42 protein-coding genes and 2 tRNA genes (1 of these 44 running past the window's edge) are annotated in these 57,671 nt (G+C 28.0%); 14 read left to right on the top strand and 30 right to left on the bottom strand.

Features of this window, described 5'->3' with window-relative positions; all coding sequences use genetic code 4:
* The 4 genes from T395_RS0100240 to T395_RS0100220 form a co-directional block, all read right to left on the bottom strand.
* Positions 1–4,074: the start of a GA module-containing protein gene (locus T395_RS0100240; RefSeq protein ID WP_029512511.1), read on the bottom strand. The gene continues 5,211 nt to the left of window position 1, outside the view; the window shows 4,074 of its 9,285 coding nt (coding positions 1–4,074); its start codon is at positions 4,072–4,074; its stop codon lies beyond the left edge, outside the window.
* A gap of 359 nt (positions 4,075–4,433) precedes the next feature.
* Positions 4,434–4,835, bottom strand: a complete 402-nt coding sequence (locus T395_RS0100230; protein ID WP_245599317.1) for a hypothetical protein — start codon at positions 4,833–4,835, stop codon at positions 4,434–4,436.
* Entirely contained in the window at positions 4,810–5,280 is a 471-nt protein-coding gene (locus tag T395_RS0100225; protein ID WP_029512509.1) for a DUF4231 domain-containing protein, read from the bottom strand. The genes T395_RS0100230 and T395_RS0100225 overlap by 26 nt, the downstream gene beginning before the upstream one ends.
* 61 nt (positions 5,281–5,341) lie before the next feature.
* A complete protein-coding gene (locus T395_RS0100220; protein WP_029512508.1) occupies positions 5,342–5,797 on the bottom strand; it encodes a hypothetical protein in 456 nt (151 codons plus the stop codon).
* 20 nt (positions 5,798–5,817) lie between these two features.
* Between T395_RS0100220 and T395_RS0100215 the strand changes: the two genes are divergently transcribed.
* Complete coding sequence (locus T395_RS0100215) at positions 5,818–6,624, top strand: HAD hydrolase family protein (RefSeq protein WP_029512507.1); 807 nt, start codon at positions 5,818–5,820, stop codon at positions 6,622–6,624.
* A 20-nt stretch (positions 6,625–6,644) separates the two neighbouring features.
* Here T395_RS0100215 and T395_RS0100210 read toward each other — a convergent pair whose 3' ends face one another.
* On the bottom strand, positions 6,645–7,742 hold the full coding sequence (locus T395_RS0100210; RefSeq protein ID WP_029512506.1) for an MAG5150 family histidine triad lipoprotein: 1,098 nt from the start codon (positions 7,740–7,742) through the stop codon (positions 6,645–6,647).
* Positions 7,743–8,286: 544 nt separating this feature from the next.
* Here T395_RS0100210 and ligA point away from each other — a divergent pair.
* The 3 genes from ligA (at position 8,287) to T395_RS0100195 (ending at position 12,319) form a co-directional block, all read left to right on the top strand.
* The gene (ligA, locus tag T395_RS0100205; protein ID WP_029512505.1) at positions 8,287–10,278 is read left to right on the top strand and encodes an NAD-dependent DNA ligase LigA; all 1,992 of its coding nucleotides are present in this window, start codon (positions 8,287–8,289) and stop codon (positions 10,276–10,278) included.
* Between the two features lie 2 nt (positions 10,279–10,280).
* Complete coding sequence (tpiA, locus tag T395_RS0100200; RefSeq protein WP_029512504.1) at positions 10,281–11,006, top strand: triose-phosphate isomerase; 726 nt, start codon at positions 10,281–10,283, stop codon at positions 11,004–11,006.
* Positions 11,007–11,131: 125 nt separating this feature from the next.
* Positions 11,132–12,319 carry a phosphoglycerate kinase gene (locus T395_RS0100195; RefSeq protein WP_029512503.1) on the top strand — a complete coding sequence of 396 codons (1,188 nt, stop codon included), beginning with the start codon at positions 11,132–11,134 and terminating at the stop codon, positions 12,317–12,319.
* A 22-nt stretch (positions 12,320–12,341) separates the two neighbouring features.
* On the opposite strand, the gene T395_RS0100190 is transcribed toward T395_RS0100195, so the two are convergent.
* From T395_RS0100190 to rplM, 8 genes are all read right to left on the bottom strand, one after another.
* Positions 12,342–12,716, bottom strand: coding sequence for a Smr/MutS family protein (locus tag T395_RS0100190; RefSeq protein ID WP_029512502.1), 375 nt, complete (start codon positions 12,714–12,716; stop codon positions 12,342–12,344).
* Positions 12,692–13,513 carry a bifunctional DNA-formamidopyrimidine glycosylase/DNA-(apurinic or apyrimidinic site) lyase gene (mutM, locus tag T395_RS0100185; RefSeq protein WP_029512501.1) on the bottom strand — a complete coding sequence of 274 codons (822 nt, stop codon included), beginning with the start codon at positions 13,511–13,513 and terminating at the stop codon, positions 12,692–12,694. The genes T395_RS0100190 and mutM overlap by 25 nt, the downstream gene beginning before the upstream one ends.
* 131 nt (positions 13,514–13,644) lie before the next feature.
* Entirely contained in the window at positions 13,645–14,613 is a 969-nt protein-coding gene (locus T395_RS0100175; RefSeq protein WP_029512500.1) for a lactate/malate family dehydrogenase, read from the bottom strand.
* 262 nt (positions 14,614–14,875) lie between these two features.
* A complete protein-coding gene (locus tag T395_RS0100170; RefSeq protein WP_051617739.1) occupies positions 14,876–18,163 on the bottom strand; it encodes a DEAD/DEAH box helicase in 3,288 nt (1,095 codons plus the stop codon).
* Complete coding sequence (locus T395_RS0100165; protein WP_029512498.1) at positions 18,156–18,701, bottom strand: DUF4256 domain-containing protein; 546 nt, start codon at positions 18,699–18,701, stop codon at positions 18,156–18,158. The genes T395_RS0100170 and T395_RS0100165 overlap by 8 nt, the downstream gene beginning before the upstream one ends.
* A gap of 159 nt (positions 18,702–18,860) precedes the next feature.
* A tRNA-Ile gene (locus T395_RS0100160) sits at positions 18,861–18,937 on the bottom strand.
* A gap of 57 nt (positions 18,938–18,994) precedes the next feature.
* Positions 18,995–19,390, bottom strand: coding sequence for a 30S ribosomal protein S9 (gene rpsI, locus T395_RS0100155; protein WP_029512497.1), 396 nt, complete (start codon positions 19,388–19,390; stop codon positions 18,995–18,997).
* A gap of 1 nt (position 19,391) precedes the next feature.
* Positions 19,392–19,826 (bottom strand): 50S ribosomal protein L13, encoded by a 435-nt coding sequence (gene rplM / locus T395_RS0100150; RefSeq protein WP_029512496.1) that lies wholly within the window; start codon positions 19,824–19,826, stop codon positions 19,392–19,394.
* A 272-nt stretch (positions 19,827–20,098) separates the two neighbouring features.
* On the opposite strand from rplM, the gene T395_RS0100145 reads away from it, so the two are divergent.
* Genes T395_RS0100145 through T395_RS0100110 form a run of 8 tightly spaced genes read left to right on the top strand, consistent with a single transcriptional unit; the run spans position 20,099 to position 26,562 of the window.
* Positions 20,099–21,250: an aminotransferase class V-fold PLP-dependent enzyme gene (locus T395_RS0100145; protein ID WP_029512495.1), complete on the top strand. Its 1,152-nt coding sequence runs from the start codon at positions 20,099–20,101 to the stop codon at positions 21,248–21,250.
* Complete coding sequence (locus T395_RS0100140; RefSeq protein WP_245599316.1) at positions 21,231–21,674, top strand: iron-sulfur cluster assembly scaffold protein; 444 nt, start codon at positions 21,231–21,233, stop codon at positions 21,672–21,674. Before T395_RS0100145 ends, T395_RS0100140 begins: the two co-directional genes overlap by 20 nt.
* On the top strand, positions 21,664–22,086 hold the full coding sequence (locus T395_RS0100135) for a hypothetical protein (RefSeq protein ID WP_029512493.1): 423 nt from the start codon (positions 21,664–21,666) through the stop codon (positions 22,084–22,086). Before T395_RS0100140 ends, T395_RS0100135 begins: the two co-directional genes overlap by 11 nt.
* Positions 22,077–22,280 carry a nucleotidyl transferase AbiEii/AbiGii toxin family protein gene (locus T395_RS0100130; protein ID WP_029512492.1) on the top strand — a complete coding sequence of 68 codons (204 nt, stop codon included), beginning with the start codon at positions 22,077–22,079 and terminating at the stop codon, positions 22,278–22,280. Before T395_RS0100135 ends, T395_RS0100130 begins: the two co-directional genes overlap by 10 nt.
* Positions 22,273–23,529 (top strand): Y-family DNA polymerase, encoded by a 1,257-nt coding sequence (locus T395_RS0100125; RefSeq protein WP_029512491.1) that lies wholly within the window; start codon positions 22,273–22,275, stop codon positions 23,527–23,529. Before T395_RS0100130 ends, T395_RS0100125 begins: the two co-directional genes overlap by 8 nt.
* A gap of 8 nt (positions 23,530–23,537) precedes the next feature.
* Positions 23,538–24,632 carry a nicotinate-nucleotide adenylyltransferase gene (locus T395_RS0100120; RefSeq protein ID WP_029512490.1) on the top strand — a complete coding sequence of 365 codons (1,095 nt, stop codon included), beginning with the start codon at positions 23,538–23,540 and terminating at the stop codon, positions 24,630–24,632.
* 1 nt (position 24,633) lies between these two features.
* Entirely contained in the window at positions 24,634–25,401 is a 768-nt protein-coding gene (locus T395_RS0100115) for a pseudouridine synthase (protein WP_029512489.1), read from the top strand.
* Between the two features lie 45 nt (positions 25,402–25,446).
* The gene (locus tag T395_RS0100110; protein ID WP_029512488.1) at positions 25,447–26,562 is read left to right on the top strand and encodes an MAG0770 family lipoprotein; all 1,116 of its coding nucleotides are present in this window, start codon (positions 25,447–25,449) and stop codon (positions 26,560–26,562) included.
* A 75-nt stretch (positions 26,563–26,637) separates the two neighbouring features.
* Here the strand turns inward: T395_RS0100110 and T395_RS0100105 are convergent, their stop codons facing one another.
* The 4 genes from T395_RS0100105 to deoD form a co-directional block, all read right to left on the bottom strand.
* Positions 26,638–29,022 (bottom strand): phosphoketolase family protein, encoded by a 2,385-nt coding sequence (locus tag T395_RS0100105; RefSeq protein ID WP_029512487.1) that lies wholly within the window; start codon positions 29,020–29,022, stop codon positions 26,638–26,640.
* Positions 29,023–29,333: 311 nt separating this feature from the next.
* Positions 29,334–30,005 (bottom strand): deoxyribose-phosphate aldolase, encoded by a 672-nt coding sequence (gene deoC, locus T395_RS0100100; protein WP_029512486.1) that lies wholly within the window; start codon positions 30,003–30,005, stop codon positions 29,334–29,336.
* Positions 30,006–30,019: 14 nt separating this feature from the next.
* Positions 30,020–31,315, bottom strand: a complete 1,296-nt coding sequence (locus T395_RS0100095; RefSeq protein WP_029512485.1) for a pyrimidine-nucleoside phosphorylase — start codon at positions 31,313–31,315, stop codon at positions 30,020–30,022.
* Between the two features lie 2 nt (positions 31,316–31,317).
* Positions 31,318–32,022: a purine-nucleoside phosphorylase gene (deoD, locus tag T395_RS0100090; protein ID WP_029512484.1), complete on the bottom strand. Its 705-nt coding sequence runs from the start codon at positions 32,020–32,022 to the stop codon at positions 31,318–31,320.
* Positions 32,023–32,171: 149 nt separating this feature from the next.
* Between deoD and T395_RS0100085 the strand changes: the two genes are divergently transcribed.
* Complete coding sequence (locus T395_RS0100085; protein ID WP_029512483.1) at positions 32,172–32,762, top strand: hypothetical protein; 591 nt, start codon at positions 32,172–32,174, stop codon at positions 32,760–32,762.
* Here the strand turns inward: T395_RS0100085 and T395_RS0100080 are convergent.
* From T395_RS0100080 to ileS, 3 genes are read right to left on the bottom strand one after another with little or no spacing between them, the layout of a single operon-like run.
* The gene (locus T395_RS0100080; protein ID WP_029512482.1) at positions 32,751–34,094 is read right to left on the bottom strand and encodes an aldehyde dehydrogenase family protein; all 1,344 of its coding nucleotides are present in this window, start codon (positions 34,092–34,094) and stop codon (positions 32,751–32,753) included. The two genes, T395_RS0100085 and T395_RS0100080, sit on opposite strands and share 12 nt — an antisense overlap.
* A gap of 54 nt (positions 34,095–34,148) precedes the next feature.
* Entirely contained in the window at positions 34,149–34,868 is a 720-nt protein-coding gene (locus tag T395_RS0100075; protein WP_051617735.1) for a signal peptidase II, read from the bottom strand.
* The gene (gene ileS, locus T395_RS0100070) at positions 34,868–37,537 is read right to left on the bottom strand and encodes an isoleucine--tRNA ligase (protein ID WP_029512480.1); all 2,670 of its coding nucleotides are present in this window, start codon (positions 37,535–37,537) and stop codon (positions 34,868–34,870) included. The genes T395_RS0100075 and ileS overlap by 1 nt, the downstream gene beginning before the upstream one ends.
* A gap of 152 nt (positions 37,538–37,689) precedes the next feature.
* Between ileS and T395_RS0100065 the strand changes: the two genes are divergently transcribed.
* On the top strand, positions 37,690–44,487 hold the full coding sequence (locus tag T395_RS0100065) for a hypothetical protein (RefSeq protein ID WP_029512479.1): 6,798 nt from the start codon (positions 37,690–37,692) through the stop codon (positions 44,485–44,487).
* A gap of 158 nt (positions 44,488–44,645) precedes the next feature.
* Here the strand turns inward: T395_RS0100065 and T395_RS0100060 are convergent.
* The 10 genes from T395_RS0100060 to T395_RS03325 all read right to left on the bottom strand — a co-directional run.
* A tRNA-Gly gene (locus T395_RS0100060) sits at positions 44,646–44,719 on the bottom strand.
* A gap of 126 nt (positions 44,720–44,845) precedes the next feature.
* Positions 44,846–46,666 (bottom strand): ABC transporter ATP-binding protein, encoded by a 1,821-nt coding sequence (locus tag T395_RS0100055; RefSeq protein ID WP_029512478.1) that lies wholly within the window; start codon positions 46,664–46,666, stop codon positions 44,846–44,848.
* Positions 46,667–46,675: 9 nt separating this feature from the next.
* Positions 46,676–48,463, bottom strand: a complete 1,788-nt coding sequence (locus T395_RS0100050) for an ABC transporter ATP-binding protein (RefSeq protein WP_029512477.1) — start codon at positions 48,461–48,463, stop codon at positions 46,676–46,678.
* Positions 48,464–48,512: 49 nt separating this feature from the next.
* The gene (pepF, locus tag T395_RS0100045; RefSeq protein WP_029512476.1) at positions 48,513–50,342 is read right to left on the bottom strand and encodes an oligoendopeptidase F; all 1,830 of its coding nucleotides are present in this window, start codon (positions 50,340–50,342) and stop codon (positions 48,513–48,515) included.
* A 609-nt stretch (positions 50,343–50,951) separates the two neighbouring features.
* The gene (locus tag T395_RS0100040) at positions 50,952–51,365 is read right to left on the bottom strand and encodes a hypothetical protein (protein ID WP_029512475.1); all 414 of its coding nucleotides are present in this window, start codon (positions 51,363–51,365) and stop codon (positions 50,952–50,954) included.
* A 432-nt stretch (positions 51,366–51,797) separates the two neighbouring features.
* Complete coding sequence (locus T395_RS0100030) at positions 51,798–52,697, bottom strand: energy-coupling factor transporter transmembrane component T family protein (protein WP_029512473.1); 900 nt, start codon at positions 52,695–52,697, stop codon at positions 51,798–51,800.
* On the bottom strand, positions 52,697–53,659 hold the full coding sequence (locus tag T395_RS0100025; protein ID WP_029512472.1) for an energy-coupling factor transporter ATPase: 963 nt from the start codon (positions 53,657–53,659) through the stop codon (positions 52,697–52,699). Before T395_RS0100025 ends, T395_RS0100030 begins: the two co-directional genes overlap by 1 nt.
* Positions 53,650–54,447, bottom strand: coding sequence for an energy-coupling factor transporter ATPase (locus T395_RS0100020; RefSeq protein ID WP_029512471.1), 798 nt, complete (start codon positions 54,445–54,447; stop codon positions 53,650–53,652). The genes T395_RS0100025 and T395_RS0100020 overlap by 10 nt, the downstream gene beginning before the upstream one ends.
* Before the next feature lie 197 nt (positions 54,448–54,644).
* Complete coding sequence (locus T395_RS0100015; protein ID WP_029512470.1) at positions 54,645–54,884, bottom strand: TM2 domain-containing protein; 240 nt, start codon at positions 54,882–54,884, stop codon at positions 54,645–54,647.
* A 630-nt stretch (positions 54,885–55,514) separates the two neighbouring features.
* Positions 55,515–57,671: GA module-containing protein (locus T395_RS03325; RefSeq protein WP_036458293.1), on the bottom strand; the 2,157-nt coding region annotated here is incomplete at its 5' end.

Raw genomic sequence — 57,671 nt, 5'->3', positions numbered from 1 at the left:
TGAATCAGCTAAAATAGCATCCACTCTTTCTTGTTCAGTTTTGAATGTATTTGCTGGCATTGCCGATTCGACTTGTTTAATGGCATCATCAACAAATGCCGAAGTTATTTTTCAGCTTAATGTTGCTGAACCGTCTCTTAAATCTCAAGTTGGAGCGTTTAAATAAGCAAAAGTTTCTTTTGTATTATCTAAACCACTAACAGTAAATGATGAAGCAAAATTAGTAGCATTTAATTCATTAACATAAGTTTTTGTACTTGTTGGAGTTAATGTTGGGTTAAGAGCATTAATTCTGTCATATTCGTTTTGGAAATTTGAGCCAGTAAAAGCCGAAGTTGGCAAGTTATTTGTGTTGTTGTCAGGATCAACTACTATTGAAACTTCTGGATAAGTTTTTGAAACTAAAGTGTATTTAATTCTTCTTGAACCATTTTTGTATTCAGCATTTGTGATTGCTAAAAGTGATAAATCAGTTACTTCAGCTTTATTTTCTTTTCCTGCTGCAAAATTGAAAGTGAAATCATCGCTTGCTGTAATTGAAGAGTCTCCAACTCATTTTGTGCTACTTTGAATTGTTAAAGTTTTAGCAATTTCTTTAAGAGCTTCAGCTTCTTGATTATAAGCGTTTGAGAAATTGGTTATTTTTGTTTGACCACTTACAGTTTGCAATACATAGCCAGCATATTGATTTAAAGTTGATGAAACATTAAAATCAACAGCAATAGACTTAGTAATGTTATTTGGTTTGGTTATGTTTTGGAAATTAACATCAGTGTTCTCTGGTTTATTAGCATAAGTAATGTTACCAACTACCGCTTCTGTTGCTAAAGTATTTTCTTTATCTGTATATCCAAATGAGTTTTCAGTAGCTAATGAACTAGCTAAATCATTTATTCTTTTAATTTCTTTTTCTAAATTATCTGCTTTAGTTTTAATAGCAGCTAAATCGCTGTCATTTTTGTAAATTTCACCTTTGTTTGCTTCAACTTTAGCATTAACTTCGGCAATTAATTTTTTCTTAAAGTCAGGGTAAATATAACTTAAGCCATTAATATATTTAACAAGTTTGTCAGCCGAATCTTTGTAAGCATGGTTAGAAATTTTAAGTAATTGAGCATCAATAGTTGAGCTTGCATCCTCTAAACCATTTGTTTCGTTAAAGGTTCAGTTAAGTAAATTATTAACTTTGGTATTATCAACACTAATTAAGTCTAATTTGGTAAAACTTCAACCTAAATTACTTTGATCAGTTACTGTGCTAAAGTCAAAGTATTTTTTCATTGTATCAGCATCTTGTAATTGATATTCTTTAAGTTTTTGTGCTAATTTTCCCCCATTACCAAAGATTAAGTTTAATGGGCCTGGTTGTGTTGATGTACCAACAATATCGCTAAAAGCAGAAACTAAATTAGTTCTATAAGCATTGTATTTGTTGTAATTAGTTCAATCTGTATCTTTAATGTTAATTGTTGTTTCATTGAAAACATTTGTCAATGCAGCAAGCACATTTTGGTTTTCGGTATTATTTGTGCCTTCTAAATTAGCTATTAAACCATTGTAAATGTTTTCCAATTTGGTAAATTTATCTCTTGATTTATTACCTTCTCATTCAGTTGCTAAAGTTTTACCAGCTGCGTAATTATCGGTTAATTTAGCATCATCAAGTTCAGATTTTCACTTTTTAGCTTTTAAATAAGTTTCATTATGGTAAGTTAAAGCAGCTTTTAATTGATTTAAATAGTTATCTTGTAAATAGGTTTTACCAACTACAAATTGATTAAATGTCGAATCACTATTCGCAGCTTCATTTAAACCTGAATTTGAATTTTGCACAGAAGCAAAATCATATTTATAAATGTTTTGATATTTATTAGATGTAAAACCTGCTAAAGCATTTTTATATAAAACAATTGCTCTATTAAAATTAGCACTATTTGTAACTGGGTCTGTTAAATCTAAAGTTTTTAATGATTCTAAGTAAGTTGTTTTAAAGTTATCTAAACCATTTAATTGACGGACTTTGGCTTTAGCGTTAGCTATTTTTTGGTTTTGAGCTTTAATAACGTTAATATCTGTTGAAACATAATTGCTTGCAGTATCTTTTGTTCTGTCCATTGCTTTGCCTGTAACAGTGTTTTTATCAGCATGGTCATAGAAAGCATAAGGGGCAATTTCTTTTAAAGTATCTAAAATGGCAGTTTTAGCTTCATTATCTGCTAAATAAAGATTTTGTTTTCAACTAAAATTATCCAAACCTGAAAAATCAGTTGGAGCTTCCAACGCGTTATCACTAACAACAACGTCTAATAATTCATAGTAATTATTTTCTAAAGTTTTTTGAGCTTCGTCTAAATCATCAATGGCTTTTAATTGTGCGTCTAAATCATTGTTAACTAAATTTCAATCTGTTCCAAATTTATTATTAGCTTCTAAATCAGCTAGATATTTTTCTTTTTGTGATTTAGTTAATCATTGCGCTTGATTTAATTTAGCCTCGATTAAACCATAATCGGTTAATGATCAAACCACGTTTGAATTTATGTTAGCATCGCTTGAAAAGTCATAACGGTCACTTAATGTAAATCTGCCATTCTTATTAGCAAATTTTCAATATTTTTTGCTTTGTTCATCTTGTTTAATAACTAATTCAATGTTTGACGCTTGTCAAGTAGAAGGTGTGGTCGGTGTAGAATCAACGCCAAGGGGTTCTTGAATAACCGTTTTGTTTGTAAATGGTTTACTAAAATCAGAATATTTGCTAATATTGCTTCTACTAATTTTTACAACTGAATCACTATCATTTAAATCTTTAGAACTATTTAGTTTTGTATTAACTAGATAAAATTCTGCTTGTGGGGCGTTTGGATTTAAAGTATTAAATAATTTTTTAACTCTTTCATCATATTCCTCTTTAATAATCAAATTATTGTTTCTTCAAAGACTAGGTTTTTGCATAGAGAATTTTTGCAATAACCTTTGATTATCATAATAATAAGCTTGAGTTGTTCCGAAAAATGATCTTGTGGTAGAGTCAAAATCGTTTGTAGTTGTGCCATCTGAATTTATATTAAATTTAACATCAAATTCTAACACCACTTCTTGTGGTCTTGCTACTGTACCGCGACCTGAAGCAAAGTAAAAATAACCACCAAGACTATCATAAATTGTCATTCAACCGTCTAATTTAGTAAAACTTTCAGCATCATTGTATAAACCATTGTCGGGTTTATATTGTGCGTATTTGTTTAAAAATGCCGCTCTATCAAATTTAAAAAGATCATGAATAATATTATTTGTTCCCATCTCACTATTCTTAGATCTACTTGTGTTTTTTGTTCCTGTTAAAGGATTTTCTGTGTAAAAAGCATTGTATCTACTTGAAAATTGCTTTGAAACGCTTTCTTCACTTGTGCCATCTGCAGTAACGGTGTTTGAAATAACTGTAGGAGAAACATCAGTTTGACTAGTATAACTAAATGAAAAGGGATCAATCGCTATGGTTTCGTGTCTTTCTAATTTAGGACTTGTTTTATATTCTGACTTTCTAGCATCGAAAACTTTTACATCAATGTTGCTTGCCAAAACAATATCTTTAGAAAATCAAAAACCACCAGAAAAATAATTCTGGTTAATACCCATTGAATCTTGGTTTTGATAAGCTTTCATCGACAAGTATCTAAGTCTAATTTTCTTAACGAAATTAGGATTTAGCGCATTGGTGGCATCATCGCTTGGATTTCAAATTGTTTTTCTTCCAGTGTTGTCTTGCAATTCGACTCATCGACCGTTTTCATAAACTTCCATAATTGTTTCAGGTTTTAATTGATCAGTTTTTGGTTGTCATGTTCGATCAACCTTGCCTCAAACTTCTTTGCTCCATGACCCTGATTGATATTTTTCTACTGCTGAGTTAGTGTTTCTTGGGCTTGTTGAAAAAATATTTGTCTGATCATAGTTTCCGGTTTCGGATGCCTCGTTATCAACTCTTGTCAAGGCTGATGGTAAAAATAGCAACAAAGGACTTGATATTGCTCCGATTGTTAACAATTTTTTTGTGAATTTTTTATTTGACATATTCTTCTCTCTTCTTATCAAATTAAGAATTTATAATTAAATTTATAAATCCAATTTAAATTTGATATTAATTAGTTTTTTGCCCTTATTTTAGCAATTTGCAAAACTCAGTTTGGTTTTTCAACAAAAAAAAAAAAAAAAAATGCTCAAAAAATGCGTAAAAATGGTGTTTTTTTCAAACGTGTCGTTTCAATGTGATGTTCGTAGCAATAGAAAAACACCATTCTCTAAATGTGATAATGGTGTTTTTTGTGATGTTTTTAAAGCTAAACTAGTACAAGAAAAGTAGACAGAAAAAAAACTGTCTACTTTTCTTGTTTAGTTTATTCTAGTTTGTTTCTAGTTGTTTTGTAAGTTTTTTATAAAGTTTGCATAATATTTTCGGCGTCTTCTTCACTTATTGTGTTTTTTGCTTGAATAAGTTGAAGTAATTCGCTATTTTTATCAACGTTTTGTTGTAATTTACCAGACTTATCTGAAAAGTTGATAAATGTTTTGATTGAAATAATAAATGTAATAAATGTTGATAAGAACGCGATAATTACAAAGAAAATCATTGTTTCCTTAGCATAAGTATTGAAACGAATTGAATAAAGGTTTAATACTATAATAGCTGCTGAAATAAAAATGTTAATTAAATTCAATGTGATAAAAAATGCTCTAGATATTTTGTATTTACGATTCATTTTTTCAGATAATGATTCAATTTTAAGCAAAATTTCATTCATTTCTTGTTTAGTTCTCTTTTTTCTTGTTGCCATTTTTCTTTCCTTTTTCGTTGATTAATTCGTCTTTCAACATTGAATAATTATCTCTACGATAACGGTCAAATTGCATAATAGCTAAAATTCTTTTGTAAAAAATATACATATGATTTTGCTCAACTTTATCAACACTATAATAAGCTTGCTTAGATTTATATAATATGTATTCAAATTTCAATTTATTCAATTGTTCTTTTCTTTGTTGAAATTTAATGTTTACTACAAAGAAAGATAAAACACCTGTTAAAAGTGTTACTATTGAGTTAACCATTGTCAAGGTAATAATGTAATTTGAATCAGCATTAATCCAAGTTTTATAAGGATTAGGATTTAAATAATTTGAATTACCAGCTAAGAATAATGTACCAATAATCCCTGTAAATAAGGCTGAAAATAAAATTAAGAAATTTAATGTGTAATACGCTATGCCATAATATCACATTTATTTTTTGACTTTATTTAAAGTATCTTTGTGATATTCCATAATGCTTTTTAATTTCATTTTAATGTCCTTTAGCTAAGTGATCTTTAATAATATCTTTGATTAAAATTTTCTTTTTGCTATTCGCTTTTTCTCAAAGAATATTCACAAAAAACTCTAAATCTTCAGCACTTATAATTTGATTTTTATATTTAACACTTAAATAATAAAGAGTGTTCTTAATTTTCTTATATTCATTTAGTCTAGTATTTTGCTTATAAATTTCTAAAAAAACGTTTAAGAAAAATGAGATTACCATGAAAAGCACCAAAGCAAAAATGATATAAAAAACACTGTCGCTTTGCCCTTCTTTTCTAAGGTTAAAAAGTAAAACTAATGTGTAAATTGCTATAGCAATTACACCAATGTTTAAAAGAGTAATTAAAATACTCAATAAGCGGTCAAAAACATTAAATGTTTTAAGTTTTTTCTTATCTTTTTCTATTTTATTTTTTAAATTTTCAATAATTAAACGCATACGCTTATTATAATAAAGAAATGAAAAAAAATTATAAAGCATATTTTGTAGATTTAGACGGTACATTTATTGACCAATTTGATAATCCGATTTATCCAGTTTCTCAAAAAAACATTGAAGAAGCTAAAAAAATTAACCAAACTAAATATTTAATTATTTCAACAGGGCGTTCTAATTCTGAATTCGTAATGGGCTTAGCAAATAAAATTAATTCTAAATACGTAATTTGCCAAAATGGAGCAGTTATTGTTGATAACAATAACAATGTTTTAAGAATGAATGTTATTGATTACGACACATCAAATAGATTAAAAAACTTTTTAGAAAATAGGAATTTAAGCTATACAATCAATGGCGATCCTTTGATTTACACTAATAATCCAGAATCGATTACTTTAGATCGCCCTTGAGTAAGAGAATTTAAAAAAGTGCCTTATTCACAGGCTAATTTGAACCAAACTATAAATCGTTTTTTAGCTTTTGGCTTGCCAAATGTTGAAACAACTAATAAATTGTCAGATGAAATTTTAAAAGAATTTCCTGAATTAAGAACTCACAAGGTTTCTAAAGGTTTATCTTTAGAAATAACAAATAAAAATTCAACCAAGGGAATTGGGAATTTATTTATCTGTGAAAAATTAGGCATTGATGTTAAAGATGCGGTTCATATCGGCGATTCAGGCAATGATATTGCCGTTAAAGAGCAAGGTTTTGACTTTATCGCAATGAACAATGCAATTGACAGTATTAAAGAATATGCTGACTTTATTACTGTTGATTATGAGAACGGTGGGGTTGCCAAAACAATTCAAGAATTAGAAAAATAGATGCGTAATGCATCTATTTTTTAGTTAGCTTCATGCCCGTTTGCTAAAGCCGGATTGGTTAAAATGCTTTCAACATTAACTAACGGGATTAAATTAGCAATATTAATCATTTTGGTTTTAATTTCATTAACACTATTTTTAATGTCTAAAGCAAATTTTTTTAATGAGGCTGCTGAAATTTGACTATCATCATTAAGCGATCTAACTTTATTAATTACTTTGTCTAAATTGCTTATAAATAAGCTTAATTGTGTATTTTCACTATCATTTGCTAAGTCGCTTGTTGCTAAATTTTTTACTGTTGTTAATTGATTTAAAGCTTCATTAAGATTTTCTTTTAATTTTGCAAAAACTTGAGCAAACATAAACATCATATTAGCGCTCGCGTGTGAATGATTATGTTCATGTTCTCCGTTGCCATTTTCATGTTCTTCGTGGTGATGTTCTGCTCATAATGATGGCGCTAAATTGGCTAATGAATTGGATATAAATTCAAAGTCGTGTTGAAATTTTTCCATTCATTTGCTCGATTCGAGCAAGTTGCCTTTTTCCACTGTTTCTTTAGCACTTAATAAGTAGCTAAAAGCTGAAGAATTAGGATTCAAGAATTTTTTAAGATTAACAGAATTAGTAAATAATTGAGCAATTAAATCTACGGCAACTACATTTAATTCATCCAAAACGCCTATAATTAAGCCATTTTTCTTAATTAAATTTTGATTGGCAAAATAATGTTTAAATTCGCCAGAATTAAATTCATTTAATTTTTCTAATAAATTAAAGTTAGTTTCTTGATTGCTACCTAAGATTCTTTCACCATAAACTTCTTCTTGTGTTAAAAACATACTTAGTTGTTGCGGAATACTTAATAACTTTTGTTTATTTTGTGAATTTGCATAAGGTGAATAAGTTTTGTTACCAAATTCACTTTCATTGTAAGTGAAATTATTTTTAATATTGGTTAAAAGCTGATTATATTGATCTATCCCTGCTATCAATTGTAAATTAACGATATTTTTTGCTTTTGTATCTGTGCTATTACATGAAGCCGCCATTACAGTTGATAATACTGGTATAAAAGCACCATTGATTAATACTAATTTGCCAAATTTCTTCATTTTTCTCCTTTTAAATGCTAAAAAAATGCTTTTTTATGCTTTTATTTAAAATTTTAAGATTTTAAATTATTAATTAAATAAAAAAGGCTTTTTCTCTTATAATTAATTTGGATTTGTTAGTCAAATCCTATGTAAATTTATTTTACATAATTTATATTATTTGAGTTTATAAAGTTATTATTTTGTTTATATTTTATTTTCGAATATGTTTTATTGATAAATTTAAACAAATTAAGGCAATAACGCAATTACTATTCAATCTTTCTCTCTTTTAAATTTTTTTTAAAAACCAATCTTATATTTATAGCATAAATACAAATTGGTTGCGTCATAGACGTTCGGGTTTGCCAATTTGTACTCATTTGAATAGCGAAAATAATAATTTAATAATAATTAAAAGCGGCTGGGGAGCCGCTTTTTTCTATAATTAAATATTAATTAATTGAACTTTTGGATTAATTTTTCATATTCTGTTCATAATTACTTAAACTATATAAAATATATTATTATTAATAATATAGACAACTTATGAAAGGAGTCGTTAATGAAGCAAAATTTATTAGAAATTAAAAAACAAATAAATGATTTAGTTAACAAAATAAACAAGTGAAACAAAGAATATTTTGTTGATAATGACCCTTCAGTAAGTGATGAAATTTATGATAAAGCATTACTAGAATTAGAAAAGTTGGAAGAAAAATATCCAGAATACATTTCGCCTAATAGCCCAACACAAGTTTTGGGTGCTTATGTTGATAATAAGTTTAAAAAAGTTGTTCATCAAAAACCAATGTTGTCTTTGAGCAAAGCATATAGTTATGATGAAATTGAAAAGTATATTGATAATTTAGAAAAATTCATTCCGATTGAAGAAATAAATTTTAGTATTGAACCAAAAATTGATGGTTTGTCAATTTCGCTTCATTATGAAAACGGTTATCTAAAACAAGCTGTTACTAGGGGAGATGGCTTAGAAGGAGAAGATGTAACTGATAACATTCGTGCTATTAAAAGCATACCTCAGGTTCTCGACTTTCAAGATAAAATCGAAGTTCGCGGTGAAGTTTTTATGCCAAAAGATAGATTTCAACAATTGAATGCCAAATTAGCAGCTAAAGGCGAAAAAACCTTCGCTAATCCGCGTAATGCAGCTAGTGGTACTTTAAGACAACTTGATAGTAATATTGTTGAAGCAAGAGGTTTAGAAGCTTATTTGTATGAAATTGTCGAACCTGAAAAATACCAAATCACCTATCAAAAAGACGCTTTGGAATTTTTAAAAAAATTAAATTTACCAACTAATCCATATTCCAAATTTGTTGAAATCGAAGAATTAGCCGAAGCAATTGAAAATTTTGCCGAATTAAAAAACACTTTTAATTATGATGCAGATGGTTTAGTCATTAAATTAAATAATTTAACTTACTGAGATAAATTAGGTAGAACAGCTAAGTTCCCTAAACATTCAATCGCTTTCAAATATGAAGTTGAAAAAGCTTCAAGCACAATTCTCGGTATTAAAGCAACTGTTGGTAGAACAGGCAAAATAACTTATGTGGCAAACCTAGCACCGGTTGAATTGAATCAAACTACTGTACAAAATGCAACTTTACATAATTATAATTTCATTGAAAATTTAAAAATAGACATTGGCGATAATGTTGTTATTGTTAAAGCTGGTGAAATAATTCCTAAAATTATTGATAACTTGGATCAAAAAGAAAACACAAATTACCAAAAAGTCTTAAATTGTCCTTCATGTGGAATGAAACTTGTTGAATTTGAAGGCAATATTGATCAATTCTGTATAAACAAAAAGTGTCCTGATATCATTATGAATTCAATAATTCACTTTGCTTCGCGTAAATCAATGAATATTGTGGGCTTAGGTGAAAGCACAGTTAAAGATCTTTATAAAATAGGTTTACTAACAAAAATTTCTGATATTTTTGAATTAAAAAACCATAAAGATAAAATTTTAGCATTGCCTAGATATGGTGAATTAAAAGTTAATAATTTATTAAATAATATTAAAAAAGCTAAAAACGCTAATTTTGCTAAGGTAATGTTTGCCATCGGAGTCAATCACTTAGGCGAAAGAGCAGCAAAAATTTTCTCAGAATACTATGCTAATTTTGCCGAATTAATAAACGATTCAAACTTAACTAAAGTTAGTGGCATTATGAATATTGGCCCAAAAATTATTGAATCTGTTTCTTCATACTTAAAAAATCCTGATAACTGAGAATTGTTACAACGACTTGATCAAGAAATGATTTACCAAAATACTAATAAAACAGCCGAATCTGACAAATTAAAAGATTTAATTTTTGTAATAACTGGTAAATTAAATAATCCACGCGATCATTATCAAGACTTAATTGAAAAAAATGGCGGTAAAGTAGCTTCTTCTATAAGTTCTAAAACTTCTTTCTTACTTTTAGGTGAAGACGCTGGTTCAAAATTGGAAAAAGCTAAAAAATTAAATGTAAAAATTATCAATGAGCAAGACTTTTTACAAATGATAGGTAGGTAAAAATGAAAAAATTATTTATTATGGCAAACTGAAAAACCAATAAAGATTTTCACCAGACATTAGAGTTTTTATATGACATAAGCAAATTGATTAAAAAGGGAACAAAAATCGAAAATGAAGTAGTTATCGCTCCTCCTTTAACATCAATTAGTGCCTTTAAAGCTTTTAAAATTCCAGAAATTGCAATTGGTGCACAAGATGTTTCTGAATTTAGTAATGGCGCTCATACAGGCGATGTTTCTGCTGAAATGTTAGCCAACTTAGACACAGAATATGTTATTGTTGGGCACTCTGAAAGAAGAAGATTCCACAATGAAACTTGCGAAATAGTCAATAAAAAAGCCCAAAATGTTTTAAATGCTAACATGATTCCAATAATTTGTGTCGGCGAAAACATAGATGAATATAACAACAAGCAAACAAAACAAGTAATCGAAAAACAAATAAATGAATCAGTTAAATACTTGGATTATTCACAAATTATGATTTCTTATGAACCGATTTGAGCAATCGGTAACAAAGCAGCTAAACCTGAAGAAGCTAATGAAATTTGTGAATTTATTAAGCAATTAACTAACAACAAATGTAAAGTGTTGTATGGTGGAAGTGTAAATAAAGACAACATTCATGAATTGGGTTCACAAAGTGCTATTGACGGTTTCTTAGTTGGCGGAGCAAGTTTGAAGCCTGAAAGCTTTTATGAGCTTATTAGTGCCAAAATAGATTAATTAAAAAGTCTATAAAATAGTCCTTCTAGGCTATTTTATTAAAGTTTATTTTCTTTAATTCCATTACAAGAAAAAATAATAAAAACTATATAATTATGATTATAAAAATTGAAAAGGAGTAAATTATGAAAAAAACTATCGATGACTTAGTTTTAAATGGTAAAAAAGTCATAATGAGAGTTGACTTGAATGTACCAATTGAAAATGGTGTAATTATGTCAAACAAAAGAATTCTTTCTTCATTGCCATCAATTAGAAAAGTGGTACACGAAGGTGGAAAATTAATTTTACTTTCACATTTGGGAAGAATTAAGAGCGAAGAAGATTTAAAAGCAAATTCACTTTTCCCTGTTGCTATTGAACTTTCAAGACTTTTAGGTAAAAACGTTGTTTTTGTTGATGAAACAAGGGGTTCTCATTTAGAAAGCGCAATTGCTGAAATGAAAAAAGGCGAAATCATTTTAGTTCAAAACACCCGTTATGAAGACTTAAATGATAAAGCTGAAAGCAAAAATAGTGATGAATTGGCACAATATTGAGCTTCATTAGCTGATGTGTTTATTAACGATGCATTTGGTACATCACACAGAAAACACGCATCAACTTATGGAATTGCTAAATATGCAAAAGAGACAGCAATTGGTTATTTAATTCAAAATGAATTAAATCAATTGTCAAAATTAATAAATAATCCAAAACGTCCATACATGGCTATTGTTGGTGGAAGCAAAGTTTCTGACAAAATTCAAGTTTTAAACAAACTTGTTGACCAAGTGGATCGTCTTTTCTTAGTTGGTGGGATGGCTTACACATTTGAAATTGCTAGAGGTAGAGAAGTTGGTAAGTCGCTTGTTGATGTTGAAAACCTTGAATTTGCTAAAGAATTCTTAGCAAAACACGGAGAAGAAAAAATCTTCTTACCAATGGACTTTAAAGTAGTTGATGAATTTGCTGATGTTGAACCAACAATTTACGAAGTTAATATACCAAAAGACAAAATGTCACTTGACATTGGTCCAAGTACTGTTGAAAAATTCAGAAAAGCTTTATCAAAAGCTAAAACAGTGGTTTGAAATGGTCCTGCTGGTGTTATTGAATTTGAAAACTTTAAACAAGGAACAATGGGCTTAGCAAAAGCTATTGGCGAAATCAAAGGCGCATTTACTGTTGTTGGTGGTGGCGATAGTGCTGCATTAGTTGAAAAAGAAAACTTAGAAAACTTATTTAGCCATGTTTCAACCGGTGGTGGTGCAACATTAGAATTTATTAAAGGCGAACCTTTACCAGCTATTGAAATAATTCAAGAAAAATAAAAAGAACTGAAAAGTTCTTTTTTTAATTGCTATTCTCAAATCATTCTTCAATTAATTCATCACCATTAGTTGAATTATTAAAGTTTTCATAAAATTCATAGAGCTCATTAATGTTGAAATCATCAATTTTATAGCCATTTTGGGAAAATTGAATTTCATACATTCCACCATTATTACTTGTTGAATATGTTAAATTATGTTGTTTAAGCGCCTCTTCTAAAACTGTTTTTAAAGCTCCAGTTCCTTTGCCAGTGATAATAGTCATTTTTAAGTTTTTTTGATTTTGAGCACTCAATAAAGCAGTTTCAATAGCCGCAACTGCTTGTTCTTGATTCATTCCATGTAAGTCAATTTCTTTTATATCTGAATAATCTATATTTTTTGGCAATTTGGGCATAAATAAGTTCCCCTTTGATTAACAAAAATTTTCACAATTCGGCTTTGGCATCTTGCACAAGGTTCATTTTCTCTCATGTGAACTTTGAGAAAATTTTGAAAATTACCCTTAACGCCATCCACAGATGTATATGATTGAATTGACGAACCGCCCTGTTTTATAGCCAAATCCATAATTTCACCGGCTTTTTTAACTAATTCATTTATTTTGCTTTTTGTTAAATTGCAAATTTTAGTTTCTGGATGGATTTTAGTATTTCATAAAGCTTCATTTGCATAAATGTTGCCAACACCTAATATTAATGTTTGATCCAATAAAAAGGCTTTGACTGTAATTCTTCTATTTTTAATTTGGTCATATAAGGCATCAATATCAATTTCGCTAGGAATTTTTGCCAACTTACTAAGTGGTAAAGTTGTCAATAATGTTTCTTTAGTTTTAATATCAAAAGTACCAAATTGACGAGCATCGTTATAGTATAAACAACTTTGATCTGTAAAACTAAATACCACATAATCATGTGGTTCTAAACTTCTTCTCTTTTTATATGTGTTGTATTTACCGGTCATTCTTAAATGGCTAACTAAAAATTTATCATTAGTTAAATTGAAAATAATATATTTACCTAAATTTGAAATACTTAAAATTGTTTCGCCTATTAAAAAATTCTTAAATTCTTCTGGCGAAGCATTTTTAAGCATCTTTTCATGAAAAAGTTCAATATTTTCAATTTGTTTACCGGCCACTTTATCGTTTAGACCTTTAACAACTGTAATAACTTCTGGCATTTCTGGCATATGGTAATTATATTTGAAAAGTTATTGCTTTTAATGATAATTCAACACTTTTGCAAAAAGATAATTTAATATTAAATACAAAAAATCAAAAAAAGCCATAAAAATTTTCCTTTTTATGGCTTTTTAGTTTATTAATCAAATTTAACATCAACACCTATGGTTGCTAAAGTTTCAGTGTGAACTTTTGCCATGTGTGAAGTTGATTGTTCAAACATTTCTTTTTCTTCTTTAGTAAATGATGGTTTGAATGGTAGATATTCATAACCATTTTCACCTAAAATTACAGGTATTGAGGTATAAATTCCTGCATTTTTATAGCCTTTAGGTAATTTAACACCTAGGTTCATAACTAATCTTTTGTTATTTAAAATTGCATCTGTAATTTCATAAATTGATGTACCAATACCGAATTGAGTGTTACCCTTACGTGAATAAATGTAAAAGGCTTCATCAATGGTTTTTTTCATTATTAAATCAAGATCTTCTTTGGTAATTTTCTTGCTTTTTAATAAATCTTTAATACTTGATTCACCAATTTTAACTGAAGATCACATTGGAATAGCACTTGCTCCGTGTTCTCCTAAAACTGAACCTTGAATAGAATCTGGTGATATTTCAAATTTTTCAGCAATAAATTTCTTAAATCTTGCTGAATCTAATAAAGTACCAGTTGAAATAACTTTTTTATATGGCATATTACCTGCATAAACAAAAACAGAAGCCATAACATCACAAGGGTTAGCAGCAACAATTACAGTGCCTTTAAATTTTGCAGCTAATAATTGGTCCGCAAATGATTTCATTAATTTAGAATTAGCACCTGCTAATGCTAAACGATCGCTTAAATCTTTTCCAGCTGGAATTGAAGCAGTAATAACAACTATGTCAGCATCTTTAGCATCAGCTAAAGTACCAGCAGAAAATTTTGAGTTATTTCTAGGCATTAATGCTATCATGTCTTGAAAATCATGAGCATGAGCTTGACAAATTTCTTCGTTTTTGTCAACAAAGATTCATTCAGCTTGCATACCACGAGCAATAGCAATATTCACAAATATTGTGCCTACATTACCCATACCAACAACAATAATTTTTTTCATAATTTCCTTTTTAGATTTTGATTATTCAAATCAAAACTTAATCATTTCAAATAAATTAATATGGTTTAAAACCTTAAAAATTATACTTTTTTTTAATTAATCAATAACAAAAGCATAAAAAAGATTCAACATTTTTTGAAATTTTTTTGTAAATTGGGCATTTAATTTATTTTAATCCAACATTTTTGGGCTAATTTAAGGCTAATTAAAATTTTTAGGCTATAATAAGCCGATAAAAAAACAAGGCAAATAATCACCTTGTTTATAATTTAACTATTTCTGATTTTTTTACTTCTTCATTAGCATCAGAATTTTTGTTTAAACTTTCTAAAGCGTTTAATTGTGGATAATTTACATAATCAATTTCTAAAGTTTTTTCGCTTTCTTGATTTTGATAAATTAATTCAATTGTTTCATCTGAAATATAATTATCTATTTCAGTGTCTAAATTTTTAATAAATTCAAAAATTGCGTCTTTTTCTTTTTCTCAAGCAATCCTATTCAAGTTGTAAATACGATATTTTTTAGCCTTAATAAATTTCACAATATCATTGAATTTCAAATAATCTCCTGCATTTTGGTAATTTAAATCATCAATTACAAAACCAATTTCCAGATTATCTTGATTCATAATAGCAAAGCTAATATTAATTGTTCCAATAGTTTGGTTTTCAACTAATTTTAAGTGCGGATACTTGGCCAATTCAATGGTTAAGTGTTCCTTAACATCATTGTAAAAATTACTTTTTTGCTCTAAATCGAGGCTTTTTTCAGCTTTTTCAGTTGTAATATAAGCTTTTCTTTCTTCAGGAGAAAGTTCTAAAAATTCTAGTCATTTTTTGAAAGTTAAAACATCTTCATTTTCAAAAGAATTCAACTGAATATCGCTTGATTTAAGCGATTTAATTACTATTAATTTATCTTTAGCTCTACTAATTGCTACATTAAGTGCGTTTCTTCCACCAGGACGCCCTACATAAGTAGCATGAATTGTGGCGTTAGCATCATAACCAATAGTCGCGATAACTAAATCAGCTTCATCACCTTGAATGTTTTCTATATTTCTGATTAATAAATTATTGTTCAATAATGCTTTTTCTAAATCAGGATGATTATTTAATATTTCGTTTTGAATGTATTCTTGTTGTTTTTTATTAAAACAAAGCAAAATAATTTTGTCATAGATCGACAAATTCAATTGTAATTGTTCAATTGCCAATTTAACTTCACTCAAGTTAGTGTTGTTTTCTCAAACACCATTAATGTCATAAACTTCAATTGGCTCATTTTTGTTGATTTTAAAAGCATCAATTACATCAAGGCTACTGTTATAGAAGTTTTTTGAACTAAAAGTCATTAAAGCAGCATAATTAGAACGATAGTTTTTATCTAACAAAATAGTATGAACTCCTAAACTTTTAGCATAATCAAGCAATGATTCAACAGTTCCATAAATTGTATCTTCATCAGTATATCTAATACCAAATCAATTTGATGGTTTCATTTGTTGATCATCGCCCGCTAAAATTTTTCTTTTACCTAAATAAAGCAAAGGAAGACCTTTTTCAATGAAAATTTGACTAGATTCATCCAAAATTACATAATCAAATTCTTGTTTTTCTCAAGGTGATAAATCAGTTTCCGGGTTAGCGATAATAATTGGATAAAGCACTTTAATAATTGGGGCAAATTGTTTAACAAATTTAAATGGCTCAATTTTACCAGTGTTAGCTGCGATTGTAAAATGACGCAACATTTCTTGTAATTCAGGTGATAATTTTTCAATTTTTTGATTAATTCTTCAAGCAATGAAATGTTTTAATTTATCCTCTTCGCTGATTTCTTTTGAATCGTTAATTGGCAGAATGCTAATTAATTGTTGAATTTTTTGTAAATCATCGCTTTCGGCTTCATGCATTATTTCTAAAACTTCATTTATATCTCAATTTAAATCTTTTAATTTATTATATGCAGTTGCTCCGTGTTTTTTGATTGAGCGATTTAATTTATTAAAGATTTTGAATTTGACTTTATTTTCTTTTAATAAAGCTGAGATATATGCCTTTTCATTTTTAACAGCAAAATTGTTTGCAAATATTCATTTATAGTCTCTAATTTGAATTAAATAATCTCAAAGTTCTTGATCAATTTTGCTAAATTTATTATCTAATTTAGCTATCAAATAGGCATAATAATCAAATTTAGGATCATTTTGAAATTGAGCTAACTGTTCAACAAAATCAATTTCTTGCTTGGTAATAATAGTTGTTGGAGTTGGCAAAATTTTATTATTTAAATCAAAATTTTGTAAATAGTTCAAATATTTTTTAATTGGTTCATAAAAGCTCTTTCTTTTAATATTTCTTGATAAAACTAAGAAAAGACAAAAATCGCTCAAGCCTTGCATTCTATCTTTAATAACATCTAAGGCTGCTTTTTTCTCTGAACACACAAGAGCGGTTTTTTGATAAACCAAAATATTGGTTAATATATTAACAATTGTTTGACTTTTACCTGTTCCTGGTGGACCCCAAATAATTGTGTTTTGATTCATTGCGCTAATAATAGCTCTATCTTGCGAATAATTAGTTGGTGTAATTTTAAAAATTTCGCTTTCTGGATTAAATAAAACCTTGTCTATTCTTTCAACATATTTATTTTTATTAAATTCAACTTCTAAAATGCTTTCTAATTCGCCCTTATTAATAATATCAAGCATACGATTACGGACATAACCTCCAGATGGTTGATAAAGTCCTAATACTATACCACTTGAAAATTCTAAATCCCGATTAACTATTGTTTCTGGCTTTAATTTTTGGCAATAATCAACTAATTTGATGTTAAAGTTATATAAATCTTTTCATTCAACATTTAAATAATCAATTAAATTGCTAATTGTTCATTCACTAATATCGCTATGTATAGTTAAATCAAATTTAGCTTGTTGTAAAATGAATAATAATTTTTCATTGAGCTTGATTCCACTACTTGATTTAAGATATGCACGACCATTTTTAAAAACTAAATCAACTTCTTTTAGAAATAATGGCGAATAAATTGGCTTACCTTCAATTGATACTTTAACAAAAACAAAACCTAAATGTAATGGTCATGTACTTGATTGTTCATAAATCTCCACTGCTCTGTTAGCAAAAAGTTTTCAATCAGTTATTTGTTTTTGGAACTTAGCTTTTAACTCACTGATAATTCTTTCTTTTTGAACAAAAAAATGTTTTTCAATTTGACCTTGGCGATTATCGCTTAATTCAAAGTTATTGTTTAATAAATATTCAATTAATTGTTCAGGAGTCTCAATTAATTTAATTTGTTCTATCATTTTTTGTGAATATTTTTCCAAAAGAGGTATTTCAAAGTCATTTTGATAAATTATTTTATTGTATAAATCTTCATCAAAATATTGCAGACAGTCAAAATTAAATTTGCTATTTAAGTTAGTAAAAACTGCTGAATCATTGGGCGAAACATCAAGTAAATTATTTAATATAGCTTGATATTCTTTTTTTATTTGGTCATCTTTGTTATACATTTCTATCCTCTTTCTCAATTAATAAGCATGTACGAAAACCTCTTGATGAATAATAAGAATCGGCTCCATTATGATAAATAAATGTAGCGCCATACCTTTTATCACCAAAAATCGCTCCGCCTTTTTCACGGATTTCATTTGGAGTTTTTAGTCAAACAGATGTTTTTAAGTCTAAATCTTCAACTTTTTGCATTTGCCTATATAAATTTTCATCAACTAGTTCAACTCCATTTTTTCTACATCATTCTATTGCTGAATTGCTTGGTGGAAAATTTTTACGATTTATTCTAGCTTCTTTGTCATAACAAAAGCTTCTTCTACTTTTTGGAGCTTCTGCCACAAAATCAACATAATAAAGTTTGTCTAAACATTGAATAACATCGATTTCGCCACCTTCATTTTCCATTTGTTCTAGTTTAAAAATCAATGTTTCATTTTTCTTTAAAATGCTTTCAATTTTTTCCCATTTAACATCATTATGCCTATGCATATTTTGTTTAAATCTTTCGCTCAATAATTTAACGAAATTATTATTCATCTTTCTCTCCTAGTTTGTCTATCTAATTTTATTTTAAAAATTCATAGGCTTGATTATTTTTAAAAAAATGTTATTTTTAGCTAAAAACAGCCTGCTAACTAATTAAATAAAATTTGATAAAAAAACTGCCAAATAGGCAGTTTGGTCAATTTCTTGAAATGGTGCGAACGAATGGACTTGAACCATCGACCTCACGATTATCAGTCGTGTGCTCTAACCAGCTGAGCTACGCTCGCATATACTATGAATTTTATCATAAAATCCATAGATATTATTTATTTTTTTAATAAAAACTAACGTTTTGAGAATTGACGAGCACGACGAGCAGCGTTAAGACCTGGTTTTTTACGTTCTTTAACACGTGCATCTCTTGTTAACATGCCTTCTGGTTTTAGTTTAGCACGGTATGAATCACTAGCTAATAATAATGCACGAGCAATACCTAAACGAATTGCGCCTGCTTGACCACTTAAACCACCACCTCTAACATTAACAATAATGTCAAAAGTACCTTTTGTTTCTGTTAATACTAATGGTTGTTCAGCATCTTGAATATATAAGTCTGATGTTAAGTAATCTTTAGCATCACGGTGGTTAATAGTAAATTTACCATTTCCTTTTCTAAGGATAACACGTGCTGTTGAAGATTTACGACGACCTAATCCACGGTATTCAATAATGTTTGTCATATTATCTTACCTCTAAACTTTCTGGTTGTTGTGCTTCATGTTTGTGATTTGTACCTACGTAAACAAATAAATTCTTACGTTGTTTGTTGCCTAATTTTGTATGAGGAAGCATACCATAAACAGCTTTTTCAACTAATGCAGTAGGTTTTTTAACTCTTAATTTAGCTGCATTAATGCTTTTCAATCCACCTGGGTATCCTGAGTGGTGGTAGTACATTTTATCTTCTTCTTTGTTAGCAGTTAAAACTACTTTTTCAGCATTAATAATAATTACATTGTCACCCATATCTGCATTTGGAGTGAATGTTGGTTTAGTTTTTCCTCTTAATACAGAAGCAACGAAAGCAGCTAAACGTCCTAATACTTGACCTTCAGCATCTACAACATATCATTTTTTGTTTGCGTTTTCACGGTTGATAATTGTTGTTTGTCTCATACTTCCTCCTTGTTAGTTTTTAATGTTTAAAATTGCTTTACTATTATAATATATAAGCCAAAAAATAAAAGATATTTTTTAAGCATTTTTGACTTAGTTTTAGATAAAGCCAATCTTTTATTAATTAAAATTTCGGTTAATATGATAGTTATACAACATATTGCTAAAATTGCGCAACATTTTATTATTAATAAATTAAATTGTTTAAAAACCTTTTATTTTGCCTTATTAAACAAACAAAAATAACTTAAATAATTTAAAATATGTGTATTATGAATTCAATTAGAACTTTTTTTCCTTTATTAGAAAAAATCACTTTTTTAGATAATTCAGCAATGGCACAAAAGCCCACCGATGCATTAGAAGCTGAAATGGATTTTTACACTAAATATGCAGTAAGCACAAGAACTAGCGAAACAGAAATTGGCATTAAGAATTTAATGGCAATAAATGAATTAAAAGCAAAGGTAAAAGACTTATTATTGGCCCAAAATGAACATATTGTTTTTACTTCTGGAACAACTGATTCTTTAAATAAAATTGCTTTAATGCTCAAAGATAATATTAAATCTGGCGACAAAATTGTATTGTCTGCTTATAACCACTCTTCAAATATTGGTCCATGAATCAAAATTGCTAATGAACAAGGAGCAACAATAATTTTTAGTGAAGATATTGTTTCTGCTTTGGATGAAAAAGTAAAAATTATTGCTCTATCGCAAATAACAAACTCTTTTGACCAACAAATTGATTTAAACAATATTTACCAAAAAGCCAATGAAATAGGTGCTTTGGTAATCAATGATGCTGCTCAAGCCATTATTTCTGAACAAGTGTCTTTTGCTAATTGTGATGTAATAGCTTTTAGTGCTAATAAACTTTATGGTCCAACAGGTTTTGGAATTTTAGCATTTAATGAAAAGATCAATAAGCTTATTAAGCCAGTTTTCATAGGTGGTGGAACAGTTGATAGGATAAGCCTTGATTGCTCATTGGAATTAAAAAATAGCGATGCTATTTTTGAGCCTGGCACACCTAATTTAGCTGCTATTCATATGTTCAATAAATCTTTAGATTGATTTAACAAAAATGTAGGTTATGCTAAAACTAAAGAAATTTTATTAGACTTAACACATTATTTATGAGATAAGCTGGCTGAATTGCCGAATGTTACTCTTTATAATAACCGTGATAATCATATTATTTTATTTAACATCAATAATGTTCCTGCTCAAGATGTTGCGCATTATTTAGGAACACAAAATATCTATGTTCGTTCAGGAATCTTTTGTGCTAAATATTTATCTAATATCAAACCTGAAGGTTCATATATCAGAGCTTCTTTAGGAATATATAATAATAAAGCAGATTGCGATAGGCTAATTGAAGCATTAAAAGAAGGAGGTGATTTCCTTGTTATATAACCCAGATCAAAAAAGACAAATAATTATGAAGCACTATACAAATCCACAATACAAAACATTATCTGTGGATGAAAAACACATTGAAAAGTTTGGTGAATCATGTTCAGATTATTTAAACTTTACTTATGAAATAGTTGATAAGAAAATAAAAAACTTAAGATTTGCTGGCAATGGTTGCGCTTTCTTTTTGGCTTCAACAGACATTTTATGTGGCAAGATTAATGATAAAGAAATTAACGAAACACTCAATTTCATAGATGTTTATGAAAAATTGATTTTAGGCGAAGAAGCATTGAGTAATGAAGAACAAGAACTTTTAGAAGAATTAATGGTTTTTGATAATGTTAAAACACATTACAATAGAGTGAATTGTTGCTTAATGCTTGTTAGACCATTAAAAAACGCTTTAAAAAATGTTAAATAAAACTATTTATCCTAAAAATGTTCCCAAGACCACTAAAAAAAATTATTTATCAGGATGACAAAGTTTAAACTTACAACTTGATAAGGAAAATTGGGGTGGTGATTGACATTTTATTAACCATTTTTATTCTTTTAATCAAAATCAAGAGTTGCCAACATATTCTTATAATTCTCATTTAGGTTTTAAAGGGATACTTAAAAGAACTATCAAAATTTTTGATACTGAAAAAACCATTTATGTTGCTTCATATCCAAGAGTAGTGTTTGATTTATGACATCGATTTTTAAAGACTAACCAATTCGACATGCTTTATGAATTTTCATTTTCAAATAAACAAAAAAATATTATTCATTCATATTTAAAGATTTGTAATTGTCATAAGTGTAAGGAGTATTTAGAAATATGAAACTAACTAATAACCAAAAAGAACATTTAAAAGTTATTAATGATGTCTTAAAATACATTCCTAATAACTATGTTTTAAAGTGTGGAACGGCATTACTACTTGATTATGATTTAGATAGGTTTGGTGAAGATATTGATTTAGATTATTTGATTACTAATACTAAATTCAATAATCTCAAAAAGGCTTTAAAAAATGTTTAATAAAACTATTTTTCACATTGATTTTGATTCATATTTTGTTAGTGCCCATCGTTCAGTTGATCCTTCACTAATTGGCAAGCCCGTTGCAATTGGCAGAAATTTAAAAAGATCAATTGCTTCATCAATTAGCTATGAATTGAAAAATAAAGGCGCAAAAACAGGTTGACCAAATTACAAAATTTTTGAAATTGAACCTAAAACAATTATTGTTGAACCTAACTTTGAATTATATGTGTCAATTTCCAACAAAATTTTTGATTATTTATCTAAAAAATATTCAAGATTTATTGAAATTTATTCAATTGATGAATGTTGAATCGACATGACTAAATTAGTTGTAGATACTAACCCTGTAAAATTAGCTCAAAAAATTCAAAAAGAAATATTAAATAAATTTAAAATACCAATTACTATTGGAATTTCATATAACAAATTTTTAGCTAAAATGGCTACTAATTTAGGTAAACCTTTTGGCATAAAATTTATTGATTATTTTTTAATGAAAGATGAAATTTGACCTTTAGATATTGAAGAATTCTTCGGAATTGGCAATAATACAATACCAAAGCTTCGTGCCCTAAATATAAATAAAATAGGTGATTTAGCTAAATCTGATCCTTACGAATTAAGACTTTATGATATTTTTAAATCACGAACTAAAATCTTAGTAGATGAAGCAAGGGGTTATGGTTCTGATGAAATAGTTATTGAACACAATCATTTAAAAAGTATTGGCACTGACTTAACCTTTATGTCAAATGATATAGATGATTATGATCATTTGCTAGAGATTTTAAAATCTTTAACCAAAAAAGTGTGTTTCAAGGCAAGTAATCGTGATTTAGTAGGTAATGTAATTTATATTAATATTCGTGATATAGACAGAAAATGAACAGGTAAGCAACATAAAATGCCAATTTATTCAAATGAATTTTCATATATATGAAGCAAAATTAGAGAATTGTTTGATAAAACTTGAAAAGGCAATGTTTTAAGAGGAATCGGAGTAAAATTGATGAACGTAAAACCTGTTTCTATAGTTGGTACTCAACTGCCTCTTTTTACTAAAAATGGCGAAGCAATTATAGAAAAGGCGGAAAGCGAACAAGAAAAAACAGTTAAACAATTAATTAAAAAAATAAATTCAACAAATATGCAAGAATTAGTGTTTACAGCTGATAAATTAGAAAAAAAGAAACATAACAACAAGATACAAACAAAGTTTATTGATGATGATTATGTTAAATAAGGAGAATTATGAAAATTGGTTTATATGGCGGATCATTCAACCCGGTGCATTCAGGACATATAAAAATTGCTAAAGATGCTATAAAAGAGCTTAATTTGGATAAATTAATTTTTATTCCTGTTGCAACAAATCCTTTTAAAAAGAAACAAAAAATTGCTTCCGCAGAACATAGAGTAAAAATGTTGGAATTAGCAATTGAGAATGAAGAAAATATGGAAATTTCTTTATTTGAAGTTAAAAGAAAAGGTGTTAGTTATACTTTTGAAACTATTCGTTATTTTAAAAAACAATTTCCCAATGATCAACTTTTTTTCATTATGGGAAGTGATTTATTGCCTAAATTACACAAATGAGAATTTATTGAGGAAATAGCACAAAATTGTCAATTAGTAGTTTTCAAAAGAGAAAAAACAATTAACAAAACTAATATTAAAAAATTTAATATTAAAGTGCTTAAAAATCCACTTTACCCTGAATCATCAACTGCGGTAAGAGAAGGTCATTTAGAACAAACTCCTTGAAAAGTCAATGAATATATTGGTGATAACTTTTTATATGCTAGCGAAATCTTACACAACATATTAAAAGTCGATCCAGCAAGAGCAAAACATTGTGTTGCTGCAGCGGAATTTTCAGCAGAATTAGCTAAAACAATTAATTATGATGCTAAAGAAGCATATTATGCTGGTTTATTTCATGACATCACTAAAAAAATGAGTGTGGAAGATAGCCATAAATTAATTAAAAAATATGTCAAAAATTACAAAGTTGAAGATTATCCAGATTTTGTTTTACATCAGGTAACAGGTGCTTTATGAGTTTCAAAAATTTATAAAAACTCTAATGTAAGAATAGCTAAAGCAATTAGCATTCATACCACATTAGCCTATGAATTAGACGATTTGGACAAAATTTTATTCATAGCTGATAAGATTTGTGATGGCAGAGCTTTTGCTGGAGTACAAAAATTAAGAAAATTAGTTTTAACCGATTTTGATGAAGGGTTTAAAACTGTTGTAAAAACAAATTACGATTATAATAAAGCAAAAGGCGTTGTTTTTTCAAAAGAAGCACAAGAAATATATAACAAATGAATGGAATAAAATGGATAATAACTTAGTAAGATTACAAAAACTTATTGCTCATAGTGGTTTTTGCTCTAGAAGAAAAGCTGAAGAATACATTGAAAAAGGTAAAGTTTTGGTTAATGGAAATAAAGCCAAAATTGGTGATTTAGGCTCTTTTAATGATGAAATTATTGTTAATGGCAAATTAATTCAAATTCAAAATAAAAAATTAGAGTACTTTATTTTGAATAAGCCTGAAAAAACGATATCAACTGCTAAAGATCCACAAAAAAGAAGAACAGTTGTTGATTTAATAACAACAACTGATCAAAGACTTGTGCCTGTTGGCAGATTAGATTATGATACTACAGGTTTATTGCTTTTAACCAACGACTTAGAAATGGTAAATAAATTAACTCACCCTAAGTATGAAATTAAAAGAATTTATAGAGTGAGAATTAATGAACCTTTAACCCTTAAAGAATTTAGAGAAATTAATAAAGGTGTTATGGTTAACGGAAAAATGTCTAAACAAATTGTAAATCAGGTTGAGAAAAAATCATATACAGTTGAATTACATGTTGGTTCATATCACCATATTAAAGAGCTTTTTGCGCATTTCGATCGTAAAGTCATTAATTTAAAAAGATTACAATATGCTAATTTGAAAGTTGATGAAATACCTAAAGGTTGATATCGTCCTTTAAAACCAAAAGAATTAAAGGATTTGAAACAAATAATTCGCCTTCAAGAAGCTAAATTAGCTAAAGAAGAAAAAGAAACAAAAGCCGAAAATAGAGCATAGCTCTATTTTTTTGTACAATATAATAAATAAGTAGAAAAGGCCATAATGAAAAAAATTAAATATTTAATAACCAGTTTTGCTTTTGTTCCCATAATTACAACTAGTGCTGCTTGTCAAAGTAGTTTTTATGATGTTCAAAAGTCGTTAGATGCAGAATATAGCGCTAAAATTCATCAACTTTATAATAGTTACGTTGCTAATTTAAACCAATTGAGAGGGTTTTTTAGCGATGATTTTAATGTTAATAGTGCTTATAATTACTTTAATTCTCGTTTGAATAAAGCAACTGCTATTGGCAAGTTTGTTGAAGATGTGCTAAGTAGTAGTAGAAATATTGTGATTAATAACTTATTAAAATTAGATAATAGTAGCAAAGATATTGGCTATTTTGATTCGAACAATACTTTTGTTTCACAAAAAAGCAAACTAAATGAAATATTGAACGAATTAAGCTATAATCAAGCCGAATATGTAAATAATTTTGTGGCACAAATGACTAATTTCCAACGTTTAAATGTGGAAATGTTTGAAATTATTAAGAGTGATATTAAAATTTTTGATTCTTGATCATTTAAAAAATTTGCAAATATTTTTAGAGATTATCCTGATTGACCTTTATTTAAAAACACAGAAGATCCAACGTTTGAAAAAGAATTATTCAATGATAGTTTAAATAATGAATTTAAAAGATTGAATTTAGAATTTGAATCAAAAATTTATAATCAAAAAATGAAAAATATTGATTATTCAAAATTAGGCTCAGTTGCCTTGCCGGATGGTTCTCAAGGACACTTACATGCTTTAATCAACTTATGAAACGAATGAAATTCAATGACATTTATTTTGAGAAATTCAGAAGGCGACTTGCATTGTGACTCAAACAATAAATACATTTTAATAGAAGATTTTATAGCTAAATTTAAACGATTGAATAATTACCAAAACGACTTGTTTATAGTTAGAAAAGATAATTTAAATGACAAATTTAATTTAAGCGCTTTTGTTAAGGATTTAGAAAAAGTTTATCAAACTAATTCTCCTGAAATTTATAGTAATACAGAACCAAAAACTAAATTTACCAAAGCACTTTTAGAGCCGGCTGAAAAATTACTTAAGATAGCGGAAATGATTATTGCTGAAGTGAAGTATTATCAAAATTAACTATAAAATGGCTGTTTTGGTCGATAATGCTAATATGATGACACAAAAAAACTAGGGTTATCCCTAGTTTTTAAATTATTTTTTAAGACCTTCTCATTTTCAGTATCTAACTTCATCCATGTCAATACCAAATTCTTTGATGTATTTGTTGTGAGTATCAATTTTGTCGCTCATCTCTTTAACAAATGATCTAGCTTCGTCTTTGCCTAAAGCAGCTTTAGCAGCTGTTTGAGCAATGTGGAATCTATCCATTTCACTCATTAAACGAATGTCAAATGATGTAGTAATGTCACCATTTTCTCTATAACCATGTACATGTAAATTGTGGTTGTTTCTTGTAAAGAAGATGTCTCTAATTAAACCTTCATAACCATGGAAAGCAAAGACTACTGGTTTGTCTTTAGTGAAAATAGCGTCGAATTCATAATCAGCTAAACCTCTTGGGTCAATTGATGTGCTACGTAATCTTAATAAATCAACAACGTTAACAAATCTAATTTTTAATGAAGGATATTTAGCATTTAAGTATGAAATAGCCGCTAATGATTCTAAGGTTGGTTCTGTACCAGCAGCAGCAATGACCAAATCAGGTTCTTCTTCTAAAGTGCATGTTGAAGCTCATGGAACAACTTTTAATCCATTGTTAATTAAGATTTGAGCTTCTCTAACTGAGAATCATTGTTCTCTTGGTTGTTTTGAAGCAACAATCAAGTTAATTACATCTCTTTCAGTAAATGCTTTGTCTAAAACAGCTAATAATGAGTTAGAGTCAGCAGGTAAGTATTCACGAATTAATTCTGGTTTTTTGTCAGCTAAGTGTCCTAAAATACCTGGATCTTGGTGAGTGTAACCATTGTGGTCTTGTTGGAATGCTGTTGAAGTAGCAATAACATTCAATGATGGATAATCATTTCTTCAGTGAACTTTTTGTGCTTTAGCAACTCATTTCATATGTTGTGTAAGCATTGAATCAACAACTCTTAAGAATGATTCATATGAAGCAAACATACCATGACGACCTGTTAATACATAACCTTCTAAGAAACCTTCAGCTTGGTGTTCTGATAATTGTGAATCAATAACACGTCCAGCTGGAGCAATAGTTTCATCTAATTGAGCATCAATTCTTTCTAATCATTGTCTGTTTGTTGTTTTAAGAACATCAAACATTCTGTTTGATTTAGTTTCATCTGGTCCAAAAATTCTAAAGTTAGTTGGGTTAAGTTTAATAACTTCAGCAAATCATGTACCTGCTGTAGCCATATCTTGAGCTTTAATTTCACCTGGTCTATCAAACTGTAAAGCAATATCTTCTCATTTTGGTAATTTTAATACTTTAGGGTCAATTCCACCATTTGTAATTGGATTCATTGCCATTCTCTTATTACCTTTTGGAGCGATTGAAGCATATTCAACTTTAAATGAACCATCTGCATTAAATAATTCATGTGGTCTATATGATTCAAGTCATTTTACTAAATCAGCTTTTTTAGCTAAGTTTTCTGATGAAACAGCCATAGGAACTTGGTGTGATCTGAAGCTTCCTTCATAAACTTTTCCATCAATTGTGTGTGGACATGTTCATCCTTTTGGTGTTCTAACAACTAAAGCTGGTCAAATTGGACGTTTTGCTTGCATTGCTGAATATTTACGTGCTTCAGCTTGAATTTTTTTGATTTTGGTAATTGCTTTGTCAAAAGCTTTAGCCATTGGTTTGTGAATACCTTCTGGATTAAATACATCAGCTTCCACAAAAATAGCTTCTCAACCAAAACCTGCTAATAATTGAGTAATTTCTTTGTTTGTTTTACGAGCTAAAATAGTTGGGTTTGAAATTTTTCCACCGTTAACGTGGATAATTGGTAAAACAGCACCATCATTAACTGGGTTAATGAATGATGAAGAATATCATCCTGCCATTAATGGTCCAGTTTCAGCTTCACCATCTCCAATAACTGTAGCTGCAATAACTTCAGGATTATCTAAAATAGCACCTGTAGCATGTGAAAGTGCATAACCTAATTCCCCACCTTCATGAATTGAACCTGGTGTTTCAGGCGCTGCATGAGACGCTGTTCCTCCTGGGAATGAGAAACGTTTAAACATTTTAGTCATTCCAGCAATATCTTGAGTAATTTCTGGGAATAATTCTGTGTATGAACCATCAAGATATGAGTTAGAAATCATAACTTGACCACCGTGACCTGGACCTTCAATGTAAAACATATTAAGGTCATATTTGTTAATCACACGGTTCAAGTGAGCGTAAATTAAGTTTTGGCCAGGAATTGTGCCTCAGTGACCAATTGGGTAAATTTTAATATCATCTTCAGTTAATGGTCTTTCTAAAAGAGGATTGTTTCTTAAATACATTTGACCTACTGATAAATAGTTAGCAGCTCTTCATCAAGCATGCACTTTTTTTAAGTAATTACTTGAGTTAAAGTCTTTTTGACTCATATATATCCTTTCATATAATTTTCATTAATTAAATTAAAATAGGAATTTACTTCTTATTTTTCTTATTAATTTTATATTATTTTCATAAATATTTAATAAATATCTAACATTAGAAACACAAAAATTTATAGGTTTTAATGATGTTTTAATTCGCAATAAAGACATGTCTACTTCGTTATTTAACATTTAATAAATTTTATTTTTGTTTCTAATTTAATTGTTTCATAGGCTTTTTGGGCAATTTATTTTTGCCATATAGTCAACTTAATTCATTAGGCGAAGAAAAAAACGGCTTTTGCCGTTTTCTCGAATTAATATGAATTAGGATCTGCTTCTTTTGATTCTAAAATAGCAATTGAACGTGATGTACCAAATCTAGTAGCTCCAGCTTCGTTCATGTTAATCATATCATTCATGTTTGAAATCCCGCCAGCTGCTTTAATTAATAATCTACCGTTTCCAATTTTAGCCATAGTTTTAACATCATCAAGTGAAGCTCCACGAGTTGAAAAGCCTGTTGAAGTTTTAATAAATTCCGCTCCTGAATTAGCAACGATTTCTGTTACTTTTTCAAGTTCTTCTTGTGTTAATAAAGCTGTTTCAACAATAACTTTAAGAATGTGTGAACCACAAGCTGTTTTAACTTCTTTAATGTCATTTAAAACATATTCATAGTCTTTATCTTTTAACTTACCGATGTTAATTACCATATCAATTTCATCAGCGCCTTCTTTAATTGCTTCAGCAGCTTCATATGCCTTAACTCTTGATAATGACGCTCCTAATGGAAAACCAACAACTGTTGTAATACCAACTTCTGTTCCTGCTAGTTCTTTTTTAGCATATGGAATTCATGCGCTGTTGATGCAAATTGTTTTGAAGTTATATTGTTTAGCTTCATTAATTAATTTATCAATTTGTGCTTTTGTAGCATCTGCTTTTAAATAAGTATGATCAATCATACGGTTGTATTCTTTTTGCATAATTCTCCTATAAATTAGCTTAATTTAGCTAAAATGATTTTGTTTTCAACTGGTTCTGCGTTGTATTTGTATGCTTCTTTAAGCTCGCTTACAAGGCTTTCATCAATTGGTTTTGATGAGTAAAGTTTAAACATTGTTTCGCCTTTTTTAACATATTCATTGGTCTTTTTAACCAAAGTAATACCTGCTTCGAAGTCAATTTTATCAGCTTTTGTAGCACGTCCAGCACCAAGTTTCATTGCAACTTTTCCAAATACTAGCGAGTCAAAAATGTCTAAATAACCGTCTTGTTCTGCTTTAACTTCAAGTTCATAAGCTGGATGTCAGAAATCAACTTTTTCAATTGCTGAATAATCTCCACCTTGAAGTTCAATAAATTCTTTAAATTTAGCTTTCGCTTTGCCATTTTCAATAACTTCTTTAACTTTAGCTAAACCTTCTTCGTATGAAGCAACTGCTTTAGCTTGAAGTAAGATTGTGGCACATGATGAGTAAACCAACTCATTGAAATCATGAGGCCCTTTGCCTTCAAGTGTTCAAAGTGCTTCAAGCACTTCATTTTTATTACCAATTTCTCTACCAATTGGACGATTCATGTTAGTAATTTCTGCTCTAACATCTACATTAAGTTCTTTACCGATTGAAATCATTGCATTGGCCAATGCTTTAGCTTCTTCAAGATTTTTCATAAATGCGCCTTTACCACATTTAACATCTAAAAGAATAGCATTTGAACCTGTTGCTAGTTTTTTAGACATGATACTTGAAGCAATTAAATGAATTGATTGAACTGTGCCTGTAACATCTCTAAGTGCATAAAGCAATTTATCCGCTGGAACTAAGTTAGCACTTTGTCCCATAATCGCAATATTGTGTTTCTTAACTTGTTCAATAAAATCTTTTTCGCTTAATTCAACACTAAAACCAGGAATAGATTCTAATTTATCAATTGTTCCACCTGTGTGACCAAGGCCTCTTCCTGACATTTTTGCAACTGGTACTCCACAAGCTGCAACAATTGGACCAACAGCAAGAGTAGTTTTATCACCAACTCCACCTGTTGAGTGTTTGTCAACTTTAATTCCTGGAATTTCGCTTAAATCAATTACAGCTCCAGAATGCATCATTGTTTTTGTAAAATAAGCTAATTCTTCACTGCTCATTCCGTTAAATACAACTGCCATTAAAAAAGCCGACATTTGATAATCTGGCGTTTCACCTTTAACATAAGAATTAATTAAATAACTAATTTCTTCTTTAGTTAAATTTTGATTAAAACGTTTTTTTTCAATTAAATCAACAATTCTCATAATTATCTCGCTAAGCCAAGAGCAATTTCCATCATTTTTGTAAATGCTGTTTGACGTTCTTCAGCTGTTGTTTCTTCATGTGTGATTAAGTTATCACTAATGGTTAATAAACATGCAGCTTGTTTGCCGGTTACTTCAGCATTTGTAAATAAAGCATAAGATTCCATTTCAACACAAAGAGCATCTGTATCTTTAATTCTTTGTTCAACTGGAATAACTGAATAGAATACATCTGATGAGTGAACTCTACCTAAGTTTAATTTTGTACCTTTTGCTTTAGCAATTTCTAAAATTTCGTTGTTTAATTCACTTGATGGTAAAGCAATGTTGCCTCCTTTGCCTAAAGCAATTTTTCTGTATGAATCTCCATCAGCTAATGCTTCTGAAGCAAGCACAACTTCATATAAGTCTAAATCTGCTTTATATGAACCTGCTGAACCAATTCTAATAATTCTATCTACATCATAAAATTTGAATAATTCGTATGAATAAATACCGATTGATGGGCAACCCATTCCGCTTCCTGCGATTGTAACAGGTTTTCCTTTATATGTGCCAGTAAACATAAACATATTTCTAACACTATTAACTAATTTAAAACCAGGGTCTAAATATGTTTCAGCTATAAATTTAGCTCTTAATGGATCTCCTGGCATAATAACTGTTTTAGCGATTTCGCCTTGTTTGGCTGATATATGTGGTGTCATTTTTTCTCCTTAATAACAATAAAATGTGGCTTAGCCACTTAAAAAAACATTACTTTATAATTATATAAATATTTATTATTTTTTATATACCTATTTATTAATTAAGAAGGATAAAAATCATTTACAATATGGTCAAATGAGGGGGCAAAATGAAACGTATAGAAATTTACTTTTATACTGATGAATTTGATGAAGGGCATCAAAAAGCAGTTTTATTCGATATTTTAAGTTCAACTTTGCTTAATTATAAAATTTTGTGAAAAGATCGTAGTTCTGATTCAAAAATTTTATTTGATATTGAAGATTTAAACAAGCAAACATTAAACTTAACATTGCTTTTTGCTTATAAATCAACACAAGAAACTTTCACTTCTGCTATTAATCAATTAAAAATGGCAATACACCAAGAAAAAGTTAAAAATTTAATTAACAAAGCCCAAAATTACTATAAACAAGATACTTTTGCACAAAGAAGTCTTTTTGAATTTGTTGTATACATTATTAAAATTGTGCTTGTTGAACAAATTTTAACAATTCAAAAATTGATTGATCTTTTGCAAATGTTTTTTAATCAATATTACCTTAACTTTAAGACAAATACTAAAATCCTTAATCTGGAAAAATTATTAAACAAGATAAATAATGAATATAAAAAATATCAGTCATTCAAAACAACTGATAAAGTTATTCTTCAAGCAATAATTGATTCTTTAATTGTTGATTTTTCATTATTTAATTAAACGCTTGATTAATTTAATTTTGTCTTCTGTAAATGGTTTTGAAGCAACAGTTAAATTAACCAATCAGGCTTTGAAATAGGATTTTTGGTTACTAAATGTTACAAAAGATTGATATCCATGATATCTACCCATTCCAGAATTACCAACCCCTCCAAATGGCAAATTATGATTAGCTAACTGGTTTATGCAATCATTAATCACAAAAGCACCCGAAGAAGTGTTTTGAGCAACTTGTTTGATAACTTTTTTATCATTGGTAAATAAATAGATTGTTAATGGTTTTTCTTTATTATTAACAATTTGAATTGCTTCATCTAAATTTTGGTATTCAACCACTGGCAATAAAGGGCCAAAAATTTCTTCTTGCATAATTAGATCGCTTCTTTCAGCTTTAAAAACATTAAGCTGAATTTTTTTATTTGCTGAATCTCTAACCAAATCAACTGGCGCAAGTTTGATCAGTCTATCAAAATGTTGTGAAGAAATAATATTAGGCTCTTGACTTAAATTAGCATAGTTATCTTGAATGTATTGTTTAGCAAGTTTTATAAACTCATTGGTCATATTTGGCTTAATTAATATGTAATCTGGTCCAACGCATGTTTGGCCAGCGTTTAAAGATTTGGCAAAAATTATCTTTTTAACAACTTCAGTTAAATCAACTTTTTCATCAATGATTACTGGACATTTTCCACCTAATTCTAAAATGACTGGTGTTAAATTTTTAGCTGCTTGTTCAGCTATAATTTTGCCAACTTTAGGACCACCTGTGTAAAAAATCAAGTCAAATTTTTGTTTTAACATTTCAGTAATTGATTCAATATCATAGTTCATAACATGAATAATTTGACTATCGAAATTGTCATTAATCATTTTTTTAATTAACTCGCTTGTATTTTTTGACAACTCAGAAGTTTTGATAATGCTGAAATTTCCTGCACTTATTGAGCCAATCAAAGGTTTAAAAGTTAAATAAAAAGGATAATTTCAAGGACTTATAATTAAAACTTGACCTAATGGTTCATTGATTATTCTTTGTTTAGCGTTTAAAGTTAATAAATTTCTTTTAACTTTTTTAGGTTTCATTCACTTTTTTAATTTTTTAATAGCCAAATTAATTTCTTTAATAACAAAACAAATTTCTGTTAAATAAGCTTCATAATCACTTTTGCCCAAATCGTCAAATAAAGCTTTTTTAATGGCAATTTCGTTTTGTAAAATTACTTCTTTTAACTTTTTTAATATAGTAATTCTTTGCTTATAATTAAGATTTTGGCCTCTTTGTAAACTATTTCTTTGTTGGTTATAAATTTCTAAATCTTTTTGTAACATATTTCTCCTATTACTAAAATTTTAATCAAAAAACTGCTTGTTGACACAAACAGTTTATGATTGCTGACTTTCTTCTGAAGTTTCTACATCTTTTTTACTAGAAGTTTCTACATCTTTTTTACTATTAATAAAAGTATTTAAGCTTTCGTCATTAATACTCTTTTTGTCTTCACTTTCTTTGTTGACAAAAAGCATAACAATGTAATAGATCATAATGCCAATTGAACCAACAATAATGCAAACATCAGCAAAATTGAAAGTTCCAAGTTGTCTACCTAATCAGCTTTCTAAAAATGGAATGAAGAAAACATCTTTTACCATACCACCATCATAAATACATCTATCAATGAAGTTGCCTAAATCACCGGCTAAAATAAATGAACAGATGATAATAATCAATTTTTTATTAGAAAATAGTGGAACACTTAATAAGAATAGCGCAATTAAAACACTAATTAATTGCACTATAACTATAACTGCCATATTATCTTTTCATGGCAAAATAGTAACTCCCCGATGTCCAACTGATCTTGTTCCAATAATTACATAATCTTTAACATCAACTGTAAGTCCATCAGTATGTGTGCTATCTCATTGAAAAATTAGGTTTTTAGTTAGTTGATCAATTAATAACAAAATGACTAAAACACCTGTGAAAATGGCATATTTGATAATTAATTGCTTTGGATTGGATTTAATTTCTGCTATTTTTTCTTTGAATTTAACCTTTAATGCAAGGCCAAATGAAGATTTTTTTTGAGGGCTTTTTTCCATTATTTTTTGTTAATTATTCCAAAGCATAAAGGACATAAATCATCCTTAATTTGTGAAGGTAAAAAGTGGTTTCAACATCTTTGACATTTTTCAGATTCAAAAGTATTTACCTGTAATTCATCGCCAAATTCAACCAAACCGACAAGTAATAATTGTTTAAGATCAAGAGATTTAATAAATTCACTATTTGTATTAATAGTAATTTTGGCTTCATTAGTTCTTTTAATTAAGCCTGATTTAACGGCTTGTTCAAGTAAAACATTGATTTCATCTCTAAGATTGAAGAATTCCGATCATTGATTAAGCACTGCTTCATCAATTTCTTCAACTTTATAAAAGTTTTCTAAATGAACCGATTCTAACTTATTGGCTTTGTTAAAGTGTTTGTAAGCATCTTCAGCAGTTGTAGGCAGAATTGGTGCTAAAGCCAAAATTAAGAATTCTAATATTTCATAAATATTAGTTAATGTCATTAAGCGATTTGGAGAATTAACTTCTTCAACATAAAGCACATCTTTTGAAATATTTAAATAGAATGAAGATAATTCCACAACATAATTGTTAATTAATTTAATTACATTAATGAATTTATATTCATCATATGCTTTAATTATTTCTTGTTTAATTTTTTCTAATTGCGCTTTAATATAGGCATGTACACCTGTTCTTTGAATTGATGAATCATATTCAAAACCTGTTAAATTACCCAATAAGAATTTAATTGTGTTTCTTAATTTACGATAAATTTCGCTATTTTGATTAATTATTGAATCACCGATTGAAACATCATTTGTATATTCGCTATTAGCAACTCAAAGTCTTAAAATGTCAGCTCCTGATTTTCTGATGATTTTAAGCGGATCAACAGTATTGCCTTTTGATTTAGACATTTTTTCGCCTTTTTCATCTAAAACAAACCCATGACTAACTAAGTTTTTATAAGGTGAAACTCCGGCATAAGCAACTGAATTGATTAATGAAGAGTTAAATCAGCCACGGTATTGATCGCTTCCTTCAAGATAAAGGTCATATGGAGCTTTCAGTTCTGGGTCAATTTCAACAGCAAAAGAAGTTGAACCAGAATCGAATCAAACATCCATAATGTCCATTTCTTTAGTATAACCTTTGCCACGATAATTTTCAGGCAATAATTCATCTGCTGTTTTTTCTCATCAAATGTTTGCGCCATGCTCTTTAATTTGCGCAATAACATGATCAAATAATTCTTCTCTTAAAACAGGTTTTGAATTTTCATCATAAAAGACGATAATTGGCACACCTCAAGTTCTTTGTCTTGAAATTGTTCAATCATAACGTTCGGCAATCATGTTGGTTAATCTCTTTTTAGCTCATTCTGGGAAAGTTTTAACTTTTTCTAATTGGGCTAAGATTTCAGGTTTAATCTTTTCAATTGAAACAAATCATTGTGGTGTACCTCTGAATAAAATTGGTTTATGAGTTCTTCAATCATGTGGATATGAGTGAACAATATGATTTGCTTTTAATAAATTGCCGTTTAAATTTAAGTCTTCAATAATTACTTGATTAGCTTTTTCATAGAAAATGTTGGCATATTTGCCCCCAAATTCATTGATTACACCATCGTCTTTAATGTGCATAATCATTTCTAAGGCATTTTTAATACCAATTTGAAAGTCATCTTCGCCAAATAATGGAGCAATATGAACTAAACCAGAACCACTTTCAGTAGTTACATGATGACCTAAAACTACAGGGCATTTATTTCTGTTTAGTGGGCTTAAGTAGGTCATGCCTAATAATTCATTAGCTTTAAAATTATTAACGATTTGGTAATCATTTCAATCTAATTGTTTGGCAACTGTTTCAACTAATTCACTAGCAATTATGTAATTTTCACCATTTACATTGATTTTAGAATATTCAATATCAAATCCCACAGCTACTCCAGCATTAGCAATTAATGTTCAAGGAGTTGTGGTTCAAATAATTAAGTTATCTCCATTCTCTACTTTTTGTGAATTATTATTGTTTATGATTGTAAAAGCTACAAAAATTGATGGTGATTTAATGTCTTTATAAATGACTTCTGCTTCTGCCAATGCTGATTGAGAAGTTGGAGATCAATAAACTGGTTTTAAACCTTTATAAACAAGACCATTAACTACCATTTTTTTAAAAAGTTCTAATTGTTTAGTTACAAAATTCTTATCTAAGGTTACGTAATATTTAGAAAAATCAGTCAATAATTGCATTTCTTTAAATTGAGATTTTTGAATTTCAACTTGTTTTAAGGCATATTCTTCAGCTTTTTTTCTAAGTTCAAGTGGGCTTAATTTTTTAAAGTCTAATTGAGCCAATTCTAACATTTTGTGTTCAATAGGCATGCCATGTGTGTCTCAACCTGGCACAAATGGTGAATAAAAACCTTGCATAGATTTATAACGCACAATAATATCTTTTAAGATTTTATTCATTGCATGCCCTGTATGTAAATCTCCGTTTGCATAAGGAGGGCCATCATGTAAAACAAATGAAGGATTATTTTTGTTTTTAGCTAAAACTTTTTGATAGATTTGTTTTTCTTCTCATTCTTGTCTAAATAAAGGCTCTTTAGTAGTTAAATTAGCTCTCATTTCAAAGTCTGTTTTAGGCATATTTAAAGTATCTTTATAATTTTTTTCTGACATTTTGCTCCTTAGTTTGCGTTAATTAATATGTATATTAAATTTAAGTTATTATATTTTACATATTTTAAAGTTATTTAAACAAATATATTTATTAAAAGAATAAAATTAGCTTAACATTATAAACTAAATAAATATAAGTTTTGGAGATAAAGATGAAACGAAACTGAAAAAAACTTAGCCTTTTAGGGGTTTCTTTAAGTGCTGCCTTAGTGCCTATTTTAACAACATCGTTAGCTGTGCCAAAAAACTATTTGAAATATAGAGGTCAAGAAAACATTTATGAAGGTTATCGAAAAACTGCTTATGCTGATTTTTCAAATTGAATGAGCGATATTTCAGATAACAAAAAATTAACACAACTTTCAATTCCCGGAACTCACGATTCAGCTATGTACGATTACAAAGGAGCAGCTGGTTTTTTTGGTTTTGCATGAGCGCAAACACAAGTTTGAGATTTTTCAGAACAATTAAAAGCTGGAATTAGATTTTTTGATTTAAGATTAATGGGTTTTGATGGCAATTTAGCTTTAGCTCATGGTGCGGTTTATGCCAATATTCATTTCAATAATGTTATGCAAAAATTCAAAGAATTTTTAGCAGCACACCCAAGGGAAACAATAATTATTAGAATCAAAGAAGAAAACGTTGATCCTTCAAAATATAGTGCTAATGATAGAAGAAATTGAATTAATAAAGTAATGGCGGTTATGGATTCTTATAGAAGCATAATGTTTGATTATTTAGACAAACCTGATTCTTATGTTCCAACCTTGGGCGAAGCCAGAGGAAAAGTTTTAGTTTTTAATAATTTTCATCATTTATTCAATCCAAGCAGAAAATATGGGCCTTTATTTAATGCATGAACAGACACTATGTTTGTTGTTCAAGATAACTATAATGTTGAGAATGCTGATTTAAAATTAGCATACTGAAAATCACAATTTGAATTTTCTGAACAAGAATTAGAAAATGGTGCTTTCTTTTCAATTAACTTTTTAAGTTGAGCAAACGGAAACAAGCCATGAGATAATGCGTTATCAACTATGCCAAAGGCATATAGGTATTTGAAAGAGCATCCAGAACTTAGAAGTTTAGGTATTATTCCAATGGATTATCCTGGTCAATCATTCATTGAAGAAATCTTAAAAAGAAATTACACATGAACTGATAAACAATTGGCTTGAGGACAATATAAACCAATTATTGATGTTCGCCCAATTGCACCAAAAAGCGGAGATTATGAATTAACTTGATACAATCAAAATTTGGATGATTTTTACATGGATGTAAAAATCGAAAGAGCCAATGAACAAGGCAGATTAAATCAAATTTATCAAGAAAGCAATATTTCATTAAGAGGCAAAAATAAAATTGTGTTACCAAATAATTTAATGCTTGATATAAATGATAAAGTAACTGTGAAATTTTACCGTTATACTGAAGCAAGCATTTATTATGAAGCTGATAAATTTAATGTTCAAGAAAAAGTTTACACAGTTAATCAATATAATGAATGAAGACAAAAAATCTTTAATGCAAAAAATGATATTAATGAAACTTTAACCAAAAATATTCATTATCCAGAAATTGCAACAATAATTCATAAAGAATTGAATGACTTTAAAAAAGCATTAGATTTATATTGAAATACGATTCCTACTGAAAACTTGAGAAATGGTTGCGCAATAATGATTGAAAGGATTAATTTTATTAAAAATAATTTAATAAGCATAATTAATTCAATCAAGAACCAATTCAATCAGTTCAGATTAGAAGAAAGTGGCAAAGATATTTATCAAGATAATTCTTTTGCTACTAAATTGCCTATTTTATTGGATGAAATGGAAAACTATGGAATTAGTCAAGCTGTAAAAATCTTAAATGAAACAGCTAAAAATAATTGAAATAATACGATGTTAGTAAACATTGTTGAGAATTTTAATAAGCATAAAAATGATCTTGTTTCAATTTTTCAATCTCTAAATCAATATAAAACTTTAAATTTAGATAATTTAAAAAGAATAATCAGCAATAATGAAGATTATTTATTGTCATTTAAAAATTATTTGAGTCAAATTTATTCAAACAATACAATAGATGTTGAACAAACATTAAGCGAGTTAAACATTGATAACTTAGCAAGTGAAACTAGCAGAATACAAACAGCGATTAGCAAATTGATTGAAACAGAAAATGAAGTTGTTAAATTTGAAACATTAATAACCAAAATTAATAACTTAAAATCAAAGACTAATGAATTGATTTCAACCAATGCCTTCACTGATTTTAATTTCTTAGTTGATAATGAAAGTTTATTAAATTATTATCTTGACCAAATTAGCTTATTGATAGATGATTTTGGCAATAACAAAGATCGAATCAATGAAACAAATTATCAAAATAGACTTAGACAATTTATCACTTTAATCAACAATAACCAAAGTATTTTAAACGCTGAAAGCCAAAAAGAAGAATATTCATACATTAAAAATTATTTAAAAGAAAAAATAAGTAGCATTGAATTAATTAATTCAAGTAATTTTGATAGCTTTGATATCTTAAATTTAGCTAATAAATTATTTGAAATTGAGTCAATCTTAAAAAGCAATGGAAAATTAAGAAACTATTTTAAATTGAAAGAATTGATTGTTGAAGTACAAAATTTAATTGACAATAAACATTATTCGCCAAGCGCAGAAGTAACTTTGAATGAAAAAATAAAAGAAATTGAACAAATTTTTACAAATAATTCATTAAACGAAACCAATCAAACGATTGACAAATTGCTTGTTGATACTTCATTATTAAACTCAATAATTGATGAATATCAGGAATTGTTAAATTTAAAAGACACTTCTGAACTAAATTTAAAACATTTACAAGACCAAGTTTTAAATTTAAAAAATGAGCTTGAACCAAAAATTTCTCAGTTAAATTCTTCATATGGAAAATGAACCAACATAATTAAAAATTATTTCAATAATCACAACACGCATACATCCGAAGATGTTTCTCTTTTAAAATCTGAAATTATTGGTTTAAACAAAATTAAAACTTATTTTGAAAATGAAGATAATTTAACAGAAATTCAAAAAGCAAATGATTTAATAAACAAGGCCTTGTCAAATTCAATATCATTTGATGAAAGTGATAGTGTTCTTTCACTTGTTTCAAATGAAATAGCAAAAGATTTTCCAAATTTGGCTATTTTACAGTCAAAAAATATTGAATTAGCTAATGAAATAGATTATAAAATTGAACAAAATGAATTGAAGCAATGAATAGCAAACAATAAAATGCCTATTGTTGATGCACAAACCATTAAACAAAATAATCCAGAAAGTCTATTCGTTGAAATTAATGATTTAACCGAAACATATAACAAAATAGCAAACATTAATCAACAAACTACAAATGAAGAATTAAAAACTTTAAAGGCAAAAATTGTTGAATTAAGCTTAATTGTCGAAGAATACAAACAAATGATTCCTTTGTTGCCTAAAATAAAGGCTAATAATGAAATTTTAAATTCATTTAGCAATGAAATTCAAAAGAGTCACTATGATGCTTTTAGAGATGAATATAACTCATTGAAAAGCGAATATGATTCTACGGTCGCTAATCGCACATTTAATACCTTAAATACCTATTTTATAGATCAAAGTGAATTAATTACTAAAATTCAAAAAGCTAAAAACGACTTTGAAAACAGCAAGAAAACCATTTCAATGACTTTTGTGAATCAAATTGATAAAACAGAAATTAAAACAATTCAATTAGAAATTAGCAACACAGGAGAATATGTTGATTTAACAAAACATTTTGATAAAAGCCAATATCAATTAATGGGAAGTGAAAACAATAATATTATTTTTGTCGATGGCGATTGTTCAATTTTATTAATTCCAATTCATAGAATTATTAAATTGATTTTTATTAATGCCGAAGACAATGCGACATTATTAGAAAAATCTGTTGATGTTAATAACTCAGACAATTATTATGAATTTAATCATTTAATTCCTAGTGGTTATATTTTGAACGAGAATCAAAGCGAAAGTATTTATATTACTCAGCGTAGTGAATACACAATAAGTTTAGTTCCTGAATTTAGAATTGTGCAATTACACTTTGTTGATCAAAATCAACAAGTAATTAACAAATCAAGAAAAGCGGTTAAATACTTCACAAAAAATGTTGATATAAGTTCAGCTCTACCTGAAAATTATCATTTAATTAACAATTTAAGCACCATTAGAGAAATCGCTGAAGTAATTAAAATTGAAATTGCAATTAATACAAGAACAATTACTTTAAGTTTTTATGAAAATGATAATGAAATTAGCAATCAAGAAGTTGAAATTCCAGTTACACAAAGCACATTAAATATTGAAAGCTATGTGCCACAAGGCTATATTAAAACGGCGGATCAGAGTGCTGAATTAAGCTTAAATAATGACTTAAATTACACTATAAAAGTTAGAAACTTGATTCAACGCGTTGAATTAGTGTTTGATTATCCTGGTACTGATATTGAACAAACTAGTCGTGTTCTTGAATTGCCTTATGATCAAGAGACTATTGATATTAAACAATATATTCCTGAAAATTATCATTTGCAAAATGCTGATGATGCGATCCAAAATGTACAAAAAAGAATTGTGGTTAATTTAGCTAAAAACACCAAAAATGCAACTATTAATTTTATGTTTGGGCATGACAAAATTGATAGCCACGAAATTATTGTGCCTTTTGATCAAACTCAAATCAATGTTAGAGATTTAATCCCAAGTGGTTATGAATTGGTTGAAGCAAATGAAATGATTAACATTGAAGAAAACACAATTGTTAATATTGTGCCTATCAATAAAGATATTAAATTAATTTTTCTTGATGATGCTAATTCGGAAAGCTTAAAAGAAATTAGTTTAACATTGCCTTATAAACAAAGTCAATTAGATATTTCACAATATTTACCTGAAAATTACACGATTGATAATTCAATAATCAATCTTGATTATTCAACTATTAATATTAGAGTTAAAGTTGTAATGATAGATATCATAATTACCTATAAAACAGCTCAAAACGAAACAATTAATGTGGTTAATTTAAGTCTTCCAAAAACTCAAAAAACAATTAATGTTGCACAATATGTTCCGCAATATTACAAATTAGTAAATGAAAATTCTTATGTAAAAATCGCAGACAGCATTGATGTTGTTGTTGAAAATTCAATTCGCACAATTAACTTGAGATTTATTCATTATGGTAATTTAATTGCCACAAAATCTTTAAATATTGTCGAAGAACAAAAAGTTGTCAAATTAACTGATTATCAAAATTTAATTCCTGAAAATTACATTAAAGCAAACAACGGATTAACCAGTGATATCTTAGTTGATGAACAAGAAGAATATAACGTTTCAGTTGTTCCTCAAAAAAGAACATTAACAATTAATTATCAAACTGAAGATAATAGAGTTATTAAGTCAACAAGAGTTGAAATCGACTATTATCAAGAAGAATTAAGCATTTTAGAATGATGTCCCGAAAGTTATCATTTAGTAAATCTTGATAATGTAAATGTGGCAAATGTTGATAGTTATGATGCAATAGTGAAATTAAATGAAAAAAGCGCAATGATAAATTATGTCTTTGAAAACCAAATAATTCTTTCATACAAACTTAATTTATCAGCTAATGATAATGAAATCAATGTTGCAAACTATGTTCCTAATGGTTATAAATTGTTGAATGATTCAACCAAGATTTATCCATATAGTGCTCAATTAACAGTAAAAATCGTTCCGACAAGCAAAATTATTCTTTTAAATTTCGTTAATAATAACAATCTAATTAAAGAACAAAGTGTCGAATTAGCCTATGAAACAGCCGAATTAGATATAACTCAATACATTCCAAACAATTATCATTTGATAGGTAGCGCTTCTAATATTTTGAATTTAGATAGTGAAAGTATTATTATTAATATTGAAAAAGATCAAAAAAACTTGGAAATAATTTTTAAAGATGCCGATAATAATTTAACAGTTGTACAAACTAATAATGAACAAGTCGATTTTGATATAAATTCTTATAACATTAACAATTTAATTCCTGGTGGTTATATGCTTAATGATAATGTAAATTCGAACCTTACTTTAACAAATGATAAGAAACAAAGCTTTAACATTGAAGTAATTAAAAGTAGCAAAACCATTAATGTGAAATTAGTTGATGAAACAAACCAAATTGTCAATGAACAAACAATTTCATTGCCAAGAAAACAAGCTACATATTTAGCAGCTCATTTAATTACATCTGATTATTTATTGGCAGAAAACCAAAATACAGTAATTAATTTAACTAACGAATTAAATCAAAACATTGAAATTAAAGTTGTTAAAGCTCAAAGAACTGTTAATTTAACTTTAAAAGATGTTGACACTAATGAAATTATCAAAACAACTGAAATAGCTGTGCCAAGAATTCAAAAAACTATTGATTTAGCTGATTATTTACCTGAAAATTATGAATTTATTAACAATCAAACAATTTATGCTGTTAATGATGTTTTGGAAGTTTCAATCCAAAGCAAAAATCAAAAGGTTATTTTGGTATTTGTTGATTCAAAAAATCAACAAATCAAAACGGTTGAAGTAAAAGTGGCTTTAAATAGCTCAACTATAGATATAGCAAACTATATCCCTGAAGGCTATTCATACAACGGCGATACTAATATTCAAATGGCTAACGCCGGCCATATTGAAGTTTATAAACAAAATGATGAAACAATAGACGAAAGTGGCAATAATACTAAACAAATTACCAACACAAATTCAAAGAAAATTTGAATACCAATAGTTGTTGGTTCGACGCTTATTTCGGGTGGGCTTGCTTGATTAATTTACTTTTTGGTTAAAAGACGCAAAATAAAAGCTAGTTAATTAAATAACTAGCTTTTTTGTATGCGGTATTTTACGTAATTTTAACAATTTTAATTTTTAAAGGCAAATAAATTCGCCTCAATATCATTTTACACAATTTTAATATTAAAAATAAAAAAGGCTACACAAGTGTAGCCCTAATAAGGTGATTAAACAAATGGAGGAGATGACGGGAATCGAACCCGCATAGTCAGCTTGGAAGGCTGAAGTTCTACCATTGAACTACATCTCCATTTGCTAAATAATTATATTATAAGAACTTAATTTAATAAGTAAAAAAAATATATTTTTTGATTTTTAGCATTTGTATTTTAGTCCTATGAAATAGGTGTTTTAATAAAAAAATAGAACCTGCGTTCTATTTAAACTGTGTTTGATAAAGATTTCAGTAATAGCCTTTTAAAGCCATTAATTCTTCATGCGAACCTTTTTCAATTATTTGTCCACTTTCAACAACTAAAATTAAATTGGCATTTTTAATTGTGCTTAATCTGTGTGCAATAACAATTGAAGTTTTGTTTTTCATAACACTATTTTGTAAGGCATTTTGAATAATTTTTTCGGTATTAGAATCGACATTACTTGTTGCTTCATCTAAAATTAAAATTTTCTTATTTCCTAAAATTGCTCTTGCGATAGCCAATAATTGTCTTTCGCCTTGTGATAAACTAAGCCCATTGTTTTCAATCATTGTTTCATAGCCATTTTTCATCTTAAGAATAAATTCATCCGCAGAAACTAATTTAGTTACTGCTTGAATTTCTTCAAAAGTGGCATCAGGTTTGGCAATTTTTAAATTGTTTAAAATAGTATCATTAAACATGAATGAATCTTGTAAAACAACAGCCATTACATCGCGTAAATCATGTTTATCAATCTTGTTCAATTCAATTCCGTCTAAAGTAATTGAACCATCTTGATAATAGTAAAATTTGCTTAATAAATTAATTATTGTTGTTTTTCCTGCTCCTGTTGGTCCAACTATAGCCACTGTTTGACCTGGTTTAGCATAAAATGAAGCGTCTTTTAACTGATATGAATCAGAATTAGGATTGTATTTAAATCAAACTTTATCAAAATGGATTCAACCTTGTGGGTTTTCTAACTTGACTGTATCGGTTGGTTCCTTTGGCGGTTCTAAATCAATTAGTCTAAAGACTCTTGAAGAAGAAGCAAATCCTAATTGTAAATTTAAAAACATTGTTAATAAAACTTGGAATGAACCGGTTAAGTTATAAGTTAAAGAGATTAAAGCAATAATGAAACCTGAATCAGCCACACTAGCTCCAAAGCCATATGTAGAAATGTTATTGATTTTAAATAAAAAGGCAATAACGATAGCTCCAACAGTAATTAAACTTGTTGATAAAAAGAATCAAGGGTCAAATATTTTTTGATAAAAATCGCCAATTGAAGCATTTTTATAGATCTTTTGGGCAATTTTATTAAAACTGATTTGTGCCTCAGGTTGTCTATCAAATGATTGAGTTATTTTGGTATTATTTAACATTTCTTCCAAGTAACCATTAAGCTCACCAAAAGCATTTTGTGTTTCAATTAAAGCTGGTCGCGCTTTTTTAGTCATTCAAAAAGTCACAGAAAGTAAAAGAATTGTTAATACTAAGATAATTAATGTAATAACCGAACTGTAAAATGACATAGCTACCAAGGTGAATAAAATCGCAAAAAGGTTAGTAAATAAAGAACTTAACAATCTAACAATAGCGCCTGAAATATTATTTATATCAGTTACCAATGTAGAGATTAAATCACCCGTTTTTTCTTTATCATAGAATGCTGTTGGCATGTAAAGCAACTTAGTCATAGCTACTTTACGCATTTTTTTAGCCGCTTTATAAGCAACATGTACAAACACTCTGCTTTGTAAATAGCCAAAAATTGAATAGCAAATGAATAAAACGCTCATTGTGGCAGCATATTTAATAAATAAACTAGTATTGAAAAGTTGTTGATAAGAAGATTTAATTGCTGGTTCAAAAGTGTCTGAAACAATTTTACCCGTTATAACAGTGGCAACTATTGTTGAAATTGAACTAAATAAAGCAAAAATTATTCCCAATATCAACCAATTTTTATCTTTTTTGTCTAAGAAAAGATAAAACTTTTTGAGAATAGCTAAAGAAGACATTGGTTTGGTTTTTTTAACATCTTTTTTCATCCATCCTCCTTATTGATCTAATTGATTTTTATAAATTGATTGATAAAGATCACATGATTCAATTAATTGTTCATGTTTTCCTTGAGCAAGAATATTACCATTTTGCATTACTAAAATGTTATCACTGCTTCTAATTGGACCTATTTTTTGTGAAATTAAAATAGTTGAACATTGATAATTATTTTTAATGTTGTCAATAACTGCTTTGGTTGTAATGTTATCTAATGCTGAAGTTGAATCATCTAAAATAAGAATTTTTGGCTTTCTTAAAAGGGCACGCGCAATTGATAGTCTTTGCTTTTGGCCCCCTGAAAGGTTTTTTCCGCCCTGAACAACAGGGTGGTTTAATTTATCTTCAAATTTATTAACAAATTCAAAAGCGCACGCATTTTTTAAAGCTTCTTCAATTTCTTGATCTGTTGCATCTGGTTTGGCTCATAACAAATTAAATTTAATTGTTCCTGAATACAATAAAGCTTCTTGATAAACAATGCCAACTGTATCATGAATATCTTTGGTTTTAATTTCCATTAGTTCATTTTCGCCTATTTTTATTGAGCCATCATTATAAACATAATTGTTCATAATCAAATTAACCAATGTGCTTTTTCCAGAACCGGTTGGGCCTATAATGCCTAAATTTTGTCCGAATTTTAAATTAAGATTAATATTATTAAGTGTGTCATTTTGCGCTGTTTTATAGTATTTAAAGTTTAAATTGCTAATAGATAAATCGTAATTTTCACCTATTGATAATCCTTCTTTACGCATTAAATTGTCAACTTCAGTGTCATAAACTTCATTAATTCTATTGGCTGAAACACGAGCACGAAACATAGACATTAAGAACATAACCATCATCATAATTCCAAAACTGATGTTGTAAAGATAGTCAATAAAAATGTTTAATTTAACTAATGTTTCTTGATTTGCAACTTTATCAATTGCTGTTTTTGAAGCAATTGAGTACATCACAACAATTAACAAGTTAATAATTGTAAAGAAAATGGGTTGAACTGTAGCAAAAATTAATTCACTTTTGAATGAAACCTTAAATCATTCGTCATTATGTTTAATAAAACTTTGTTTGCGTTTTTGTTCTAAATTATAAGTTTTAATAATTTTGATACCATTTACGTTTTCTTCAATGTCTTTGGTTAAAGCTTCAATGGTTTTTTGTGATTTCTTTAAGAGTGGACTAGTCAAATAACCAACTGTACCAATTAATACAAATAAAATAGGAATAATTATAATAACACCGATAGCCATTTTAGGATCAACTAAAAAAGCTAAAACTGAACTACCAATTGCTAAAAAGATTCCTTTGAATAAAATTGTTGCTCCATTAACTAAAAATTCTCAGAAAATAGCAACATCATTTGATAAACGAGTAATGATTGATTCACTTTTTAAATCGGCAATGTTTTGTAATGAAAGTGTTTGAATTTTTTCAAAAAGTTTAATTCTAAAAAATTTACTACTGTTTTCTGAAGCATAAATAATCACTAACATTGAGAAAAAAGTTAAAACTACATTAATTAAAATCAATCCAATTACTGCAATAATTAAGTAATTTAACACAACATTTGGTGGCGCTTGCGGAAACTTGATTTTACCTTCAAAAAATTCAATAGTAACTAAAGAATTTTTGTCATTGCTTGAAAAAATCAATTTAATAAATTGTGAAATTAAATTAGGAAAAAATAAATTTAAAAACACGCTTATTAAAACTAGAAAAATGCCTAAAAGAAACATTAATTTCAATTTTCTAGGCAACATTTTAATCATTCTTATCATTAAACCTCCTTTGCTTTTTTTACCTATAAAACAATTGTTTTAGCTAAATTTATTTTTTATTCTTAAAGATTTTCTTACCTAGTTTGATATATTCGTTAACTAATTTTTCAAAATAAGTAAAACCTATTTCATAGAACTCGTCGTTTGTTAAATCAACTCCGACATTTTTTAAAATATTAAGTGGTCAATCTGATCCGCCTTTACTTAAAAAGTTATTAATATAGTATTGTAAATATTCTTCACCTTCTTGTTGATATTTAGCAAAGAAATAATTTGCTGCTAATTGACCAATAGCATATTTATAAACATAAAAACCATAATAGAAATGTGGCACTTGCACGCAAGCAATCATTTCATTAGCTTTATACTTTTTAACATTGCTTGAATATTTCTTTAAATTTTCCCAATAAAGCTTTGAAATAGACTCATATGAACTATTCACACTGAAGTTTTCAATGCCTTGGTAAAGATTATATTCATAATTTGCTCATAAAGTTTGCCTATGAACAGTACCGATGAAACCATTAATCATTGAATCTAATAATTGAAATTTGAATTTATCATTGTCGCTAATTTTAAGTAAATGGTTGTATAACATTTGCTCATTAAATATTGAAGCAATTTCAGCCAAGAAAATTGGGTATTGACTGTTTCTTAAATCATTATTTTTATCAGCAAAATAAGAGTGCAATGAATGACCCAATTCATGGGCTAGAGTTTCAACGGAACTTAATTCGCCATCATAATTCATTAAAATGTATTTTTTATCAATGCCATATGTTGAACCAATTGAATAAGCACCTGATGTCTTATTTTCAATTGTCATATAATCAATTCAGTTTTCATTAATTGCTTTTTTAACAGTTGAATAATATTCGTCTCCAAATGGTTTTAAGGCTTCTAACACTAATTCATTCATTTCTTCAATGCTATATTTTGTTTTAACATCTACTAATTTACGCATTGAATCGGTTTTCATGTCCATATTTTCATTGAATCTAAGTTTGTAAAATTGTTTTCAAGCTTGATGATACTTTTTAATTGTTGGTTTTAATGATGAAACTTTGGCAAATAATTTTTGTAATAAATCATCAGAAACTTTATCACCGTTAGTTAGCATATTGACTGCTGATGAATATTTTCTAATTTTGGCCTCAGTTGCAGTTTCTCTAAATTTTTGAAAAAGTAAATTAGCTAATGATTCTTTATTATGATTTAGTGCTTTATTTCACTGTAAATAAGTATTTTTACGTAACACTTTGTCATTTGATTGTAAAAACTTAACTCTAGAAATAGGATTCAATTTAAAACTTTTACCTTTAGCGTTTTTTACATAACCATAATCAGTTTCACTGTCAGTAAGTAATGTAAAAATAGTTTCGTAATCAGGTTCAGCAATGCTTGTTTGATTAAGATATTCTTCAACACTATCAGCTAATTTATGATTGTATGAATCAATCATTTCTTCAATGCCCAATTTGTAATTTGCTAAACGTGTGTCTTTAACCCATCCTTTCATTTTGTCAATATTTTTGAAAAATCTAACAATTTCTGAACCATTTTCTTGATTAAATTTCTCAGTTATTTCATTAAGAGTATTTTCTCAATTCTTATATTTTGGATTATTTAGTTCACGATTTAAATAGTTAGAAACATAATTACTCAATTTATTCGAAACAAGTTCAACTTGATCGCTTAATTTTAAGTATTTTATATACTCTTCAATGTTTTGGTATTTGGTATCTTTAAGCTTTAATAACTCATTTAAGTTCGCCTGATAAATATTCAATCATTCTTCAAAAGTTTTACCTTTTAAAATATCTTCTAAGTCAAATTTGTATTTGGTTTCTACGTCTTTTATGTTTTTGTATTGCTTCATCTTAAACTCCTATATTTAATATATAAATTAAATTATATATTTATTTTAATTTATAAATATTACCAACTAATTGAAATAAACAAGTGATTATTTTTCATTATTTATTAAACAATTGATATTTATCTAATTAATTTAAAAACTTGAAAAAACTAAGTTTTTTAAACTTATATTTACGTTCTTGTTAAATTGTTAGTTTAATATTCAAATTATTAAATAATGTAAAAATTGAAAAAACTTTAAAATATCTCGGAGCTCCATTGGCGCCTTCAACAGCGATTTTTTCAGTAAAGAAAAAACCAAAGCCATAAAGTTAATTAGATCAACAAGCGATGATAAACTCGAAGAAACTTTGGCAGATTATTTAGTCACTTCTCAACAAAAATAGGCTAAATAATGAAGGGAATTATTTAGATTAAAAATTAGCAATGATTACTTAGATGTAATTATTGCTTTTTTAATAAACTGAAATGAATATGTCTATAAAACAGTCATATTTGTTTTTGTTGAGAAATGTTAAATAGATAATAATTTTATTCTCAAACCTTTGCTTAACAATAATGCAATAAACAAAAAATCGCATTACTAACGATTGTTAAGTAATACGATTGGTTAATTTGAATTTGACATTATTTTGTTCAAAATTCCGCCAAGACCAAAAGATTCTAATAAGCTTGAATCTAATCCTAAACCTTGTAATGATGTCCCCACTTCTGCTCATGTTTCTATCATGTATTTAAGCATAGCGCTTTCTATTTTATCATCATCAGTTTTCTTGATTAAATCAATTATTTCTGGTTTTTTAACTTCTAAAAGTCCTACTATTTGTTGGTAAACTAAAGGATTCATGGTTCCGGTTTCTTTATATTGTTTTAATATTTCTTTGATAGCTGAAAATTGTTTTTCAACATTATCAATAGTACTTCTCTTTTTCTCGCTCATTTCTTCTTTACCACAAGAAACAGCCAAAAGAATCGCTGTTGAAGCTACCACTGGAGCACTAACATATTTTAAAAATTTTTTCATATGTTGAATTATAAATGATTATTAAAGAAATTTTGAATACTAAGTATTTAAAGCAAACTAAATTTATTAATTAAATAAGCGATCTAATATTTAACCAAATAAACTTTTTCATAGGTAATTTGAACAATATTCATTTAAAGTAAAAATAAAAAATATCCCGAAGGATATTTAAATATTAAGCTTGTTCTGCTAATCTAGCTGCTCTTCTTTCAGCACGAGCTTGTTCTAATTGTAATTTGTGAACTCTTTTAGCAGCACGTTCTTTGTTTTTTCTTCTTGTAATTTTTCTCATGTTTTTCCTTTATATAAAGAATGATATTATTAAATTTAATAGAATTATTTTAACATAAAAAGTTTTACTATTAATGAAAAACTTTTTAGATTTGTTTTACCTTTTTAGACTATAAAAAAGCTTTTTTAAGGAATTTATAATTAAAAATTAGCTTGGGTTAATTTATATCAATGTGGCAAGAAATCTAAACCTATTAATGTGCTTTGGCTTAGGATTACAAAAGTAATTAAGCCTATAACGAATAATAAAACAGCATAATCTCTAAAGTGTCAAATTAAACGACGATATCTTGTTCTTTTGGCATATGGATCATAGCCTCTAGTTTCCATTGCGTTTGCTAAATCTTCTGCTTTCGCAAAAGAAGTAACGAATAGTGGGATTATTAATGTTGTAAATGATTTGGCTTTTTCCAATAATTTACCATTTTTAAAGTCAATCCCTCTACTTGCTTGTGCCTTAACTATTCTTTGTGCTTCTTCTAATAATGTCGGAATGAAACGCAAGGCAATAGAAATTATTGTCGCAACAATATGCGTAGGCACAAAAAACAATTTAAGTGGTAATAATAAATCTTCAATAGCTTTAGTTAATAAAATTGGTTTGGTTGTCATAACAAACAACGTAGTACTCAAAATCATTATATAAATTCTAAAAATTAAGTTTAAAGTTCTAGCTAGTTGCATTCAGGTTAAGCCATAGTTGCTTTGGCCAAATTGCAATCAAAGATATTCAGGGTGTTTTTGAAGAATGTCAATAAGCTGATTATTTTCTTTTATTTTCATTGAATAAATATTAATGAAATAAATGAAAAAGCCTATGATTAAGGGCATTTTGATTAATTTAATCAAGCCCATAAATCTTCTTGTTGCTATTACATAAGCTAAAGCTAAAGGAAGATAAATAATTCCTAATGTTATAAAATAGTCTGTAAAAAAGACCAAAACGATAAGGGCTATATTAACAATAAGTTTTAATCTAGAGTCTAATCGGTGAATAAAACTATTGATAGCTAAATAACGTCCAATTGCTACATTTCCCATTATCTAGCACCTCTCTTTTTTCTTTTGTTTAAAAACTCTGCTAATTCATCGATTGTTCTTACTTTTGGCACTTCAATACCTCTAGCTTCTAATTTAGATACAAAAGCCAACAATTTTGGCGGTTGCATCTCATTAGCTTCTAAAAACGCTGTATCTTTAAGTACTTCGTAAGTTGGACCATCTTTAATTATTTCACCATCTTTGAAAATTAATGTTCTCTCGGTTACTTCTAAAACATTATCTAAATCATGAGTAACAATTACTATTGTTTTACCCATTTTATGCAATTCATTAAAAATGTTTAAGATTTCTTTAACGCCAGCAGGATCTAATCCAGCCGTTGGTTCATCGGCAATCAAAACATCGGGTTCCATTGCTAAAATTCCTGCTAAAGCAACTCTTCTTTTTTGCCCGCCTGATAGTTCAAATGGCGATTTTTTTAAATATGATTCGTCCATTCCAACTAAATTTAGATACTTTTTAGCTCTTTCTTTGGCTTCTTGTTTAGAAATGCCAAATGAACGAGGACCAAAAGCTATGTCTTTTTCGATTGTTTCTTCAAACAATTGGTATTCGGCAAATTGAAAAATTATGCCTATGTGCTTACGAATTGCTTTAGCTTTTTTAACTTTTTTTCTTCATGTGTTTCTTAAAATAAAAGTTTCTAAATATTCTTCAACGGCTTTGGTTTTTTTAGTTTTGAGATTGTGTTTTTTGTCATAATATTGCTCTTTAACTTTAACTTTTCTTTGGTCAATGAATTGTCATTTAATTTCGCCAGATGAAGGTATTAATAAGCCGTTTAAGTGTTCAATAAAAGTGGTTTTTCCAGATCCTGTTTGTCCAATAATTCCTATGTATTCACCTTGTGAAATTGATACACTAACATTTTTCAATGCTTTATGAGCTATTGGTGTCTTTTTTAAAAAGACATACTCTATATTTTTAACATCTATTTGCATAATTGGTCTAACAACTCGCTTTCACTGTATGTCGGTTTGACACCTTTAACTTTTTCACTTAATTTATAAATAAATGGCGAATCAATTTTAGCTATTTCAATTATTTCTTTGTTTTTTAAAATTTCAGCAGGACTTCCACTTGCAATAATTTTGCCTTTAGCAAAAACAATACATAAATCAGCTAAAATAGCTTCATCCATGTCATGTGTGATAGAAATTAAAGTTTTTTGTCTCTTTTGTTGAATTTCTCTTATTATTTCTAAAACGCTTGATTTACCTTTAGGATCAAGCATAGAAGTAACTTCATCAAAAATAATAATTTCAGGATCTAAAGCTAAAACAGAAGCTATTGCAACTCTTTGTTTTTGACCACCGGATAAAAATTGTGGCTCTCTAGATAAATATTTAGTCATGCCAACTCTTTGAGCTAAATATTCAATAGTATCTTTCATTTCAGCTCTTGGCACCATTGCATTTTCAAGTCCAAAAGCAATATCATCTTCAACTGTTGCACCAATAAATTGGTTATCAGGGTTTTGAAAAATAATGCCTATCTTTTTACGAATTTGTCTTAAATTAGCTGAATTTATTTCAATTCCATCAATTTCAATTGAGCCTGATAATGGTTTATATAAAGCAACTAAAAGCTTTGAAAAGGTACTTTTTCCAGAACCGTTATGTCCTAAAATTGCAACATATTTACCACGTGGTATTTCTAAATTTATGCCATTTAAAGCATTGTTTTTTGCATTAGGATATTTAAATACAAGATCTTTTATTTTAATCATATTAGTATTATATATATAGAATAAAAATGCATTAAAAAAGAATAGAAAAAGGATTGGTCTAGATTTAAGCAATTTGGACCGAAATAGGCATAAAATAGTTAAATAAAAATAACATGACCTGAATCATGCTATTTATAACAATTTAAGTTAATTGTTATGTGAGTTTGTTATTGAATAATAAATTTTGTTTATTATTCTTATCATTCTTTAATTAAAAGACCATTACCATCTTTTTGATATCCACATACAGCAAGTATGAAATCTACAAGTGGTCAAATTCCAAGAGTTAATCAACCAAATAATAATTTACATACACCCAAACCAATTTTTCCACCATAGAATCTATCAATTCCTAAACCACCTAAAAAGAAGCTTAAAAGAGTAACGGCTAATCTGCTTTTTGGACTAACATTGTTGAAATTTTGTGTATTGTTCATAAAAAGTAAACTCCTTATTTATTTAAGTTTTTGATTACTAATTAAAACCAAAAAATTGTTGCTTTTAATCAATTTAAAGCAATAAAATAAAGTTATTTTTTGGCCAAGTTTTGGTGCCAATTCACCTTTTTTTTCTTGGCAACTTTATTATATTTTTTGCCAAAAAAAAAAAAAAAAAACGCGCCTTTTTGCGTTTCCAAAAAAAGCTTATTTATAGGTGTTTTAGTCAAAATGATGTCTATAATGTTAAATGCAGTTTTCAATTTTTTTATTTTAGGATTGAAAAAAATCATTTTTCTAGGTTTTGAGATTAATGATAGAAAAGGCAGAATTTATAACAATTTTAAGATGCTTAAAATACAAAGGAGGCACTAATAAGATTGATTATTGTTGATTCTTTTTTACTTATTTCAAATAAAAAAACAATACAAAAATCACTACTTAATAAGCAGTGAATGTTATAGAAATGATCTAATTATGGTCTCTTGGGTTCTCAGTCAGAAATTCATAATTTATTTTTGTCTTTTTGTCTTCAGTTAACAAGTAAAAGACGCCTTGGACTTTAGCTCGCCTTTATAGGCGAAAAATTAACAAAAAATCAACCTAAGCGGTTGATCTTTTATATTAAATTTATTTTAATAATTTGTTTTTAATTGCTGGAATAGCTAACAAGATTCCTAATGATAATACAGTAGCAATAGAAGCTATAACAAATAATATTCAATCTCATTTGTGATTATCTTCAAAATCCAATAATGATTTATTGATTGCTGTTTGATCAGCTATTTTGTTTGAATCATTATTATCAAGATTGCTTAATATTGAGTTTGATGCGCTAATAGCATCATTAATCGCTGTTTTCCTGTCATCATCTAATTTATTTCATTTTTCAACGTTTTTAGTCAAGTCTTCTAAATCGTTCTTTGATTTAATTAATTCTTTAACATCAACATGTTTTTGAGCAACTTTTTGTAAATCATTTGCAAATGTATCAGCTTTTTCATCAATGTTAACTATTGAATTAATTAATTGTTCTTTAACTTCTGAAGTTAATTGGTCATCTCGCTTAATTTTTCTAATTAATGCTAATTCTTGTTCAAGTTTATCGATTGTTTGAACTGTATTTTCATCATTATCTATACTTAAAGCTTTTTCAATTAAAGCTTCTTTGTTTTCATCTAATAAAATACCTGCTTTGTGCTCTTCATGTATTTGATCAATTATTGCCAATTTAGCTTTTTCATTGGTCAATTGGTCAAAGAAGTTAGGAGAATTATTATCAATGTTTTTAACTTTTTGAACTAATTGTGCTTTTTCATTTTCACTTAAATTAGTATTAGCTTGGATTTGAGCAATTAAATCAGCTTTAGCTAATTCTTTATCCAATTTGTTAGCAAAATCATTACTTGTTTCATCTAATTCTCTAATGTTTTGAGAAATTGAATCTTTTTGTTCTGGTTTCAAGTTTGGATTTTGTCTAATTTGATCAATTGCGTTTTGTTTTTTGTCGATGTTTTTAGCTGTTTCATAGTATTTTTCGCCTTTTGGATCGTTAGCTAAAACATCTTCAACTAATTTAGCTTTGTCTTCTTGGCTTAAGTTTGGATCTTCTTGAATTTCTTTTAATTTATCAAATTGATCACGAATTTTGTCAAGAATTACAGGTGCTTTGTCATCTTTTCCCTTGAATGAATTTATTTCATTAATTAAAGCTTCTTTTTGTTCGTTAGGTAAGTCTGAAGCTTGAATTTCATCGATTAATTTTTGTTTGTCTTTAATCTTCTCGATTTCATAGTTTAAGATAGGTTCAGCTTGTTTATTGTTTAATTTGACAATTTCATTAGCTAAATTATCTTTAACTGTTTCAGGTAAATTGTCATCGTTTCTAATTTCTTTGATAGCATCTTGTTTGATTTTTTCATTGTTTAATTCTTCATTAAATTTAGGACTATTAGGTTCAATATTAGCTATATTTTTACTTAATTTAGCTTTATCATCTTCTGTTAATGAATTATTATTATTTAATGCTTTATAAGCATCTTCTTTGGCTTTGATTTTATCAATCACATCATCATGGTTTGCTTGTGTTGAGTCTGTTTTAACAACGTCATCAATCAAGTCCGCTTTTTGTTCTGGAGTTAAATCGTCATCATTCTTAATTGTTTCAATTAATTTTGCTTTATCAACGATTTTGTCTAAGTTATTTAAAAATTTTTCTTTAGTAATTCTTTCATCGTCGTCAGGGGTTTTAACATTATTTAATTGGTTAATTAAGGTTGCTTTTTCTTCAGCTGTTAAATTAGGATTGTTTTGAATTTTTTCAATTGCTTTCTTTCTAAAGTATTCGTAGTTAGTGTCTCCATCAAGCGCTTTTTCAGCTGCTATTAAGGCTTTTTGTAAGTCTTGAACTTCTTTTAAGTTCAAGTTATCACCACTAGGAGCAACTAATGCATCAACTTTGGCTTTAACATTATCATAATTTGTTTTTGGTTCTTCAGTTGCTGCTACATATTTATAATTGCCTTCTTGGGCTAAATCATTAGCTATTTCTTGAGCTTTAGCTTTAATTTGGGCCATAGCGTTATCAAGAAGTTTAGCATCTTGGCCAACTTGTTTAAGATCGGCGATTAATTTTTTCTCATTTAATGATTCTTTAAGAGCTGCTTTTTGAGCATCATTTAAATGTTCTAAAGCATCAATATCAGCAATAATTTGTTCTTTTACTTCAGCAAATTTCTTATTACCATCTAATGCTTGTTCAGCAACTTTAATGTTAGTAATTAAGTC

Source organism: Mycoplasmopsis iners ATCC 19705, from assembly GCF_000701805.1.
GTDB lineage: Bacteria > Bacillota_I > Bacilli_A > Mycoplasmatales > Metamycoplasmataceae > Mycoplasmopsis > Mycoplasmopsis iners.
Note: the sequence above shows the minus strand (reverse complement) of the source record. Positions and strands in the feature narration are given on the sequence as shown.